Genomic DNA, 55,417 nt, shown 5'->3' on the forward strand with positions numbered 1-55,417 from the left:
CGGTGTGGTCGGCGAACTGGCGGCGCTCCTGTGAAGCCGCTTGGGCCTCCCAGGCGAGGCGCTCGAGCACCCATTCCCGGGCCAGCGCCTGCGGCGACGTGCCGCGCTCCTCGGCGAGGTCCTTGAGCTGGGAGCCGGCGATGAGGTTCATCCGCAGCTGGTAGACCTGCGCCTCACCGAAGCGCTTCCCGGTCCCGGTGCTTTCCGGGCCGGTTTCCGGCGCGAGGGCGGCCAGGTAGCTGGTGAGCTCGTGGTCCTCGGCGGCGCTCTGCGTTTCCTTGTCCGGCGAGTTCCGGTGCTTGCCCGGGGTGACCGGCTTCAGGTTGGTCCGGGTGTTCCGGCGTCCGAGAGAGGGAAGAGGCACCCGGACACGATAACGGTTGGGTCTCGGAACGACCCTCATTGTGGCGCAGGACACAGGGGCTGGTTTCGGGAAAAAGGCCCTCGGAAATGGAGAGGCCCCCGCGCCAGGGGGAGGAACGCGGGGGCCGGAGGGGATCTCCACAGGCGCTGACCGGGGGTGTGTCAGCACGTCGATTGTTACATGACGCGGCCCGGTGACGCGAGTGCTGGACGAGAAAAAGTGCCCCGGCGCGCCATTGTGGCGTCACCTCCCGTTCATCTCGGAGTCCCGCGGAATGGGAACGTTGCGTATTCACAGGTTCACTCTGCGGGGGGCTGCGGCGCCGGTGTTCCGCTCGCTAGCCTCGCGCCAGTTGTTTGGTCCGGCAGTCCTTCCAGGAGGAGCCATGAGCGGGTCTGTGGAAGTTCGGCAGTTCCTCCTTCGCTACGAAGGCAGCGATCCGGTCGGGACCGGTGTGCCGGCGCAGCGCGCGGGACAGGCTGACGCGCCACGCGTCTCGGACGACCAGGTGCGGCGGGCCCGGCTGGCGGTGGCCGCGGGCGCGATCGACGCACAGGACTGTGCCCTGTTGTTGGACATGCTGGGCCTGGCGCCGGACGACGACGGCGTGAATCCGGTGCAGAGGTGAAATCAGGTCAGGGGTGCGCCCCCTGGCCGCACCCCTGACCCCCCCAGGACCGGAAAGATACCGGCGCCGCCCCGTCCGGGGCAAACAATTTTTCACCAACTTCCCGTGTTGTCGGCATAATTACCGTCACGTCGACGGTGGCCCAACTGTGCACACGCTCCCGGCGGAGTTATGGTAACAGTGTTACCAAACGAAGGGAGCGAACCATGACGGTGGAAACCGCGCGCGAGATCCGGTCCGCGGTGCAGGTGTGGGGCGGGAAGTTCATGACCTCGCCGGAACTGGCGGAGGTGGAGCGCGAAGTGGGGCTGGCGCAGCGCGCGCTGTACTTCCGGGGGCGGTCCGCGGTGCTGGGTGATCCGCCGCCCGCCGTGGTCGCCGAGCTGTTCGGCATCTTCCCCCGATGGATCATCGACCTGGTCCTGCCGCCGGCGACGGCGGCCATCGGCGCGGCGGCGGCGGTTTCGGCCTACACCGAGGCGCTGGCCCGGTGGTCGAAGACGCACCTGCGGGCGTCGTCGCTGGCGGAGTTGCTGCCCCGGCTGGTGGACGCGGCGGACGCGAGCGGGCTGGCGTTGTTCGCGGGGTGGCGGCAGGTCGCGTGGCCGTCCGACCCGGTCGCGCGGATCGGGCACGGGCTGATGGTGCTGCGCGAGTACCGCGGAGGACTGCACTTCGCGGCCCTGCGCGCGGTGGGGCTGACGGTGCCGGAGGCGGCGGTGGCCGACCCGGAGGGCGGGCGCGAGCGGCTGCTGCGCACCGCGTGGTCTCCGGATGCGGCCGACGAGCTGATCGCCCACGCCCGGCGGCGGCCGGACCTGGACGACCGCTGGCTGCGGGCGCAGGCGCTGACGGACGAGCGGATGGGGGAGCTGCTCGAGGTCCTGACGGAGGCGGAGCGCGCGCAGCTGGTCGCCGCGCTGGCCGCGCTGGGGTGACGGCACGCCTGCGCGCCTCGGTCGGCGGTGCCGGAGCCACGGCGCCGCCGTCCGCGGGGCCGGCGCGCTCCGCCGTGGTCCCTGAAGTGGCATTTCTGCTGGTCAGCACCGGGTTCTTGCGTTAAGGGATACCGGGTGGAAGGGCGATTTGGAGGTGTCCTATGCTTGTAATCGCTCCCAGGGGGACCTGAGAGCGCGGTCGGTCGGTCACCCGAACCGGCCGGGCTCCCATCGTCTAGCGGCCTAGGACTCCGCCCTTTCAAGGCGGCAACGCGGGTTCGAATCCCGTTGGGAGTACGCAAGACAAGTACATATGGCCCTGTGGCGCAGTTGGTTAGCGCGTCGCCCTGTCACGGCGAAGGTCGCGGGTTCGAGTCCCGTCAGGGTCGCTTCAGCGTCTGGCTTCAGCCGGCGTTTCCGGCCAGGTAGCTCAGTTGGTACGAGCGTCCGCCTGAAAAGCGGAAGGTCGCCGGTTCGACCCCGGCCCTGGCCACCGCTTTTAGCAGCACAAACGGCCCCCACCGAGCAAGGTGGGGGCTGTTTTGCGTTCGGCCTGGTTGCGGTTGGCCGCAATCAGGGCACCGTCAGGACGTCCAGTGGTAGCCGTTCACCCGGGCACTGTCGTCGGCGCCCACGGATCAGCGGCGGATGAGGCCGAGGCCGGTGGCGGCGGCGACGGCGGCGGTGCGCGACTCGACGTCGAGTTTGGCGTAGATGCGCGCCAAGTGGGATTTGACGGTGCCTTCGGTCAGGTGCAGGCGCTCGCCGATGGCCTGGTTGGACAGGCCGTCGGCGACCAGGGTGAGCACTTCGGTCTCGCGCCGGGTCAGGGCGGTGCCTGGCGTGCGCAGCCGGTTGATCAGCCGGTCCGCGACCGTGGGCGCCAGCGTGGTGCGGCCCCTGGCGGCGGTGCGCACGGCAGCGGCCAGGTCTTCGGGTGGGGCGTCCTTGAGGAGGTAGCCGGTGGCCCCGGCTTCGATGGCGGGGACCGTGTCGGCATCGGTGTCGTAGGTGGTGACGATCAGCACACGGGGGGCTTGCGGACGTGCGGTGATGGCGGCGGTGGCCGCTGCACCGTTCAGGCCCTTACCGAACTGGAGGTCCATGAGGACGACGTCGATGTCGCCTTGGGCGGCGCGGGTGATGGCCTCCTCGGCGGTGGCGACCTCGGCCACCACGGTGATGCCGTCTTCGGTTTCCAGTACGGCGCGCAGCCCTGCCCGTACGACGGGGTGGTCGTCGGCCAGGAGCAGGCGGATCGGGGTATCGGTCACGGGTGGGCCTCGGGCTGGTTCTCGGGAACGGGGGTCACGGGGAGCTGGGCGGCCAGCGCGGTGCCGTGGCCGGGGGCGGATTCGACGGTGAGGATGCCGCCGAGGGCGTGCACCCGGGCGCGCATGGCGGCCAGCCCGAATCCGCCGGCCTCGGGGTCCGTGGCGGGAAGCTGGTCCGGGTCGAAGCCACGTCCGTCGTCGACGATGTCCACGGCGACGTGGTCGCCGAGGTAGCTCAGGGTGACTTCGGCGGTAGCAGCTTCGGCGTGGCGGACGGCGTTGGCCAGCGCGGACTGGGCGACGCGTAGCAGCGCGACCTCGTGCGCGGTGGCAAGCGGTACCGGCTCACCGGTGAGGTGGAAGCGTGCGGTGAGCCGGTGCCGGGTGCTGGTGGTAGTGCACAAGCGCTCCAGGGCGCCGGCAAGGGTGGTGCCCTCCAGCGCCGGCGGGGCGAGGGCGGCGACGAAACGGCGAGCCTCGGCGAGGTTGTCCACCGCGGCCTGCCGTGCCTGGTCGACGTAGCGGGCGGCGTTCTCCGGTTTCCGCGGCAGGGCGCGTGCGGCAGCGAGCAGCAGCAGCTGGATGCTGGAAAGGCCCTGGGCGAGGGTGTCATGGATCTCGCGGGCCAGGCGTTCACGTTCGGCCAGCACCCCGGCGGCGTGCTGGGCGCCGGCCAGATCGGCACGGGTGGCGGTGAGCTCTTCGATCAGGCGCCTGCGCTGCTCGCTCTCCCGGTACAGGGCCTGATAACCCCACACCACCGCGACCGCTACGGCGGCGCCGAGGGCCGGCCCCAGCGCCATGGCCGCGCTGAAGGAACCCTGGTGCGTGGCGTAGCCGGCGACGGCCACCACCGCCGTGACCGCCACCGCCGCCAGTCCGGCGCGGCGGGACAGCAGGTGAAGCTGAAGGAAGTACAGCGGAAACGCCACCCACACCGCGTCGGCGGACAGGGCCAGCAGCACCAGCCAGAAGGCGCCCACGGCGGCCAGCCACACCGCTGCTGCCCGCCGCGACCCGCGCACGCGGGGCAGCACAGGACCGGCGGCCGAGAGCACGGCGCACGCCACAGCCGTCGCGGCGATCAGCCCGGCTTGCGGTCGGTGGTCGGCGATGGCCCGGCCGGCGGCCAGTGCGAGCAAGCCGACGACCAGCAAGTGCAGGCACCAGGCCAGAGCGCGGGTGGTCGGGGTCAGGGCGGGGGGAGTGGTGTTCACGATCCCTCCAGCCTAGGGAGAAGCACTCGGTCGGACCTCTACCGAAAGTTACAACCGGCGTGCCGCCTTTCGGTGCGGCAAGTGCTGCCCTGGGCCAGATGCCCGGGCGGGGCCTGCCGGCGACGATGGGAGTCATCCCGCTTCCGTCCCGTGACAATCCGTGAAAAGGCAGGCCCAAGCCGTGTTCGTCGCCTGGAGAGACCTGAAGTTCGCCAAGGGGCGCTTCGCCCTGATGGGAACCGTGATCGTGTTGATCACCCTGCTGGTCGGGCTGTTGTCCGGGCTGACGGCCGGTCTGCGGGAGCAGAACATCTCCGCGATCACCGGCCTGCCCGCGGACAAGATCGCCTTCGCCGCGCCCGGCGAGGGCGAGAAACTGTCGTACTCCACCTCCACCGTCACCGACAGTCAGTGGCAGCAGTGGGCCAAGACACCCGGCGTGAGGAGCGCCGAACCGCTGGGCATCACCACCACCAAGGCCAGCGCCGGCAACAAGAGCACCGGCGTTTCGGCCTTCGGCGTGCAGCCCGGATCCGCGCTCGCCCCCGACGGCAACAAGCTCGACGACCAGGCAGCGGTCCTGTCCACCACCGCCGCCGACGACCTCGGCGTGACGACCGGCGACACCTTCACCCTCGCCGGGCAGAAGCTGACCGTCGCCGCCGTGAGCGGGGACGCCTTCTTCAGCCACACCCCGGTCATCTGGACCAGCCTGCACGCCTGGCAGAAGATCGCGCCCCCCACCGGCAAGACCGACGGGGTGTCCGCGACCGTCATCGCCCTGACCACCACCTCCAGCTCCGACCTCGGCGCCGCCGACGCGGCCGCGGCCACCGAAACGGTCGTCAAGGACGACTCCCTGTCCGCGATCGGCTCCTACACCTCCGAAAATGGCTCCCTGCAGCTCATGCGGGGCTTCCTGTTCGCGATCTCCGCCCTGGTCATCGGCGCCTTCTTCACCGTGTGGACCATCCAGCGCAGTGGCGATGTCGCCGTCCTCAAAGCACTGGGCGCCTCCACCGCCAACCTCCTCAAGGACGCCCTCGGGCAAGCGGTGATCCTGCTGACCGGCGGCACCCTCACCGGCATCGGCATCGCCGCAGGGCTGGGCGCGCTCGTGGCCGGGTCGGCCGTGCCGTTCCTCCTCACCCCCGCCACCGTCCTGATCCCGGCCGTCGTGATGATCGCGCTCGGCGCGCTCGGTGCCGCCATGTCCATCCGCCGCATCACCTCCGTCGACCCGCTGACCGCCCTCGGGAGCACCCGATGAGCCTCAACCTGACCGACGTCACCCTCACCTACCCCGACGGCGAGAACCGCCTCACTGCCCTGGACCAGGTCACCCTGCGAGTGCCGAAGGGCACCCTGACCGCGGTCGTCGGCCCCTCCGGCTCCGGCAAGTCCAGCCTCCTCGCTGTCGCCGCCACCCTGATCACCCCCGACACCGGCACCGTGACCATCGACGGCCACACCACCACCGGCCTGACCCGCGCAGACCTCACCGACCTTCGCCGCCGGAAGATCGGCATCGTCTTCCAGCAGCCCAACCTGCTGCCCTCCCTCACCGCCGCCGAACAGCTTCAGGTCATGGCCCAGATCAACGGCCGCAAGCCTCGCACGGCCCGCACCCGGGCCATGGAACTGCTCGAGGCCGTCGGCATGGCCGACCACGGCCACCGGCGGCCCCATCAGCTCTCCGGCGGCCAGCGCCAGCGCGTCAACATCGCCCGGGCCCTGATGAACGACCCCACCGTCCTCCTGGTCGATGAGCCCACCAGCGCCCTCGATCACGAACGAGGCGCCGCCGTCATCGACGTGATCACCCGACTCACCCACCAGCAGGCCACCGCCACCGTTCTGGTCACCCACGACCGCAGTCACCTGACGGCCGTCGACCAGATCGCCGAAGTCCAGGACGGCCGCCTCCACCTACCCGCCGCGGCCGGTGGGGCAAGGGGCCTACCGTCGGCAGGCGCCTCGCGATGCTCGCATCCGGAGGGACACGAGCACGCGGCCAGGACCGCGGCGCCATGAATCAGGGGCGCAGCGCCTGCTTGCCCACGGTGGCTCGTGATTCCACTGCGGCGAGCACCTTCGGTCCCTCGGCGAGGTCGTGCACCGTCGGTTGTCCCGGCGGGTACACCCCGGCGGCGCGCAGCGCGGCCAGCTCGCGCAGCAGCTCGTCGAACATCCGGGGCGCGGCTTCGCTCAGCACGCCGATGTGCAGGCCCATCACCTGCACCGGGTGGGCGAAGTTCAGGTCCCGGTTGGTGATCGCCGCCTCTCCGGCCGCCATGCCGAAGACCACGACCCGGCCGGTGATCCGCTTCGCCGCGGCGAGGCTGTCCCGGAAGGTCGCGCCGCCGATCGACTCCAGCACCAGGTCGGCCCCGCCCAGGCGCTGCAGCTCGGCGGCGACGTCGCCGTGGTAGTCGAGCACGTGGTCCGCGCCCAGCGCTCGCACCGCCTCGTGCTTGGCCGGTGAGGCGGTCGCGATCACGGTGGCGCCGTAGTGCTTCGCCATCCGCACCGCGGCCTGCCCGACAGCGCCAGCGGCGGCGTGGACCAGCACTGTCTCCCCGGCGGCGAGGCGTCCGAGCGGCCGCAGCGCCGCCAGTGCGGTCGCCCAGTTCAAGACCAGGCCGAGCGCCTGCTCGCCGGTCCAACCGTCCGGGACCGGCGCGGCCGCGGCGGCGGGCATCACCACGTACTCGGCGAACGCCCCTGACCCGGCGCCGATGACGTGCGTGCCTGGTTCGGGGCCGCCGGCTCCCGGGCCCCGCGCGACGACCTCGCCGGCCGCTTCGAACCCGGCGACGTAGGGCGGTGTCGGACCGCCTTCGTAGGTGCCGCGGGTCTGCATCACGTCGGCGAAATTCACCCCCGCCGCGGTGACACGGACCAGCAGCTCGCCGGGCCCCGGTGACGGCACGGGCACCTCGGACACCTGCAGGTCCTGGGGACCGTCGAACGATGTCTGCAGCAAAGCTCTCACGGCTTCGACGCTAGGACCCTCACGCAGGCGTGAGGGTCAAGCGTGCACCGCAGCGAGGTAGGTGTTCAGCGCGTCACGCGTGCGAGTGAGGCACTCGATCCGCCGGTTGAGCTGGTCGCGGTACCCGGCTACCTGTTCCACCATGGGCGGGCACAGCGCCGAGTCCGCGGTGGGCAGCACCTCCCGGATGAGCCGCGTGGGCAGCCCGGACTCGATCAGCTCGCGGATCTGGCGGACCAGCTCCTCGGCGTCCTCGCCGTAATCCCGGTAGCCGTTGCCGGACCGGCCCGGGACCAGCAGGCCCTCGGCTTCGTAGTGGCGCAACGCGCGGACACTGACCCCGCTCCGCCGGGCGAGTTCACCGATCCTCATGGCAGTACGACGACCGTGCGGCCCCGAGGGTTCCTGGCCCGCGGTCCGGCCCGGGGTTCCGGGGTCGCACCCGGCTGGGGCGTCCCGCGGAAGCCGGCGGAGCCCATCGTGCCGCAACCGGGCGATCGACAGCGATCCCCCAGCGTGCGAGCATCGGCCCGTGGGTGAGCACGGGCACGGTCACCGATCGCCGTGGGCGCGGCTGCGCCACCGGTTCACGCCGCACAGCCACGACAGCGCCGACCGGTTCGACAACGCGCTGGAAACCAGCCAGCGTGGCATGCGCACGCTCGTCCGGTCGTTCCTGGCGCTGTTCGGCACCGCCGTCGCGCAGGCGGTGGTCGTGCTGTTCACCGGCTCGGTCGCGTTGCTCGGCGACACCATCCACAACTTCGCGGACGCACTCACCGCGCTCCCGGTCGGTGTCGCCTTCGCACTCGGCCGCCGTGCCGCGAGCCGCCGGTTCACCTACGGGCTCGGCCGGGCCGAGGACCTCGCCGGGGTGCTCGTCGTGCTGATCATCGCCGCGTCGGCGGTGCTGGCCGGCTTCGAGGCCGTCCGGCGCCTCGCCGACCCGCGGCCGGTCACCGGGTTGTGGGTGGTCGCCGTGGCCGGTGTGATCGGGTTCCTCGGCAACGAGCTGGTCGCCCGGTGGCGCATCACGGTCGGCCGCCGCATCGGCTCGGCAGCCCTGATCGCGGACGGGCTGCACGCCCGCACCGACGGGTTCACCTCGCTGGCGGTGGTGCTCGGCGCGGCCGGCGTCGCGCTCGGGTTCCCGATGGCCGACCCGATCGTCGGGCTCGTCATCACCGCCGTGATCCTGCTGGTGCTGCGCAACCTGGCGAAGGAGGTGTTCCGGCGGTTGCTGGACGCGGTCGACCCCGCCACGGTCGACCTGGTCGAGCGCGTCGCCGGCGAGGTGGACGGGGTACGGGCCGCGGGTGAGGTCCGGATGCGCTGGATCGGGCACAGCCTTCGCGCCGAACTGTCCGTCGCCGTGGACCCGGCGCTGAGCGTCACCGCGGCGCACCACCTCGCGCACCAGGTCGAGCGCAGGCTGACCTGGCGCGTCCCGCGGCTGACCGCTGCGGTCGTGCACACCGAACCCGCGCTGGGCGCCGAGCAGGCCCACCAGCTGGTCGGTCCACACCAGAAACTTCTGTGAAGTAGATCACTTGTGCCGCACATCGATCATCCGTATCGTGCTTCCTTGGTTCAGTGGATCTCGAAGACATTCGACAGGAACTGGCCGCCTTTCCCGGTACCCGGCTCGCCGAGGCGAACGGGGCCTCCTTCGCCCTGTACGACCCCAAGGGTGATCTGCCACCCCAACGGCAGATGCCGTGGGCGACCATCGTCACCGCGGACACCAAGTTCGACAACGCCTCGAACCTCGACCGGCCCGGGGTCTTCCGGCTCAACATCGCCCTGACGCGTGACCGGTTCGGCGAGATCGTGCCGCCTGGGGACTACGACGTGACCGCTCTGGACGTGCTGTTCCCGCACCCCGTCTACGCCGGGCAGCACTGGGTCTGCGTGATCAACCCCGACCGCACCTGGCCCGCCGCCCGGAAACTGCTGGACGAGGCGTACGAGTTCGCGGTGCGGAAGTTCGACAACGCCGAGCGGCGGCGCCGGTAGCCTGCTCGCATGGACGCACGGCGCCGGCGGGTCGCCGCTCAGCTCCTCGACCGGACGCACACCCTCGGCCTCGTCGGCGCCGTGCGTCACCTCCTGGCCGTGCAGGCGCAGGACCCGGCCGCCGTCCCGCTCGCGCTGCGCGCCCGGGTCCCCGGCGCGACCGCCGCCGAACTGGAAACCGCGCGCCGCCAAGGCGATCTCGTCCGCTGCTGGGGGCCGCGCGGCACCCTGCACCTCGTGGCCCGCGACGACCTGGACTGGCTGTACCCGCTGGTCAAACCGAACCCCGCCCACTCGCTCCGCAGGCTCCGGCAACTCGGCGTGGACCGGGCGGAGCCGGCCAGGGCGGCCACCGCCCTCGCCGGGCAGGGCCCGCTCACCAAGGCCGAACTCGGCGAACGGCTCGGTGCCGGGGGGCAGGCGATCGTCCACCTGGCGATGCTCGCGGCCGCCGAAGGGCTCGTCGTGCTCGGGCCGGAGCGGGCGGGCAAACCGACCTACGTGCACGCCGCCGACTGGCTGGGCGCACCGCTGCCGACCCGGCCGCGCGACGGGGCGCTCGAACGCCTCGTCGCCCGGTACCGGGCAGCCCACGAACCGGCCGGGCCGGCGGATCTCGCCGCCTGGTCGGGACTGCCGCTCGCCCCGCTGAGAACCGCCTGGCAACCCTCCACAGCAGACACCAGGGAGGCCGGGCCGGTGGTGCGCCTGCTCCCCGCCTTCGACGAGTACCTGCTCGGCTGGCGCACCCGCGACCACGCGGTGGCCCCGGAACACCGGAAACTCGTCCACCCCGGCGGCGGCATCATCAAGGCGGCCGTCCTCGTCGACGGCCGTGTCGCCGGCACCTGGACCCGTGCCGGGGACCGCATCGACGTGCAGCCCTTCGCGCCCCTGCCGGACCTCACCGCCGAGATCGAGGACCTGCGCCGGTTCACCGGAAAATGAGTCGATCACCGCGCCCGCGGGCACGTACCCTGCGCACGTGAGCAGCCCCGAGTCGGACAGAAGCTAGCGGATCACCCCGCTACTTCTGTTTTCCGACTCGGGAGCTTTGTCATGCCCTTTGCCGTGTACTTGCTCGGGCTCGCCGTCTTCGCCCAGAGCACCTCGGAGTTCATGCTGTCCGGCCTGGTCCCGGACATCGCCGCCGACCTCGGGGTCTCGATCGCCGACGCCGGGTACCTGACCTCGGCGTTCGCGATCGGGATGATCGTCGGCGCGCCGCTGCTCGCGATCCTCGCCCGGCGCTGGTCGCAACGCCGCGCCGTCACCGCGTTCCTGGTGGTCTTCGCCGCCGCGCACGTGCTCGGCGCGCTCACCGCCAGCTATGCCGTCCTGCTCGGCACGCGGATCGTCGCGGCAGTGGCCAACGCCGGGTTCTGGGCGCTGGCCACCACGGTCGCCGTCGGACTCGTCGCGACGGACGCCAAGGGCCGGGCGATGTCCGTCCTCATGGGCGGCGTCACCCTCGCCTGCGTGGCGGGCGTGCCCGGCGGTGCCGTGCTCGGCCAGGCGTGGGGCTGGCGCTCCGCGTTCTGGGCCGTGGCCGCACTGGCCGTCGCGGCCACGCTCGCCGTCGTGCGCACCATCCCGGTGTCCAAACCGGACACCACAGCGACCGCCGTCCGCCCGTTGCTGCGCTGCCCGCTGCTGCTCACCTACGCCACCAACGCGCTCGTCCAGGGCGCCACCTTCGCCTCGTTCACCTACCTCGCGCCGCTGGTCACGGAGGTGACGGGGCTGCCGGGCGCGTGGGTGCCGGGCTCGCTGGTGCTGTTCGGCACCGGTGCGTGCGCCGGCATCGTGTTCGGCGGCCGCGTCGCCGACGCCCGGCCACGCACCGTTCTGCTCGCCGGCACCACCGCACTGGCCGTGGGCTGGGCCGTGCTCGCGGTGTGCGCGTCCAGCGCGGTGGTCACGCTGGTCCTGGTGTTCGTGCAGGGAATGCTGGCCTTCGGGCTCGCGCCCGCGCTGACCTCGCGCGTCTTCTACCAGGCGCCGGGCAACGCGCTCGCCGGCGGTTTCACCACGGCCGCGTTCAACGTCGGCAACACGCTCGGCCCCGCGCTCGGCGGGCTCGCGATCGAGGCCGGGTTCGGGTTCCGGTCGCCCGCCGTGGTGAGCGCGCTGCTCATGATCGTCTCAGTCGCGCAGGTGCACGCGCAGGTCCGACCGGCCCGGCGCGAGATCGGCGCGTAGCACCAGGTTTTCGTCGTAGTCGCCGCCGTTCTGGTGGCGGAACGGGATCGGCTCCGCGGTCGGCAGCGTGCGGAGCCGGTCCCGCAGCCCGTCGACGGCCGCGGCGTACCCCGCCTCGTCCAGACGGTCGGCGCTGAACACGGGGTACGGCGGCAGCGGCGCCATGCCGGTGTACCAGAACGCGCCGTGGTGCAACGGGAACAGCAGGTCGTCGAGGTCCCCGTTGACACCGCGCGGGCCGATGCTGGACGGGCGCGCGCCGACCGTGGTCACCACCATCGCCCGCTTGCCGGTGAGCCGGCCGTCGCCGTAGCGCAGCACGGTGCCGTCGTCCGCGCTGATGCCGTAGCCCAGGCCCTTGACGAGCACCCGGTCGAACCAGCCCTTGAGGATGGCCGGCATCCCGTACCACCACAGCGGGAACTGCACCACGACCGCGTCCGCCCAGGCGAGTTTCTCCTGCTCGGCCTGGATGTCCGCGGGCAGCCGGCCGGACTGGTACGCCTCCTGCGACGCGGCGGCGACCCGCATCCGCTCGCGCGGGTCGTGCCCGAAGTCGTCGTAGTCGACGACCGGGTTCCACTTCATCGCGTACAGGTCGGAGACCTGGCAGGAGTGGCCGAGCTCCGCCAGGGCCGCGAGGCCCTCGTCCCGCAGTGCGGCGTTGAGCGAGCGTCCTTCCGGGTGGGCGAAGATCCACAACACGTTCATGGCTCCAGGGTCCGCCCGCGGGAGCATCGCCACGAGTGGCCCGGTGGACAGTGTGTGTCAGGATCGGGCCATGACGGTTTTCTCCGACGACGGCCGCCACCGGGTCGCGGTGCTGGTCCGCGACGGCCTGCTGCCGATCGAGCTGGGGATCGTGCACCGCCTGTTCGGGCAGGCCAGGGACGGCGGCCGGACGCTGTACGAGGTCCGCACCTGCACGCTGTACCCGGGGGTGGTGCGCACCGACGCCGACTTCACCATCAACGTCGACCACGGTCTCGATGCCCTCGCCGAGGCCGACACGATCATCGTCACCTCCTCCGACGCGGACTACGGCCCGCAGCCCGGCGGGCCGCTGCGGGGGCCGCTCGCGGACGCCTTCGCCGCCATCCGGCCGGGCACCCGGATCGCGTCGAACTGCAGCGGCGCGTTCGTGCTGGCCGCCGCCGGGCTGCTCGACGGCCGCCCGGCCACGACGCACTGGCGGTCCGCCCACGACCTGCGCACCCTCTACCCGCGCGTGCAGGTCGACCCGAACGTGCTCTACACCGAGTCCGGCAACGTCCTCACCTCGGCCGGGGTCGCCTCCGGTATCGACCTGTGCCTGCACATGATCCGCCGCGACCACGGTGCCGCGGTCGCCAACGACGTCGCGCGCGGCACGATCGTCGCGCCGCACCGCGAGGGCGGCCAGGCCCAGTACATCCCGCGGCCGGTTCCGCAGCCGGCGACGTCCTCGACCGGTGCGGCCCGCGCCTGGGCACTGGCGAACCTGCACCGGCCGGTGACGCTGCGGCAGCTGGCCGCCCGCGAGTCCATGAGCGTGCGCACCTTCACCCGCCGGTTCCGCGAGGAGGTCGGCCTCTCGCCGGGGCAGTGGCTGACCCAGCAGCGCGTCGAACGCGCCCGTCAGCTGCTGGAGGAGACCGACCTGCCGATCGAGCGGGTCGCCGAGGAGGCCGGGTTCGGCAGCGCCGGCTCGCTGCGTCAGCACCTGCAGGCCGCGCTCGGCGTCTCACCAAGCGGCTACCGGTACACCTTCCGCGGCAGCCGCACCGGGGATCAGGACCACAGCTCGCCGGCCGGCAGCGGCTTGCCCAGGTAGTAGCCCTGGGCCTGGTCGCAGCCGAGCCGCTTGAGGATGTCCAGCTGCTTGGCGTTCTCCACGCCCTCGGCGACCACGGTGAGGTGCACGGCGTGGGCCATGGCGATGATGCTGGTCACGATCACCTCCGCGTCCCCGCTCTCACCCAGACCGGTGATGAACGATCGGTCGATCTTCAGCGTGTCCAGCGTCAGCCGCTGTAGCTGCGCGAGCGAGGAGTAACCGGTGCCGAAGTCGTCGATCGCCAGGCAGACCCCGATCTCCCGCAGCGCGGCCAGGGTCTTGCTGGTGACCGTCGAATCCCGCATCAACGCGCTCTCGGTGATCTCCAGGCACAGCGCGTCCGCCGGCAGGCCGGTCACCGCCAGCGCCTCCTCGACCGCCAGGACCAGTGCCGGATCGTCGAGCTGACGGGTCGACAGATTGATCTTCAGGGCGACCTTGACGCCACCCGCCCGGCGGCGCGCGACCTCCCGCGTCGTCTCCCGCAAGATGTGCGAGCCGAGCAGGTTGATCAGGTCGCTCTCCTCGGCGAGGGGGATGAACTCGGCGGGCGAGATCGGCCCGTGCACCGGGTGCGTCCACCGCAGCAGGCCCTCGACCGCCACCACCTCGTCGGTGCGCAGGTCGACCACCGGCTGGTAGGCCGCCCACAGCCGGCCGTGCCGGACGGCGTCACGCAGGTCCTGTTCCAGGCGCAGCCGCCGCTGCATCCGCATGCGCAGCTCGACGTCGAAGAACTCGTAGCGGCCCCGGCCCAGCGTCTTCGCGTGGTACATCGCCACGTCCGCGTCCCGCAGCAGCTCGTCGGCGTCGCGCTGGTCGCCCGGACCGGTCATCACGATGCCGATGCTCGCGTCGACGTGCAGCCGCCGCCCGTCGACCGAGATCGGGGTGGTCACCGCGTCCCGGATGTGGTGGGTCAGCGCCCGCACCCCGGACTCGTCGTGCACCCCGAACGCGATCACCACGAACTCGTCACCGCCGAGCCGGCCCACCACGTCCCCCGCGCGCACCGCGTGCCGCAGCCGCTCCCCGACGATCTGCAGCACCCGGTCGCCGACCGTGTGGCCCAGCGAGTCGTTGATGACCTTGAACTTGTCCAGGTCGATGAACAGCACCGCGGTGGTGCCGTAGCCCTTCTCCCGCAGTGCCGCGGTGAGCCGTTGCAGGACGAGCGTGCGGTTGGCCAGGCCGGTCAGCGGGTCGTGGGTGGCGTCGTGCGCGAGCCGCTCGCCGATCGCCCTGCGCTCGGTGATGTCGGTGAACGACACGACGAACGCCGAGGACGCCATGTCCTCCGGGTTCATCGCCCGGCACGACAGGGACAGCCAGACGATCCGGCCGTCCGCGCGCTTGGTGCGCATCACCCGCCCCTGCTGCGGCCCGCTGCCGCGGCGCAGCTGTGCGGAGGGGTACTCCGACGGGTCGAGGCGGCGGCCGTCCTCGTCGTAGAGCGGCCACCTGTCCGGTCGCGTGGACACCAGCTGCGCCTCGCTGATCCCGAGGATGTGCTGGGCCGCCGGGTTCGCCGACATGATCCGGCCGTCCGGCCCGATCACCAGCACTCCCTCGTCCAGCGCGGCCACCACCGTGCTGTACTGGCGTTCCGCCCGGCGGCGGGCCGTCTCATCGGCGCACACCAGCACATAGCCGTCGTCCATCTCGGCTGCCGAGACCCGCACCGCGAGCGCCGACCCGTCGGCCGCTCGGTGCGTGGCCTGCGCGACCCCGCCGTGCGCGAGCACCTCACCCGGGTCCAGTGGCGCCCCGACCAGGCGGCCGACCGCCTGGCCGAGGGCCTCGTCGGCGGGGCGGCCGTAAATGGCCTCGGCGGCCGGGTTCCAGCTGGTCACCAGCCCATGCGCGTCGGTGGCGATGATCGCGTCGCTGACGTGCTGGACGAGGGCGGCCTGGTAGCGCAGCGCGGCCTCGGCGGCCCGCTGCGCGCTGATGTCCCGCATGATCACCTGGAAGGCCGGCTTGCCCTCCCAGGTGGTGCGCACCGACACCGACTCGACCGTGAAGCGTTCGCCGTTCAGCCTGGTCAGCACGGCCTCCGCCGGCTCCGAGGTGGCCCCCGGCTCGTTCAGCCCGGCGATCCGGCGCAGTATCGACGGCACGGACGGCGGGTCCACGAACCGCGTGATCGGGCTGCCCAGCATCTCGGAGGCGGTCTGTGCCCCGATGAACCGGACCGCGGCCGGGTTCGCGTAGGTGAGCACGCCGTACTGGTGCACCACGATCGCGTCCGGGCTCAGCTCGACCAGCAGGCGGTAGCGGTCGGCGAGGTCGGCCAGTTCGCGGCGGTCCTCGTGCCGGTCGGTGACATCGGTGGCGATGCCGAACATCCCGCCCGCATGGCTGCGTGCCCGCAGCTGCATCCAGCGTGAGTCCCCCGCCGGGGTCAGGTACGGCTGCTCGAGCTCCAGGTCGTGCCACACCGGTGCGGTGCGGGCGGCCAGCAGCAACGGCTCGACCAGCTCGGCGAGCCGGGCGCGGACCTCGGACTCGGGCGCTCCGGGCACGGCCAGCAGCCGGTCGAGGCCGGGCTGCCAGGCGAGCACCTCCGCCTCGAGGTCGTAGCTCCAGATCACGGCGCGATCGGCCGACAGTGCCAGGTCGATCACTTGTTCCTGATCGACGGACAGGCCGGACACGCCTTCGCCGGAGGTGGCGTTTGGCTCCATTTTTCGTCCGATCCGCCGCTCAGGTTCTGTAGTTCGATTACACCATTCGGCGGTATCGCCGTCCTGTGGACGGATCAATCTCGGCCGACGCGCTGCTCCCGATTGTGGCCGGGTGCCCCGCCGACGTTCCCTTGAGACGGATCCGTTCCCCGGAACGGATCGTAGTTGCAACCACAAAGGAGGGGCGAGTGCGATGGACTCGCGGGAAATGGCAATCTGCGGAATCGGGGCCGTCACCGGATACGGGTGGGGCCGGGAGCATCTCTGGGACGGCCTGAAGTCCGGCAAACCGGCGGCCGGCCTGGAATCTGGTTACGGTGCGCATCCGGATGAGCCGGGGTGGGTGGCGAAAATCCCCGATGGTGGTAACCCGATCGACGGACCGAGCCGGTTCGCGCGGGCGATGCGCGCCGCCGCCCGGGAGGCGATCGCCGACGCGGGGGAGCGTGGCTGGCGGCCCGGGAAGCGCGTTGGCCTGCTGCACGCCGCGGTGCTCGGCGACGTGGACCTGTGGCGGCAGTTCTACCTCGAGCGCAACTGCGACCTGCGGCCCCGCGAGTACCTCGGGCTGATGCCCTCCACACCGATGTCGACCTTCATGCAGGAGTTCGGGTTCCACGGCCCGGCGATGAACGTCTCCGCGATGTGCGCCTCCGGCAACGCCGGTCTGCTCACCGCGAAGGCGTGGCTGGACGCCGGCATCGTCGACGACGTGGTGTTCGTCGCGACCGACGTCTCCGCGTCGCCGGAGAACGTCCTGCACTTCGTGCGGCTCGGGGTGGCGGTGACCGACATCGAGCCCCTCGAGGCCTGCCGCCCGTTCCAGGAGGGCAGCCGCGGGTTCCCGGTGGGCGAGGCGTCGGTCGCGTTCGTGCTGTCGAAGAACGCGACCCGGCCCTACGCGCTCGCGCTGGGTGGTGCGATGTCGCACGACGGGTATCACGTGACCTCCGTGGACCCGGACCTGAGCCAGGTGCGCGGGTGTTTCCAGGACGCGCTGGCCAACGCCGGGGTGCCCGCCGCGGCGATCCGCTACCTCAACGCGCACGGACCGGGGACCAGGCAGTGCGACCAGGCCGAGGCGACGATCCTCGAGCAGGAGTTCGGCAACTCGACGGGCATCTACTCGCTCAAGCCGCTCACCGGGCACTGCCAGTGCGCGGCCTCGGCGGTCGAGGTGGCGGTCTCGGCGCTCGGCTACGACCGCGGGTTCGTCCCGGCGCCGCCCGCGGTGGCTGCCGGGCACCCGCAGCTGCTCACCGGCCGCGTGCCGGTCGGTGACGGTCTGACCGCCAAGTCGTCGCTCGGTATGGGCGGCCACAACTCGGTGGTGGTGCTCGGACCACCCGCCTGATCGGGGCAAACGCCGCTTTCCCGGCACTTGTGGCCGGGAAGGTGGCGTCCCCGGCGGGAGCGGGGATCATGGGCGCGTGGCCGAGCGCGAGCACCCGTGGTGGAAAGTCATGTGCCTGACCGGTGTGGACTACTTCTCCACGCTGGGGTATCAGCCGGGCATCGCCGCGCTCGCGGCCGGCCTGCTGTCCCCGGTGGCGACGATCGTGCTGGTCGTGCTCACGCTGGCCGGCGCACTGCCGATCTACCGGAGGGTGGCCGAGGAGAGCCCGCACGGCCAGGGCTCCCTGGCGATGCTGGAGAAGCTGCTGTCCCGGTGGAAGGGCAAGCTGCTGGTCCTGGTGCTGCTCGGGTTCGCCGCGACCGACTTCGTCATCACGATCACCCTGTCCGCCGCCGACGCGGCCGCGCACGCCAGCGAGAACCCCTACCTGGGTTTCCTGCACGGCGAGAACCTGCTGATCACACTGGTGCTGATCGCCGCGCTGGGCGCGGTGTTCTTCAAGGGCTTCGCCGAGGCGATCGGGATCGCGGTCGCCCTGGTTGGGGTGTACCTGCTGCTCAACGCGGTCGTCGTCGCCGCCGCGATCGCCCACGTCGTCGGCAGCCCGCACCTGGTGGTCGACTGGAAGAACCTGCTGTTCGCCCAGCACGGCAACATCTGGGTGATGGCCGGGGTGTCCCTGCTGGTCTTCCCCAAGCTCGCGCTCGGCCTGTCCGGGTTCGAGACCGGGGTGTCGGTGATGCCGCTGGTGCACGGCCCCGACCTGCCCGGGCGGATCCGGCACACCCGCCGCCTGCTCACCACGGCCGCATTGATCATGAGCGCGTTCCTGATCGTGTCCAGCTTCACCACGAGCGTGCTGATCCCGCAGGCGGAGTTCGAGCCCGGCGGCCCGGCGAACGGCCGCGCGCTGGCCTACCTCGCGCACGCCTACCTCGGCAACGCCTTCGGCACGGTGTACGACGCGAGCACCATCGCGATCCTGTGGTTCGCCGGGGCGTCGGCGATGGCCGGCCTGCTCAACCTCGTCCCGCGTTACCTGCCCCGGTACGGCATGGCGCCGAGCTGGGCGGCGGCGACCCGTCCGCTGGTCGTGGTGATCTCACTGACCGCGTTCCTGATCACCTGGATCTTCGACGCCAGCGTCGACGCGCAGGGCGGCGCATACGCGACGGGTGTGCTGGTGCTGATCTCCTCGGCCGCGCTGGCGGTGACGCTGTCCGCGCGGCGGCGCCGGCGGACCGCGGCCTTCGTGGCCTACCTCGTCATCACGGTCGTGTTCGGCTACACGACGATGGCGAACATCGTCGAGCGGCCGGACGGGGTGAAGATCGCCGCGTTGTTCATCCTCGCGATCATCAGCACGTCGCTGGTCTCGCGCGCCACCCGCTCGCTGGAGCTGCGGGTCGAGGAGGTCCGGTTCGACGCGGCCGCCCAGCGGATCCTGGACCGGGCCGTGCGCAGCGGGCACGTGCGGATCATCGCCAACGAGCCGGACGCCCGGGACGAGGCCGAGTACCGGGACAAGGAGGCCGAGGCACGGGAGAACATGCACATCCCGGCCGATTCCACGCCGATCTTCCTCGAGGTGACCATTTCCGACGCCTCCGACTTCCAGTCCACGCTGCACGTCCACGGCGAGAAGCGCTACGGCTACCGGATCCTGCGCGTGCAGAGCCCGTCGATCGCCAACGCCATCGCGGCGATCCTGCTGCACGTCCGCGACCACACGGGCATCCGCCCGGACGTGTACTTCGCCTGGACCGAGGGCAACCCGTTCCGGTTCATCGTGCGCTACCTGATCTTCGGCGACGGCGACGTCCCGCCGGTCACCCGCGAGGTGCTGCGCCGCGCCGAGCCGGATCCGCGCCGGCGGCCGCTGGTGCACGTCGGCTGACGGTTGCTCCGCGCCGCCGACTGGTCGAAGATCGGGGCATGACTGCGCGCACGACACCGCCGTTCCGCGCCGACCACGTGGGCAGCCTGCTGCGGCCCGCCGAGTTGCACCGGGCCCGCGAGGACTTCGTACGCGGCGCGATCGGCGCCGACGACCTCAAGGCGGTGGAGGACCGGGCGATCCGGGACGTGGTCGCGATGCAGCGGGAGGTCGGGCTGCGGTCGGCCACCGACGGCGAGTTCCGCCGCGCCTCCTGGCACATGGACTTCATCTACCAGCTCGACGGCGTCTCACGCAGCGACGAGAAGCTGCACGTCAAGTTCCACAACGCGGCCGGGGACCTCGAATTCAGCCCGGCCGGGCTGAAGGTCGACGGCAAGGTCGGGCTGAGCCGGACCATCTTCGGCGACCACTTCACCTTCCTCGAGTCCATTGTGGACGACTCGCAGACGCCGAAGCAGACCATCCCGTCGCCGAGCATGATCTACTACCGCGGCGGCAGGCGCGCGGTCTCCGAGGAGGTCTACCCGGACCTGGAGGAGTTCTACGCCGACCTCGCCGCCGCCTACGCCGAGGAAATCGCCGGAATGGCCGAGCTGGGCTGCACCTACCTGCAGCTCGACGACACCAGTCTGGCTTACCTCAACGACCCGGCGCAGCGGCGGCTGGTCGCCGAGATGGGCGGCGACCCGGACCGGCAGCACGTCCGCAACATCAAGACCATGAACGCCGCGCTGGCCGGGCGGCCGGCGGGGCTGACCGTCACCACCCACCTGTGCCGCGGCAACTTCCGCTCCTCCTGGGTCGCCTCCGGTGGCTACGACTTCGTCGCCGACGCGCTGTTCAACGAGCTGGACGTGGACGGCTACTTCCTGGAGTTCGACGACGAACGCTCCGGCGGGTTCGAGCCGCTGCGGTTCGTGCCGAAGGGCAAGCACGTCGTGCTCGGCCTGGTCACCACGAAGCGCGGCGAGCTGGAGCCGGTGGATGTGCTGCGGCGGCGGATCGACGAGGCCGCCCGGTACGTCGACCTCGACCAGCTGTGCCTGTCCGGGCAGTGCGGGTTCTCCTCCACCGAGGAGGGCAACGACCTGACCCAGGACGAGCAGAAGGCGAAGCTGGAGCGGATCGTGGCGACCGCCGAACTGGTCTGGGGCCGTTAACCTGGGCTGATGCGGCACACATCGGCGCAGGCGCCCTCGGTGGTCGATCGCGTGCTCGACGTGCTGGGTGCCTTCACCCCGGACCGGCCGGCGATGACGTTGTCCGAGCTGAGCCGCCGCACCGGGCTGCCGCTGTCCACCACGCACCGGATCGTGGGTGAGCTGGCGCGGCGTGGTGCGCTGGAGCGGCAGGACGACGGGCGGTACCGGATCGGGTTGTGGCTGTGGGAGATCGCCTCGCTGTCCCCGCGCGGCACGGTGCTGCGCGACGCCGCCATGCCGTTCCTGGAGGACCTGTACGAGGCCACGCACGAGAACGTGCAGCTCGCGGTGCTCGACGCGCCGGACGTGGTGTACGTCGAGCGGATCTCCGGGCGCAACGCGGTCAGCATCGTGTCGCGGCCCGGCGGGCGGCTCGCCGCGCACGCGACCGGCGTCGGTCTGGTGCTGCTCGCGCACGCCCCGGCGGAGGTGCAGGAGGCGGTGCTGTCCGCGCCGCTGCGCCAGTACACGCCGAAGACGATCACCTCGGGCGAGGAGCTGCGGCGCGCACTGGCCGACGCGCGGCGCGACGGCTACGTGATCAGCGACCGGCAGGTGGAGATGGTGTCGCTGTCCGTCGCGGCCCCGGTCCACGGGGCGGACGACGCGGTGGTGGCCGCGATCTCGATCGTCATCCCGGCGGCCGGTCCGGATCCCCGCTCGATGGTGCCGGCCGTGCGGGCGGCCGCGCGGGGGATTTCCCGGGCGCTGGGGGCGCCCCGGGTGCTGCGGCAGCCGGGCTGACCGGTCAGCCCCTCCGGGCCGGGGTGATGGCCGCGATCACGCGGCGGGTGTGGTCCGGTGCCGAAGGTGGCAGATCGGCGAGCACGCCGGCCAGGGTCTGTGCCGCGAGCGTGCCGCGCCAGGCTTCGTGGGCCTCGTTCATCCGCGCCGCCAGCAGGCACGTGTTCCGGCAGTCCTCGGGCGGCAGCGCGCCGCGGCCCTGCTGCCGGATCTCGCGGCACTCGTAGGGTGACGAGGCGCCGTCGACCGCCTCGACGATCTGCAGCAGGGTGATCTCCGCCGCGGGGCGGGCGAGCCGGAAACCGCCGCGCGGGCCGGTGGTGGCGGTCAGCACCCCGGCCCTGACCAGGTATTTCAGCTGTTTGGCGAGGTAGGGCGCCGGGAGGTCGAAGTACTCGGCGAGCTGCGCCGTCGACGCGGTGGCGCCGGGTTCGAGCTGCGCCAGGGTGGTGGCGCAGTGCAGGACCCATTCCGTGCTCGAAGGCAGCTTCACATCGACCAGTCTATCCCTGATATTGTGGACCTACATTATCCGCAATATAGGAGACCTCATGCGTATCGCAGTCGCCGGTGCCACCGGCAACATCGGCCACCGCACGGCCGCCGCCCTGGAGCGCAACGGCCACGAGGTGGTGCGGATGAGCCGCGCGCTGGGCGTCGACCTCGCCACCGGTGCCGGGCTGGACGAGGCGTTGCACGGGGTGGCGGTGGTTGTCGACGTCACGAACGGGCCGGTGCTGGGCAGGGACGAGACGGTGGCGTACTTCGGTGACACCACCGCGAGGCTGCTCGCGGCCGAGGAGCGTGCCGGGGTCCGGCACCACGTGCTGCTGTCGATCCTCGGTGTGGACCGTGTCGAGGGCAACGCGCACTACGCGGGCAAGCGCGAACAGGAACGCCTGGTCGCCGGCGGTCCGGTTCCGTGGTCGATCGTGCGGGCCACGCAGTTCCACGACTTCGCCGAGATGGTGGCCGGCTGGAACGAGCGCGACGGAGTCGTGTCCATCGCACCGCTGCTGGTCCAGCCGGTCGCCCCGGCCGACGTGGCGGAGGTCCTCGCCGAGGTCGCGAGCGGCGTCCCGCTGCGCGACCGTCTCGACCTCGCGGGCCCGGAGCCGCAGGACCTGGTGGACATGGCCCGCCGGAGCTACCAGGTACGCGGCCGCGCGGCGAAGTTCGTGCCGACGTGGCGGGGGCAGTTCGGCCCGGAGATGGCGGGGGAGGTGATGCTGGCCGGTGCGGATGCCCGGATCGCGCCGACCACGTTCGACGACTGGCTCGCCCAGCAGCGCTGAGCTTCCACTGGGCAGAAGCGGTGCTGGTCCCCAGCCCGGCCGGCCACCATCCTGGGTGCGGCAACAGCGGAGCGTGGAGGTTCGTGGTGACGCGCACACAGGTCGGGATCATCGGCGCCGGGCCGGCGGGTCTGCTGCTGTCGTACCTGCTGCACGCCGAGGGGGTCGACGCGGTGGTCCTGGAGGCGCGCAGCCGGGCCTACGTGGAGAAGCGGGTGCGCGCCGGGGTGTGCGAGCACCCGACGGTCGAGCTGCTGCGGGAGATCGGCGTCGCGGACCGGCTGGACGCGGAAGGGCTGCCGCACCACGGTTTCGCGCTCCGGTTCGACGGTCAGGACCACCGGATCGCGCTGACCGAGCTGACCGGCAAGTCGATCACCGTGTACGGCCAGCAGGAGATCGTCAAGGACCTGATCGCCGCGCACGAGGCCAAGGGGTATCCGGTCCACTTCGAGGTCTCGGGCGTCGAGCTGCACGACGTGGACACCGATCGGCCGCGCATCACCTACCGCGACGCCGACGGGGCGGCGCGGACCCTGGAGTGCGACGCGATCGCCGGTTGCGACGGCTTCCACGGTGTCAGCAGGCCGCGGATCCCGGCGGATGCGGTCACCACGTTCGACCGCGAGTACCCGTTCGCGTGGCTGGGTGTGCTGGCGCGGACCCCGCCGTCGCACGAGGAGCTGATCTACACCCACCACGAGCGCGGTTTCGCCCTGCACAGCATGCGCTCGCCGGAGATCACCCGGCTCTACCTGCAGGTGCCCAGCGACGAGAAGATCGAGAACTGGCCGGACGACCGGATCTGGTCCGAACTGGACGTCCGCCTCACCACGAACGCACACGACTTCGTGTTGCGCGAGGGGCCGATCCTGGACAAGGGCATCACGCCGATGCGCAGTTTCGTCACCGAGCCCATGCGGTACGGTCGGCTCTTCCTCGCCGGGGATGCCGCGCACATCGTCCCGCCCACCGGTGCCAAGGGCATGAACCTCGCGGTCGCCGACGTCCGGGTGCTGTCCCGGGCGCTGGTGGAGTTGTTGCGCCACGGGCGGTCCGAGCTGGCCGAGTCCTATTCGGACACCTGCCTGCGGCGCGTGTGGCGGGCCGAGCACTTCTCCTGGTACATGACGTCGATGCTGCACGTGGACCCGTCGGCGGATGCTTTCGCCCGGCGGCTCCAGCTGTCGCAACTGCGCTACACGGCGAGCTCCCGCGCGGCCGCGACCAGCATCGCGGAGAACTACGTGGGCCTGCCGTTCGCCTGACGCGGCGGCGCGAGCAGCCCCAGAGCGGCTTCCGAGGGCGATCCGGGTTCGGCGGTGAACACCGCGATCCGCTGCCCCTCGTCGGTCAGGGCGAGGAGTTCGTCGGTCAGCGTCAGCCGGCCGGCGACGGGATGGCGGTACTCCCGGGAGTGCGAGGCGCAACCCCGGACCGAGTGCTGCGCCCACAGCCGGGCGAACTCCGCGCTCTTCATGGCCAGCTCGCCGATCAGCGCGGCCAGCCGGCTGTCGTCCGGGTAGCGCCCGGCGATCATCCGCAGGTCGGCCACCGTGTCGCGGGCCTTGTCCGGCCAGGCGGTGAACAGCTCCCGCAACCGCGGGTCCAGGAAGAACATGCGTGTCCAGTTCGGACGGTCCGCGGTCCGCTCCGGCGCACCGAAGTCGAGGTGCCGGGCCAGCAGGGCGTGCGCCATCCGGTTCCAGGCCAGGATGTCGGTGCGCCGCCCGAGTACGAGCGCGGGCACGTCCCGGAAGGACTCGATCATCACGCGGACCTCGGACCGGAGTTGCTCGCGCGGCGCCGGCCGTCGCGGGCGTCGTCCGGGGCGGGCGAGGGTGAGCAGGTGGGTGCGCTCGTCCTCGTCCAGGCGCAGGACACGGGCCAGTGCCTCCAGGACCGCGTCCGACGCGTTCCGGCTCTGCCCCTGTTCGAGCCGCGTGTAGTAGGCGGCGCTGACCCCGGCCAGTTGGGCGAGTTCCTCTCGCCGCAGGCCGGGAACCCGCCGCCGCTCGCCGTGGCTCGGCAGGCCGGCTTCGTCGGGCTGCAAGCGCGCTCGCCGGGACCTCAGGAACTCACCCAACTCCACCTCACCGAGTATCGCCGATCTCCCGGTGGGCAGCCTGACCCTGTCGTTGGTAGGAACAGCAGGTGCCTGGACCGGGGGTGGCACTCCGGACAGGCTGGAGCTCGTGAAGATCATCGTGATCGGTGCGCACGGCACCATCGGCAGCGCTGTCGTCCGCTCGCTGGAACCGCGGCACGAGGTCGTCCGCGCCGCGCGGCGCGGGCCGGTGCGGGTGGACCTGGCCGACCCGTCCGCCATCGATCGCCTGTTCACCGCGGTGCCCGGGGTCGGCGCGGTGGTGTGCTGCGCGGCCAGTGGTGGGATGACACCGCTGCTGAGCGGTGCCGACGAGGAGTTCACCGCCGGGCTGGACGGGAAGCTGCTGGGGCAGGTGCACCTGGTGCGGCGGGCCGTGCACCACGTCCGCGACGGCGGGTCGATCACCTTGACCAGTGGCCGGTTCGCCGCGCCGGTTCCCGGCAGTTCGTGGGGCCACCTCGTCAACGCCGGGCTGGAGGCGTTCGTCCGGGCGGCCGCGATCGAGATGCCACGCGGGATCCGCCTCAACGTCGTCAGCCCGGGCTGGGTGGCGGGAACGCCGTCGGCGCCGGACGACGCAATCCCCGTCGCCGAGGTTGCGCGTGCCTATCTGGAGCTCATCGAGGGTTCCGCCCACGGCGAAATCGTCAACCCGAAGTTGACGAACGGCGAATCGTCAACCTAGGGTTGACGCATGACCAGTTCCGTGAAACTCGACGACCTGATCCAGGCCGTCAACCGGCAGCACCCCGACTCCGATGCCCTGCAGCACCTCACCGATGCCGTGCTGCTCGCCGAGCACCTCGGCGACCTCGCCGACCACCTGATCGGCCACTTCGTCGACCAGGCGCGCCGCAGCGGCGCGTCCTGGACCGACATCGGCGCCAGCATGGGCGTGTCCAAGCAGGCCGCGCAGAAACGGTTCGTGCCCAAGGACTTCTCGAGTGCGGAGGCGTTCACCCGCTTCACCGAACGCGCGCGGCGGGCGATCGTGACCGCCGAGAAAATCGCGCGGGACACCGGCGGCGAGCAGATCGACACCGGCCACCTCCTGATCGGCGTGGCCGGCGAACGGGACGGCCTCGCGGCGAGGGCACTGGAAGAACTCGGCGCGACGCCGGAGACCGTGGGCGAGCGGGTCCGCGCGACCCTCCCGCCTCCCGTCGGTGAGCTGCCCGCCCACATCCCGTTCGGCCCGCGCGCCCGCAAGGTGATCGAACTGACCGTGCGGGAAGCGTTGCGGCTGGGGCACGACTACGTCGGCACCGAGCACATCCTGCTGGCCCTGCTCGACCAGGCCGAGGGACCGGCCTTCGACGTGCTCACCGAACTCGGCATCACCAAGGACGCCGTCGACGGGGAGATCCGCGCGATGCTGCGGACCGTGTTCCCGGACGCGTGACGGACGCCCGCGGGGGCGCCCGTCACGCCGCCGGTCAGGCCCCGGCCTCCGGGCGGCCGTCGTCGGCCCAGCGGGTGTGGAACGAGCCCTCCCGGTCGACCCTGCGGTAGGTGTGCGCGCCGAAGAAGTCGCGCTGTCCCTGCACCAGGGCGGCCGGGAGCCGCTCGGCACGCAGGCCGTCGTAGTAGGCCAGGGCGGTCGAGAAGCCCGGCGTCGGGATGCCCAGCCGCACCGCGGTGGAGATCACCGAACGCCACGACTCCTGCGCGTCCTCCACGGCCTTGCGGAAGTCGCCCGCGGTGAGCAGCGTGGGCAGTCCCGGCTCGTCGGCGTAGGCGGCGCGGATGTCGTCCAGGAACTTGGCCCGGATGATGCAGCCGCCGCGCCAGATCGCGGCCAGCGCACCCAGGTCGATGTCCCAGCCGTACTCGGCGCCACCGGCCTGGATCTGGTTGAAGCCCTGGGCGTAGGCGACGATCTTCGACGCGTACAGCGCGCGCTCCACGTCGTCGGCGAACGTCTCCGCCGCCGCGCCGGTCAGCGGCGCGCGGGCCGGGCCGGGCAGGCCGCGGCTGGCCTTGCGCAGGTCCGCGCTGCCGGACAGCGACCGCGCGAACACCGCCTCCGCGATCCCGCTGATCGGCACCCCGAGGTCCAGTCCGATCTGGACGGTCCAGCGGCCGGTGCCCTTCTGCTCGGCCTGGTCGGCGACGACGTCCACGAACGGCCTGCCGGTCGCGGCGTCGACGTGCGCCAGCACCTCGGCGGTGATCTCGATCAGGTACGAGTCGAGGCGCCCGGTGTTCCACGTCCGGAACACCTCCGCGATCTGCGCCGGCTCGTAGCCCAGCGCGCCGCGCAGCAGGTCGAAGGACTCGGCGATCAGCTGCATGTCGGCGTACTCGATGCCGTTGTGCACCATCTTCACGAAGTGCCCGGCGCCGTCGGGGCCGACGTGCGTGCAGCACGGGTCGCCGTCGACCTTCGCCGAGATGCTCTCGAACAGCGGCCCCAGCGACTCGTACGACTCCGGGGACCCGCCCGGCATGATGCTCGGCCCGTGCAGCGCGCCCTCCTCGCCGCCGGAGACGCCGGTGCCGACGAAGTGCAGCCCGCGCTCGCGCAGGGCCGCCTCGCGCCGCCGGGTGTCGGCGAAGTGCGCGTTGCCCGCGTCGACGATCACGTCGCCCTTGTCCAGCAGCGGGGCGAACTCCTCGATCACCGCGTCCGTCGGGGCGCCGGCCTTGACCATGATCACCAGCTGGCGCGGCCGTTCGAGCGCGTCCACGAACTCCTGGGCGGAGTAGGTGGGGATGAAGTCGCCTTCGTCGCCGAACTGCTCCACCAGCTCGCGGGTGCGCTGGTCGGAACGGTTGTGCAGGGCGACGGTGTGCCCGTGCCGCGCCAGGTTGCGCGCCAGGTTCCGGCCCATGACGGCCAGGCCCGTGACGCCGATGCTCGCCTTCTTGCTCATGCGCAGCCTTCCCTCTCTAAGCTCTTCCCGCACCCTAGCGCGGTGCGGTGTTCTCCCTGGTGAACGCGTGGGTAACTAGCGTTCGTCCCGGTTTCCTGTCATGCTGCTCACGGTCACTGCCGCGTTACGGTGCGGCATGGAGTACGGTCGGTGGGTTCGAACCAGGGGCGAGGTGCCGTGGAGCGGGTGAGGGCGCGGAAATAGGCCATGGCTAGCACCGTTACTTCCCGTCGCAAACAACTCGGCAACGAGCTCCGGCACGCGCGGCTGGCCGCGAAGATGACCCAGCAGCAGGTCGCCGAGGTGCTCGGGTGCACCCAGGGCAAGGTCAACAAGATCGAGTCCGGTGCGGTGGGCGTCAAGCTCGGTGACGTGCGCACCATGCTGGAGACGTTCGGCGTCAACGGGGACGAGTCGGAGGCGCTGCTGCGTCTCGCCCGTGCGGCGGCCGGTAACCGTGGCGCCTGGTCCGGCTACCGGTCGGTGGTGCCGCACTGGTTCCGCACGTTCACCGACCTCGAGCCGGCCGCCGTGGAGATCATGACCTGGCACGGCGAGCGCATCCCCGGTCCGTTGCAGTCCGAGCACTACATGCTCAAGCAGTTCACCGAGTTCGGCGCCACCGACGTCACCTCGCTGGTGCGCAACCGGCTGGACCGCAAGGCCGTGTTCGACCAGCCGCAGCCGCCGTACTACCGGTTCATCATCAGCGAAGCCGCGCTGCACCGCGCACCCGGCGGCCAGGCGCCGGCGGTGATGCTGGACCAGATCGAGCACCTGCTGGATCTGGACCGGCGCCAGCGGGTGTACATCCACGTGCTGCCCTTCGGCGCCCGGCTGGCCGCGGTGCCGAACGACTTCACGATCATGCGATTCCCGGAGCGCACCCGCGACTTCGTCTACGTCGAACACGCGGCGGGCGGCGTGTACCTGGACGAGCAGAAGGACTTCCAGCTGTTCGTCGACGCGTGGGACCGCCTGCGCGGCGCGGCACTGGAACGCCAGGAGACCCGCGAGTTCCTCGAGGCGATGGCGGAGCAGTACCGCGCCGCGATGGGCGCCTGAGCCGGCCGGTGCGTCTCAGTCCCCCAGCGCGGCGGTGAGCCGGGCGCGGACGACGTCGAGCGCGGCGATCTTGTCCTCGACCGCGGCGAGGCGCCGGGCGACGACCCGCGCGCTGGCCGGGCAGATCGGGCCGCCGGTGATTTCCTCGTCGAGGCAGCCGAGCAGCGCCCGGACGTCGTCGGCGGTCAGGCCCGTGGAGAGCAGCAGCCGGATGTTGCGCACCCGGCCGACCATCCGCTCGTCGTAGTCGCGGTAGCCGTTCGGCGTGCGCCGGGGCCGGAGCAGGCGCTGCTGCTCGTAGTACCGCAGGGCGCGGGTGGTGGTCCCGGCTCTGGCCGCCAGTTCGCCGATCAGCACGCCTCAGCCTCCCGCGCTCAGCCCGCCGTCCACGCGGACGACCGTACCGGTCAGGTAACCGGCTTCCGGTCGTGCCACGGTCACGATCCACCACGCCATCTCCTCCGGCTGCGCGGTACGCCGGAGCGGGATGCGGGCTCTCGTGGCGGAGATCCAGTCGTCCGGCAGCCCCGCGTGATCCAGCACCGGGGTGGTGGTGATGCCGGGCGCCAGGGAGACGACGCGGATCCCGCGCTCCGCGAGCTCCACGGCCCACGTCCGGGTGAGGAAGTCCAGGGCCACCTTGGTGGACCCGTAGATCGAGTTGTCCCGCCAGCCGTAGTGCGGCGGGTTGGACGAGACGTTGACGACGACCGCCCCCTCCCCGAGGTGCGGCAGGGCCTGCTGGGTGAGGAACACCGGGCCGAGCAGGTTCGTGGTGATCTGCTGCCCGGCGACGTCCCGGTCGATCGCGCCGAGCGCGGCCGGGCGGGTGATGGCCGCGTTGTTGACCAGCACATCGAGGCGGCCGAACTCCTCGAGCGCCCTGGTGACGATCGCCGCCGGGCCGTCCGGGCTGCCGAGGTCGGCCGCGAGGGTGCGGATGCCGGGGTGCGTGGCGGCGGTCCCGGCCAGTGGCTCCGCCCGGCGGCCGACCACGAGGACGTCGGCGCCTTCGCCGGCGAACAGCCGGGCGGTGGCCCGGCCGATGCCGGTGCCGCCTCCGGTGACGATCACGGCGCGGCCGTGCCATCCGTTGGTTGACTCCATGCCGCGACGCTAAGGCTTGACCCTGGCGTCAACGTCAAGCCCGGCTCAGCCCCGCGGGTGGGAGAGGGCCAGTTCGGCGTTGTGCCGCCACGCGTGCCAGTGCCGTCGGAACGAGCGCGGCAGCAGTGTCCACCGGCGACGGACGGGAGGGGCCACGGCGGGTTCGGTGCGCTCGGCTGTGGTCGAGCCGGTCAGGATCCGGACGGTCATCCTCGTCCGCCGTCCAGCCGCGCCACGGGGCGCCCGGCCGCGGCCTTCGCGAGGCAGCGCTCGCAGGGCATCCCGGAGCCGAGCGCCAGCCATTCGATCCCGGGCAGCGCGAGACGGGTACCGCACCGGGCCGTGATCGCGCCGTGCAGGACCATGCCCGGCTCGAGCGGGAACAGGTGCGCGCACCGGCGGGACTCCCGTTCGGTGCCGGGCGCCGGGCGGCCGATCACGGTCACCGGACCCGGCCAGTCCTCGCGCAGGTACCACACCGCGGCGGCATCGGCGTCTTCGGCGAGCCAGTCGAGCATGCGGGAAAGCGCTTCCGCCGGGGTCTCCGCCCGGACCGCGGTGTCCCGGCCGTTGACCTTGCCGACGACCATGAACGGGGCCGGCGCGGACCGGTCCGCCACCTCTGCTGCGAGCACCGTCGAACCTCCCCAGTGCGTTGCCGGTGCGGCGGGCGCTGTTTCATGATCAACCCCGCCCGGCAGGAATAATCCTAGTCCTGGAATAATCCCAGTGTCGAGTGATCAACAACGGTTCACCCGACCGGACCCAGGGGGATCCGACGAACGGACCAGGGCACGCCACGGTGCGCGACGCGGCCGGGCGGCTCCACACGCACGGAGGTAGGCACTGATGCCGGAACAGCCACGAACGGTGCAGTACGACCCGCGCACGGCGGCGCGCCTGTTCGACGAGTCGAAGTGGCAGAAGTCCTTCGCCAGCGAGCCCAACGGCGGCAACTGCGTCGAGGTGAACCTCGCCGCGCCCGGCCTCGTCGGGGTGCGCGACACCAAGCTGGCGGCCAGCCCGGTCTTCGTCTTCGACGCGGGCGAGTGGGCGGCCTTCCTGGAAGGGGTCAAGGCCGGCCAGTTCGACCTGCACGCCTGACCACGATTATCCCGAGTTCGTGTGTTATCCACCACATCGCGCCGAGAGTGGTGAACGGCGCTTCCTGGCCGCCCGGCGGCCCGGAAGCGCCGGGGTGGTCAGCCGCGGAACCGGCCGCCGCCCGGGAACCCGCCCTGACCTGGTGCGAAGCCGCCCGGCTGCCCGTCGGCGAAGCCCGCCCCGTCGGTGATCGTCGTCGCGGCGGCGGTGTCGCCGGAGACGGTTGCCAGGACGGTGACCGTCGCGCCGGTGGCCACCTGGCCGGTCTTCTCCGTGGACGAGCCGATGGTGTAGGTCTGCGTGTAGTCGTCCGCACTCCGGACGGTGATCGAGGTGGCGCTCAGCGCCGTCACGTTTCCGCTCTGGAACCGCTCCAGCGCGTACCCGCCGTTCGCGGCGACCGTGAAGTCCCCGTGCAACGCGCCGCGCAGGAGCGACGGCGCGGCCCCCAACTGCTGCCCCGCCCGGCCGCCGCCCGGGAAGCCACCGCGGCTCTGCTGGTTCGCCTCCGAGGAGGTGCCCGCCCAGATCGCCACCCCGCCGAGCGCGACGATGACCACCGCCACGGCGGCGGCGATCGCGGTCTTGCGGCCGGACCACCTGGGCGCGGGCGGCTGCGGGTCGCCCCACGCGGCGGCGGGTACCTCGGTGGTCGTCGGCTCCGTGCTCATCGTGTCCCTCTCGCATCGCCGGACGCAGGGACCACCCCTGCCATCGCCCAGGTTTCGCGAACCCGCTGTGCCCGAGCTGTGTACGAGGTGGGCGGACGCTGTGGGGTTCGGCCGTTCACAGCGAACGCACAGCCGCCGCACAGGACGGGCCCACTCCCGCGGCCGAAGATGGGACCATGACCAGCATGAACACCGCGCCGTCCGGTTCGGGCAAGGCCGACCTGCAGCACCCCGACGGGTCGCCGGTGCGCATCCTCGTCGTCGACGACGAGGAGACCCTCGCCGAACTGGTGTCGATGGCCCTGCGCATGGAGGGCTGGGAGACCCGCAGCGCCGGGTCCGGCAGCGGGGCCGTCCGCGTGGCCCGGGATTTCCGCCCGGACGCGGTCGTGCTGGACGTCATGCTGCCCGACTTCAGCGGTCTGGAGGTGCTGACCAGGCTGCGCACCGAGGCGCCGCACCTGCCCGTGTTGTTCCTCACCGCCCGCGACGCGGTGGAGGACCGCATCGCCGGGCTCACCGCGGGCGGCGACGACTACGTGACGAAGCCGTTCAGCCTGGAGGAGGTCGTGCTGCGGCTGCGGGCGCTGCTGCGCCGGTCGCGGGTGGTCGCCGCGAACGAGGGCTCGACCCTGACCGTCGGCGACCTCACGCTGGACGAGGACAGCCGCGAGGTGTTCCGCGGCGGCGACCCGGTCTCGCTGACCGCGACCGAGTTCGAGCTGCTGCGCTTCCTGATGCGCAACCCCAAGCGGGTGCTGTCCAAGGCGCAGATCCTGGACCGCGTGTGGAGCTACGACTTCGGCGGCCAGGCCAACATCGTGGAACTCTACATCTCCTACCTCCGGAAGAAGATCGACGCGGGCAGGGAGCCGATGATCCACACGATGCGCGGCGCGGGGTATGTCCTCAAACCCGCAGGCTGAGCACGCCCACCCGCGGCGGCTCCTGCCCTCCTCCCTGCGCGGCAAGCTGATCGCGCAGGTCATCGCGCTGCTCGCGCTCGTGTGCCTGGTCGTCGGCCTGGTCACCGAGGTCGCGTTGCGCAGCTTCCTCTACCACCAGCTCGACGACCGGCTGGTGGCCGCGAGCGAGCGCGGCACGCGTCAGCCGCCCCCGGGTTCGTGGAACGGCTCGCCGATCCAGCCGCCGCCGGACTCGCTGCGGGTACCGGGACAGGGCATCGGCACGCTGGCGGTCGCGGTCTTCCCGGACGGCACCACCCGGGCCGGCGTGCTGCGCGGCTCGCACACCGGATCGGCGGACAACCCGTTCCCCAGCGACCCGGTGCCGGCCGGCCAGTTGCGCACCCTGCTCGCACTGCCCAGCGACGGCAAGCGGCGCAGCGTCGACCTCGGCACCCTCGGCGGCTACCGGGTCGTGTCGGTGCGGGCGCCGGACGGCACGCTGCTCGTCACCGGCCTCCCGCTCGCCGAGGTCGACGAAACCCTGTGGCGGCTCGGGTTCGTCTTCGGCGGTGTCGCGCTCGGCGGCCTGCTCCTCGCCGGCGGGCTCGGCGCGATCACCATCCGCCGCACCATGCGCCCGCTGGACCGGCTCGCCGACACCGCGGCCAAGGTGTCCCAGCTGCCGCTCGACCGCGGTGAGGTCGCGCTGTCGATCCGGGTGCCGCCGGTGGACACCGACACCCGCACCGAGGTCGGCAAGGTCGGCGCGGCGTTCAACCAGATGCTCGGGCACGTCGGCGCGGCGCTGAACGCGCGGCAGGCCAGTGAGAGCCGGGTGCGGCAGTTCGTCGCCGACGCGAGCCACGAGCTGCGCACCCCGCTCGCCGCCATCCGCGGTTACGCCGAGCTGGCCCGGCGCAGCGGGGAGGCGGTGCCACCGGACATCGCGTTCGCGATGGGCCGCGTGGAGTCCGAGTCGGCCCGGATGACCACCCTCGTCGAGGACCTGCTGCTGCTCGCGCGCCTGGACTCCGGGCGGCACCGCGTCTACGAGCCGGTCGACTTCTCCCGGATCGTGGCCGATGCGGTGTCCGACGCGCACGTCGCCGGGCGCGACCACCGGTGGCTGCTCGACGTCCCGGCGGATCCGATCACCGTCGTCGGTGACGCCGGCCAGCTGCACCAGGTCGTGCTCAACCTGCTCAACAACGCCCGCACGCACACCCCGCCGGGCACCGCGGTCACCACCCGTCTGTCCACAGAGGATGGTGAAGTCGTGCTGCGCGTGACCGACGACGGGCCGGGCGTCCCGCCGGAAGTCCTGCCCACCGTGTTCGAGCGGTTCGCCCGCGGCGACACCTCCCGCTCCCGCGCGGCCGGCAGCACCGGGCTCGGACTGGCCATCGTGGCCGCCGTCGTCACCGCCCACCGCGGTCGCGTCGGCGTGCAGAGCAAGCCGGGTCACACCGAATTCACGGTGCGTTTCCCCAGCTAGATCATCGGGAGCGGCTCACAGGTTCCGCACAGCCCGGCCACATGATCGGCACAACGCGGCCCGCCACCGTGGGTTCTCATGACGACCCCCGCCGACGCCTCGCGCGCACCTCGGCCGGCCGGCTCATCGCAGCGCAGCACGTCCCCGGTCCTCGACGTCGTGATCCCCGTGTACAACGAGGAGGCCGACCTCGCGCCCTGCGTGCGCCGCCTGCACGCCTACCTGTCCGACGCGCTGCCGTACCCGTTCCGCATCACCGTCGCCGACAACGCCAGCACGGACGGCACGCTCGCCATCGCGCACGCACTCGCCGCCGAACTGCCGGGTGTGCGGGTCCGCCACGTCGACGAGAAGGGCCGCGGCCGGGCGCTCAACACCGCGTGGTCGGCCTCCGACGCCCAGGTGCTCGCCTACATGGACGTGGACCTGTCCACCGACCTCGCCGCGCTGCTGCCGCTGGTCGCGCCGCTGATCTCCGGGCACTCGGACCTCGCGATCGGCTCCCGGCTCGCCCGCGGCGCCCGCGTGGTGCGCGGACCCAAGCGCGAGTTCATCTCCCGCTGCTACAACCTGATCCTGCGCGGCGCGCTCGCCGCGCGGTTCACCGACGCGCAGTGCGGCTTCAAGGCGGTCCGCGCCGACGTCGCCCGCCGGCTGCTGCCGCTGGTCGAGGACACCGGCTGGTTCTTCGACACCGAGCTGCTCGTCCTCGCGCAGCGCGCCGGCCTGCGGATCCACGAGGTGCCGGTCGACTGGGTGGACGACCCGAACTCGTCGGTCGACATCGTCGCGACCGCCACCGCCGACCTGAAGGGGGTCGCCCGCATGGTCCGGGGCTGCACGCGGGGCACGCTGCCGATCGGCCAGATCCGCGCCCAGCTCGGCCGGCACCCGATCGCCGTGACCGAACCCGGCGTACCACCGACACTGGCCCGGCAGCTGGTCCGCTTCGCCGCGATCGGGGTCGGCAGCACGCTGGCCTACCTGGTGCTCTACGTCCTGCTGCGAACCGGAGCCGGTGCGCAGCCGGCGAACCTGATCGCGCTGCTGGTCACCGCGGTCGCGAACACCGCGGCCAACCGCCGGTTCACCTTCGGTGTGCGCGGCGTAAAGGGCGCCGGGCGGCACCAGTTCGACGGACTCGTCGTCTTCGGCCTCGGGCTCGCCCTGACCAGTGGTGCGCTCGCGTTGCTGCACTCCGCCGGGGAACCCGGCCGGTTCGCCGAGCTGGCGGTGCTCGTCCTGGCCAACCTGGCCGCGACCGTCCTGCGGTTCCTGCTGTTCCGCAACTGGGTCTTCCGGAAGAACCGATAGGAGAACCGACTCGACATGTCGACTGCGGCTGTTTCCTCCGACCCGGCCCGTCCCGGGCCGGCTCCCGCCACGGCGCGCACGCGGGCCGCCGGACGGCCGCCGTGGGTGCGCCCCGCGGTCGCCGTCCTGCTGGTCGCGACCGCCGCGCTGTACCTCTGGAACCTGAGCGCGTCCGGGTACGCCAACGACTTCTACGCGATGGCCGTGCAGGCGGGGACGAAGAACTGGGAGGCCCTGTTCTTCGGATCGCTGGACCCGGGCAACGTGGTCACCGTCGACAAACCGCCGGCCTCGCTGTGGCTGATGGCGTTGTCCGGGCGGCTGCTCGGCTTCTCCAGCTTCAGCATGCTGCTGCCCAATGCCCTGTGCGGCGTGGGTTCGGTGGCACTGCTGTACGCGGCCGTGCGGCGCACCTCCGGCCCGCGGGCCGGGCTCCTCGCCGGCGCGGCGCTCGCGCTGACCCCGGTCGCGGCGCTGATGTTCAAGTTCAACAACCCCGACGCGCTGCTGGTGCTGCTCATGGTCGCGGGCGCCTACTGCACGGTGCGCGCCCTGGAGCGGGCGAGCACCTGCTGGCTGCTGCTCGCTGGTGCCGCGCTGGGATTCGGGTTCCTCACCAAGATGCTGCAGGCGTTCCTGGTGCTGCCCGCGTTCGCGCTGGTTTACCTGGTGGCCGCGCCGGCCGGGCTGGGCCGGCGCCTGCTCCAGCTGCTCGGCGCCGGTGCCGCACTCGTGATCGCCGCGGGCTGGTGGCTGGTCGCGGTCGCGCTGTGGCCGGCCGCGTCCCGGCCCTACATCGGCGGGTCCACCGACAACACGCCGCTGGAGCTGGCCTTCGGCTACAACGGCGTGAGCCGGATCTTCGGCCGCAACGGCGGCGGGGGCGGCGGGGGCGGCGCCGGCGGTGGCACGATGTTCGGCGGCGAAACCGGCCTCACCCGCATGTTCGGCTCCGCGTTCGGCGTGGAGATCTCCTGGCTGCTGCCGGCCGCGCTCATCGCACTGGTCGCCGGACTGTGGTTCACCCGGTTCGCGCCGCGCACCGACCGCACGCGCGCGGCGCTGCTGCTGTGGGGCGGCTGGACCGTCGTCACCGCGCTGGTGTTCAGCTTCATGAGCGGCACGATCCACCCGTACTACACCCTCGCGCTGGCGCCGGGCATCGCCGCGCTCGTCGGCATCGGGGCGGTCGAGCTGTGGCGCGGCCGGCACAACTTCACCACCCGGATCGTGCTGGCCCTGATGCCCGCCGCGACCGGCGTGTGGGGTTTCCTCCTGCTCGACCGAACCCCGGACTGGCAGCCGTGGCTGCGGTGGGTGCTGTTGCCGCTGACCGCGGCCGTGGTCGCCGGGCTGCTGTTCGGGCTCGACCGCATCCGCCGGGCGGGGACCGTGCTCGCGGTGGTCGGGGTGTGCACCGGGCTGCTCGCGCCGGCCGCGTACGCGGTGGTGACCGCGGGCCGCGGCCACACCGGGTCGATCCCGGCCTCGGGGCCGTCGGCCGACGCGATGGGCTTCGGACGCGCCGCGGGCACCGCGTCCGGCGCACTGGTCACCCTGCTGAAGCGGACCACCACCAAGTGGTCCGCCGCGACCACCGGCTCCCAGTCCGCGGCCGGGCTCGCACTCGGCTCCGACACCGCGGTCATGGCGATCGGCGGGTTCAACGGTGGTGACCCGGCACCCACACTCGAACAGTTCCAGCAATACGTCGCCAACGGCGAGATCACCTACTACGTCACCGGCGGCGGCATGGGCGGCGCCGGCCGCGGCGACGGCGGCCGGATCGCCCAGTGGGTCGAGCAGAACTTCACTGCTCAGACGGTGGGCGGCAGCACGGTCTACGACCTGACGCCGGGCGTGACCACCGGGTAGGTACACTGAAGCCGGACCCCCGCGGCGTCCATCCTGTGAACCTCCCCAGGGCCGGAAGGCAGCAAGGATAAGCAGGCTCTGACGGGTGCGGGGGTCCCCTTCGTCAAGGGCTCTGCCCTTGCACGAAGGGGACTTCGTCCGCGGTGTCTTCCCGGGGGGCGACCCCCCGGACCCCCGCGGTGCGAGCTCCTCGCCTTGGCGGGCGCTGGGCGCGACCGGTGGGGACCAGCGTTTGCGGGCGCGGGGTGCGCTTGGTGGGGACCAGCGTGCGTTGGGCTGTCGGTGGGGGCCGGTACTCTCGCTTCGTGGCCCTGGCTCTCTACCGCAAGTACCGTCCGGCGACCTTCGCCGAGGTCGTCGGGCAGGAGCACGTCACCGAACCGCTGCGTGCCGCCCTGACGGCGGGCCGCATCAACCACGCGTACCTGTTCTCCGGGCCGCGCGGCTGCGGCAAGACCTCCAGTGCGCGGATCATGGCCCGCTCCCTGAACTGCGTCGAAGGCCCCACCCCCGACCCGTGCGGCAAGTGCGACTCCTGCCGCGCGCTGGCGCCCGAGGGCCCCGGCAGCATCGACGTCACCGAGCTCGACGCGGCCAGCCACGGTGGCGTCGACGACGCCCGCGAACTGCGCGACCGCGCCTTCTACGCACCGGCCGAGTCCCGGTACCGGGTGTTCATCATCGACGAGGCGCACATGGTCACCACGCAGGGCTTCAACGCCCTGCTCAAGATCGTCGAAGAGCCGCCGGAACACCTGATCTTCATCTTCGCCACCACCGAGCCGGACAAGGTGCTGCCGACCATCCGGTCGCGCACCCACCACTACCCGTTCCGGCTGATCCCGCCCAGCGCCATGCGCGACCTGCTGGAACGCAACGTCGCCGCCGAGGGCATCCACGTCGACCCGGCGGTGTACCCGCTGGTGATCCGCGCCGGCGGCGGCTCGGCGCGCGACACGCAGTCGGTGCTGGACCAGCTGCTGGCCGGCGCGGGCCCGGACGGCGTCACGTACGACCGGGCGATCTCGCTGCTCGGCGTCACCGACTCGGCCCTGATCAACGACATGATCGACGGCCTTGCCGCGGACGACTCGGCCGCGGTGTTCGGCACGGTCGACCGGCTGGTCGAGGCCGGGCACGAGCCGCGCCGGTTCGCCAGCGACCTGCTCGACCGGCTGCGTGACCTGGTGCTGCTGCGGTCGGTGCCGGACGCGGCGGCGCGCAACCTGGTGTCCGCGCCCGCCGACGAGCTGGACCGGATGACCGCGCAGGCCGAGCGTGCGGGGCTGGCGACCCTGACCCGGTACGCGGAGATCGTGCACAACGGGTTGCTGGAGATGCGCGGCGCGACGGCTCCGCGGCTGCTGCTGGAGCTGCTGTGCGCACGGATGCTGCTGCCGTCCGCGTCGGAGGGCGAGGCCGCCGTGCTGCAACGGCTGGAGCGTCTGGAGCGCCGGGTCACGGTCAGCGGCGGCGGAAGCCTGCCGCCGTCCGACGGCCAGGCGCCCGCACCGGAACGCTTCCAGCGGCCCTCGCAGCGCCCGGCGGCCGGATCGGCGCCGGACGCGGCGGAACGACCGCAGAGCGCCGCTTCCGGTGGGCCGTCCCGCCCGGCGGCGGAGGCCGCATCGACGAGGTCGCGGCCCGCGCCGGAAGCTCCCGTCCGCCGCGCGACCGAACCCGCCGCCGCCCCCGGCCCGGCACCGCGCCCGGAGTCCGCTGCGCCCCCGGAGGGTGCCGCGGCGGGAGCTACCGCCGGTGGGCCGCGGCCGGTGGCCGAAGCCGCATCGCGTCCCGCGCCGGAGGCGCCGGTGCGCCGTCCCACCGAACCGGCCGCACCCGGCGAAGCCGCTGGAGCCACCGAAGCCACTGGAGCCACCGAAGCCACTGAAGCCACTGAAGCCGCCGCACCTGGCGGGATCGACGCGGCCGCGATCCGGCGGGTCTGGCCGGATCTGCTGGCCGCGATCCGCAAGACGAGCCGCAGCACCGAGGCGATGATGATCAACGCGACGGTGCAGAGCGTGGAGGGCTCGCTGGTCACGCTGGCGCACAGCGCGGAGCCCCTGGCGCGCCGGTTGTCGGAGCCGCGCAACGCCGATTTCATCGCCGGTGCCCTGCACGAGGTGCTCGGCGGGACGTGGCAGGTGCGCTGCGTGCACGGCGGTGGCGGTGGCGGCGGTTCGGCTCGCCGGGACGGCCCGTCGCCGCGCCCGAACCCGCCACAGCGTGAGGCGCCGCAGCAGCGGACGTTCCAGCGCCCCACCCCGGCGGCCGCGCCGGCGCCGGCGGCACGCCCCACCCCGCCGGCGGAGCCCGCGGACGACATCCCCCTCCCGCCCGAGCCGGACGACGAGGAAACGGCGATGGCCGACGGCGGGGGCCCCGTGCCGGACGTGGTGCTCGCCCCGCAGACCGACCCGGAGGAACTGGCGCGCCGCCTGCTGGCCGAGCACCTGGGCGCCCAGCCGATCGACTGACCCGGGATTGTCGGACGATGCGCCCGTCCGGTCAGAAACCCGCGTACCGGGTCAGGTACGAGACCACCGCGGAAGCGACAGCCGTGGCGTACCGCTGCCGTCCGTCCACAGTGGACATCAACGCGGCATCGACGGCGTTGCGCATGTTCCCGCATTCCACGAGCACCGCCGGGCGGTCGGAGAGGTTCAGCCCGGCCAGGTCGTTCCGGGGCGCCAGCCCGTCCGAACCCAGGTAGTTCGACACCGGGAACCCGCCCGCGGCCATCCCGGACCGCAGCGCCCGGGCCAGTTCCAGCGACGGCTCGCCCTGCGCGGCGGTCAACGGCGGGCTCGAGTACGCCACGTGGAAGCCGCGCGCCCCGGCCGCGGTGGAGCCGTCCGCGTGGATCGACACCACCGCGTCCGCCCCGGCGCGGTTCCCGATCGCCGCGCGTTCGTTCACACACGGCCCCACGCCGGAATCGTCGGTGCGCGTGTAGACCACCCGCACCCCCTGCGCCGACAGCAACGCGCCCGCGCGCTGCGCCACGTCCCAGGTGAACGCGTGCTCCGGATACCCGCGGTCGGTCGCGGTGCCCGTGGTGTTGCACGGCTTCGTCTGCCCGCGCCCGGCCGGCACCGGCGCGTTGATCACGCCAGGCCGGCCCGCGTTGCCGCCGTTGTGCCCGGGATCGAGCACCACCGTCACCGGCTTTCGCGGCGGCACCGGAGAGGACGGCACCGGCGAGGACGGCACGGGCGAGGACGGCACGGGCGAGGACGACACCGGAGCCGATGAGGAGGGAGCCACCGGGGCCACCGCCGGTGAACACCCGGCGACCAGCAACACCCAGCTCAGGACCAGGCCGACACGACTGCGCACGGCGAACACGGTGCCACAGTCGCCCGAGCTACGCTGGAACCCACAGCACAGGAGCGACGAAACGGGGATCATGGTGCAACCCGGCGGTGGAATGCCCGACATGCAGGCCATCCTCCAGCAGGCGCAGCAGATGCAGCAGCAGCTCGTCGCAGCGCAGGAGGAGCTCGCCCGCACCGAGGTGACCGGCACGTCCGGCGGCGGTCTGGTCACCGCGACCGTCACCGGCGGCATGGAGCTCAAGTCCCTGCGGATCGACCCGAAGGTGGTCGACCCCGACGACACCGAGACGCTCGCCGACCTGGTCGTCGCCGCGGTGCGGGACGCGATGTCGAGCGCGCAGAAGCTCACCGAGGAGAAGCTCGGCCCGGTCGCCGGCGCTCTCGGCGGCGGTGGCGGCATGCCCGACCTCGGCGGACTCGGTCTGCCCGGCCTGACGTAGCGGGCCCCGTTGTACGAAGGGGTAGTCCAGGACCTGATCGACGAGCTGGGGCACCTGCCCGGCATCGGCCCGAAGAGCGCGCAGCGGATCGCCTTCCACCTGCTGGCCGCCGACCCGGCCGACATCGCCCGGCTGCAGGATGTGCTCGGCAAGGTCCGCGAAGGCGTGCAGTTCTGCGAGATCTGCGGCAACGTCTCCGAGCAGCAGCAGTGCCGCATCTGCCGGGATCCGCGGCGGGACACGGCGCTGATCTGCGTCGTCGAGGAGCCCAAGGACGTGCTCGCGGTCGAGCGCACCCGCGAGTTCAAGGGCCGCTACCACGTGCTGGGTGGCGCGCTCGACCCGCTGTCCGGCATCGGCCCGGACCAGCTGCGCATCCGCGAACTGCTGGCCCGGCTCGGCGCCGAGCAGGTCACCGAGGTGATCATCGCGACCGACCCGAACACCGAGGGCGAGGCCACCGCGACCTACCTGGTGCGGATGCTGCGGGACTTCCCCGGCCTGGCCGTGACGCGGCTCGCGTCGGGTCTGCCGATGGGCGGTGACCTGGAGTTCGCCGACGAGCTGACCCTCGGCCGCGCCCTGTCCGGCCGCCGCGCCTTGTGACGCTGGTCGACGACGTGCTGGCCGGCCCGCCCCGGTGGGGGCGGGTCCGGCTGGTCGCCGTGGACGGCCCGTCCGGCGCCGGCAAGACGACCTTCGCCGCGCGGCTCGTCGACACCTTCCGCGCCCGCGGTGCGACGACCGGTCTGGTCGCCACCGACCACTACGCGACCTGGGACGACCCGGTGGCGTGGTGGCCGCGGCTGGTCACCGAGGTGCTCCGGCCGCTGGCCGCCGGCCGCCCCGCGGTCTACCGCCCGGTGGACTGGACCACTGGCGCGCCACGACCCGGGCCGATCCGCACGGTCCACCCGGTCGACGTGCTCGTGCTGGAGGGCGTGTCCGCCGGCCGGGCGTCGATCCGCCCCGCGCTGTCCGCCCTGTGCTGGGTCGAGGGGCCGGACCCGGAGACCCGGCTCGCCCGCGCGGTCCGGCGGGACGGCGAGGGCGTTCGCGGTCCGCTCGCCGCTTGGCAGCAGTTCGAGCAGGGTTGGTTCGCGGTCGACCGGACCCGGGATCACGTGCATCCGGACGGGCTAGTGCCCTCGTCCGGTCTTACGCACGGTGAAAACCGTTCGTAACTTTTTGCATGTTCTGCACTGTTTGTTCGTTTTTACGTAGCGCGATCGTAACCTCACCCGCTTACCGAACTCGCCACATCCCGTTAGTGTCGTCGATCACACATCGGAACTTCCACAAGGAGTGCGAGCATGCTCCCAACGCGGGCAGGTGGGTTGCGCCGCATCGCCCTGATCGGGCTTGCCGGCGCCCTCGCGGTCACGACGGCCGCTTGCGCCTCCGAGCGCGGCTCGGGTAACAACGGCGCGAGCGACACCTTCATCTTCGGCGCGGCCGGTGCGCCGAAGAACTTCGATCCGATCTTCAACGACGACGGCGAGAGTTTCCGCCCCACCCGCCAGATGTACGACACCCTGGTCACCTACAAGCCGGGCACCACCGAGCTGCAGGGTGCGCTGGCCACCGCCTGGACACCGAGCGACGGCAACAAGACCTGGACCTTCACGCTGCGCCAGGGCGTCAAGTTCCACGACGGCACCCCCTTCAACGCCGCGGCGGTCTGCTTCAACTTCGACCGCTGGTACAACATGAAGGGCGCCGCCGCCCAGAGCCAGATGATCTACTACGGCGACGTCTTCGAGGGCTTCGCCAAGAACGAGGCCGACACCAGTGGCCAGCCCGTCTACAAGAGCTGCGAGGCCAAGGACGACCACACCGCCGTCCTCAACCTCAACAAGCCCAAGGGCGCCTTCCCGGACGCGTTCGGCCTGACCTCGTTGTCGATGTCCAGCCCGGACGCGCTGAAGAAGTACAACGCCGACAACGTGACGCAGAGCGGTGAGGCGTTCACCTACTCGCCCTACGCCACCGACCACCCGACCGGCACCGGCCCGTACAAGTTCGACAGCTTCGACAAGGCCAACAACACGATCACGCTGGTCCGCAACGAGGACTACTGGGGTGAGAAGGCCAAGACCGCCAAGCTCATCTTCAAGATCATCCCGGACGAGAACGCCCGCAAGCAGGAGCTCGCGGCCGGCACCATCGACGGCTACGACTACCCGAGCCCGGCGGACTACAACTCGCTCAAGCAGGCCGGCGACCAGGTGCTGATCCGGCCCGCGTTCAACATCCTCTACCTGGGCATCAACCAGAAGAACAACCCGAAGCTCAAGGACGTGCGGGTCCGCAAGGCGATCGAGTTCGCCATCAACAAGGACCAGCTGGTCAAGAACCGGCTGCCGCAGGGCGCCTACCCGCAGGACCAGTTCCTGCCGGACAACGTGCCCGGCCACACCGACGCGGTCGAGAAGGACAGCTACAACCCGGACGCGGCCCGGCAGCTGCTGGCCCAGGCAGGCGCCTCGGACCTGGCGCTGAACTTCTACGTGCCCACGGAGGTCACGCGGCCCTACATGCCCAACCCGGTGGACATCGCCGCCGCGATCACCGACGACCTGAAGGCGGTCGGCATCAAGGTCAACGTGGTCCAGGAGCCGTGGAACGGCGGGTACAAGGACTCCGTGCAGAAGGCCGGCAAGCAGGACCTGCACCTGCTCGGCTGGACCGGTGACTACGCCGACGCGGGCAACTTCATCGGTACCTTCTTCGGGCGGCCGAAGCCGGAGTTCGGCTTCGACAACCCGCAGATCTTCAGTGCACTGTCCACTGCGGACGCGCAGACCACGCCGGACGCGAAGAAGGCCGCCTACGAGAACGCCAGCGTGCTGATCTCCCAGTACGTCCCGGCGGTCCCGCTGTCGTCGTCGCCGCCTGCCATCGTGGTCCGCGGGAACATCAAGGGCCTGGTCCCGACCCCGCTGACCGACGAGCGCTTCTACACGGTCACCAAGGGCTGAGTTCCGCTCCCGGCGGCGGGGAGGCGCAGGCTTGCCCGCCGCCGCGCGGACTGAGGCGATCACATGCTCCGATTCGTGATCCGTCGGTTGCTGCAAGCGATCCCGACGCTCCTCGTGCTCTCTGTCCTGGTCTTCGCCTGGCTCCGCCTGCTGCCCGGTGGCCCCGCCACCGCGTTGCTCGGCGACAAGGCGACGCCGGAGAAGGTCGCGGCGATGAACAACGTGCTCGGACTGGACCAGCCGATCCCCGTCCAGTACGTCAAGTTCCTCGGCCGGATCCTCACCGGTGACTTCGGCGCCTCCCTGGTCAGCGGTGACAGCGTGCTCGCCGAGATCGGGCGGGCGTTCCCCGCCACGGTCGAACTGGCGCTGGCGGCACTCGTCCTCGCGGTCGGGTTCGGCATCCCGATGGGATACCTCGCCGCCCGCTACCGCGGCCGGTTCCTGGATCACGCCACCGTGCTCACCACGCTGGTCGGGGTCGCGGTGCCGGTGTTCTTCTTCGGTGTGCTGCTCAAGTACGTGTTCGCGCAGAAGCTGGGTGTCCTGCCGCCGTCGGGCCGTCAGGACGTGACCATCGACGCCACGCACGTCACCGGGTTGTTCACCCTGGACGGCCTGCTCACCGGCGAGCTGGACGCGACCTGGGACGCGATCAAGCACCTGATCCTGCCCGCTGTCGCGCTGGCCAGCATCCCGTTCGCGGTGATCGTGCGGATCACCCGGGCGTCCGTGCTGGACGTGCAGCAGGAGGACTTCGTGCGCACCGCGGAGTCCAAGGGCCTGACCACGGCGACGATCCGGCAGCGGCACGTGCTGCGCAACGCGTTGCTGCCGGTGTCGACCACGATCGGCCTGCAGACCGGTCTGCTGCTGGCCGGCGCCGTGCTGACCGAGAAGGTGTTCAACTGGAACGGGCTCGGCGCGCTGCTGGCCGAGGGCATCGAACGCCGGGACTACCCGCGCCTGCAGGCGTTGCTGCTGCTGGCCGCCACGGTGTACGTCCTGGTCAACCTCCTGGTCGACATCTCGTATGCGATCATCGATCCGAGGGTGCGGGTGCGATGACCTCCCTGTTGCGGCGCAGAGCCGAACGCATCGACGATCTCGCGGAGGCCGGCGGCACCAGCCTGGCGGCGGACGCGGTGAAGCGGATGTCGCGCAACCCGGTCGCGATCATCGGCGCGGTCATCACGGTCCTGTTCGTGCTGCTGGCGATCCTGGCGCCGTTCCTGGCGCCGAAGAACCCCTACATCCCCTACGACGAGCTGCGCGCGAACCTGCGGCCGGACTTCATCCCCGGGCCGATGGACGGGTTCGTGCTCGGCAGCGACCACCGCGGGTACGACTTCTTCTCGCGGCTGCTGGTGGGCGCGCAGCAGACGCTGATCGTCGGTGTCGTCGCCACGCTGATCGGTTTGATGGTCGGCATGGTCATCGGCGGGCTGGCCGGCGCGCTGGGTGGCTGGGTGGACACGCTGCTGATGCGGTTCACCGACATCCTGCTCGCGATTCCCTCGCTGCTGCTGGCGATCTCGATCGCGGCGCTGTTCTCCCAAGGGACACAGTGGACGGTCATCATCGCGGTCGCGGTGGTGAGCGTGCCGGTGTTCGCCCGGCTGTTGCGCGGCGCGATGCTCTCGCAGCGGTCGAGCGATCACGTGCTGGCGGCGACCGCGCTGGGTGTCCGGCGCCGCACGATCGTGTTCCGGCACATGCTGCCGAACTCACTCGGTCCGGTGGTCGTGCAGGCCACCCTGACTCTGGCGACGTCGATCATCGATGTGGCGGCCCTGTCGTTCCTCGGCCTCGGCGACAACAACACCAGCCGGGCGGAGTGGGGCCTGATGCTGGCCCAGGCCCAGTCCCTGCTGGACGTCAAGCCGAGCCTGGCGTTCTACCCGGCCATCGCGATCATCGTGGTGGCGCTGGGGTTCACGCTGCTCGGTGAGTCGCTGCGCGAGGCGCTCGACCCGAAGAACAGGCGGTAGCGCGTTGAGTCTTCTGCGAGTACGCGACCTGTCGGTGGTCTTCCACCGCAAGGGAACCCGGCCGTTCACCGCGGTGGACGGGGTCGGGTTCGAGGTCGAGCCGGGCCGCACGGTCGGTCTGGTCGGCGAGTCGGGCAGCGGCAAGTCGGTCACCGCGCTGGCGATCATGGGCTTGCTGCCCGAACGCGGCGCGCGGGTCACCGGCGAGGTGCTGTTCGAAGACACCGATCTGCTGCGGCTGTCCGACCGGCAGTTGCGCGACCGGCGGGGCCGCGACCTCGGCATGGTGTTCCAGGACCCGCTGTCGTCACTGAACCCGGTGATCCCGATCGGTCTGCAGATCACCGAGGTGCTGGAACGGCACCGCAAGATGGAGCGCAAGCAGGCCCGGGTGGAGGCCGTGGACCTGCTCGACCGCGTCGGCATCCCGGACCCGGACCGGCGCCTGTCGGAGTACCCGCACCAGCTCTCCGGCGGCATGCGGCAGCGCGCGCTCATCGCGATCGCGCTGGCCTGCCGCCCGCGGCTGCTGATCGCGGACGAGCCGACGACCGCGCTGGACGTGACGATCCAGGCGCAGATCCTGGCGTTGCTGTCCGAGCTGGTGCGTGACACCGGCACGGCGCTGATCATGATCACCCACGACCTCGGCGTGGTCGCTGGGCTGTGCGACGAGGTGAACGTCATGTACGGCGGGCGGATCGTCGAGCGCGCGGAGCGGCACGCGCTGTTCGCCGCCGCGCGGCACCCGTACACCCACGGGCTGCTCTCGTCGATCCCGCGGCTGGACGCGCCGCGCGGGGAGAAGCTGGTGCCGATCAAGGGCTCGGTCAGCGACAACATCCCGTGGTCGCAGGGGTGTGCGTTCGCGCCGCGCTGCCCGAACGCGCTGGACGTCTGCCGCGAGGTCACGCCGGAGCTCGACGCGGACTCCGGCGGCATGCTGCGGTGCCACAATCCGGTGAACCGCCCGGTCGGGGCGGGCGAGGGGGTGCGCTGATGTCCGAACCACTGGTGCACACCGAAGACCTGCGGGTGCACTTCCCGATCAAGCGCGGCGTCGTGCTGGACCGCACGGTCGGTCACGTCTACGCCGTCGACGGTGTGGACCTGGAGATCCAGCGTGGCGAGACCTACGGCCTGGTCGGCGAGTCCGGTTGTGGCAAGACCACGCTCGGCCGCGGCCTGCTGCGGCTGGTCGAGCCGACCGGCGGGCGGGCGGTGTTCGACGGCGTCGACCTGTCCACGCTCAAGGGCGAGGCGCTGCGGAAGATGCGGCGCCGGATGCAGATGGTGTTCCAGGACCCGCTGTCCAGCCTGGACCCGCGGCAGTCGGTCGAATCGATCCTCGTCGAGGGCATGCGGGCGCACGGCCTGGACAAGGGCCGGGAGAGCACCCGCAAGCGCTTGCGGGAGCTGCTGACCGCCGTCGGGCTGGCCGAGAACTCACTGCGGAAGTACCCGCACGAGTTCTCCGGCGGGCAGCGGCAGCGCATCGGGATCGCGCGGGCGCTGGCGGTCGAGCCGGATCTGATCGTGGCCGACGAGCCGGTGTCCGCGCTGGATGTGTCCGTGCAGGCGCAGGTGATCAACCTGCTCGAGGAGCTGCAGGACTCGCTCGGCCTGACCTATCTGGTGATCGCCCACGACCTCGCCGTCGTCCGGCACATCTCCGACCGCATCGGGGTGATGTACCTGGGCTCGCTGGTCGAGGAGACCGACGCGGGGACGCTGTACGACGAGCCGCTGCACCCGTACACGCGCGCGCTGTTGTCGGCGATCCCGGTGCCCGACCCGGTGGTCGAGGACAGCCGGGAGCGGATCCTTCTCGCCGGCGATCTGCCCTCGCCGGCCAGCCCACCGTCGGGTTGCCGGTTCCACACCCGCTGCCCGTGGCGGCAGGAGACCCGGTGCGACACCGAACGGCCCGCGCTGCGCGAGCTCGGCGCCGGGCACCGGGTGGCCTGCCACTGGGCGGAGGACATCCAGGCCGGGCGCATCACGCCGCACGAGGTGCGACCGGAATTGGTGAACGCGCGGTCCGCACCCGATTCGGCGATTCCGCAGGCCGCGTCGGTCGCGGAAATGCTGGAGCCCTGAGACGGGTACCCTGGCGGCAGTTCCGCAAGTGTCCGAGTAGGGAGCCCGACCGGTGCACATCGACCAGTGGCTGGAAACCATTCCGCCGCTCCTCGTCTACGTGGCGGTGGGCCTGGTGATCGCGTGCGAAAGCCTCGGGGTCCCGCTGCCGGGGGAGATCGTGCTGGTCAGCGCGGCGCTCCTGGCTTCGCAGCACAGTGGGCTGAACCCCTGGCTGGTCGGCATCGTCGGCAGCGGCGGCGCCATCATCGGGGACAGCATCGGTTACGTGATCGGGCGCAAGGGCGGGCAGCGGCTGTTCGACTGGGCCGGGCGGAAATTCCCGAAGCACTTCGGCCCGGACCACGTGCACACCGCTGAACGGATGTTCCGGAAACGGGGCATGTGGGCGGTCTTCTTCGGGCGGTTCGTCGCGATTCTGCGCATTCTGTGCGGTCCGCTGGCCGGATCGCTGCACATGCACTACCCGCGGTTCCTCCTGGCGAACGCGCTGGGCGGGATCGCCTGGGCCGGCGGCACGACGGCCCTGGTGTACACGCTCGGCGTGGTCGCGGAGAAGTGGCTGTCCCGGTTCTCCTACATCGCGCTGGGTGTCGCCATCGTGGCCGGCGTGGTGATCAGCCTGGTGGTCAAGAAGCGGATGGGCCGGCGTCACGAGGAGACGAACTCGGCCGAGCGCGCCTCCGCCGAGCGCTGACGCCTGGGTAGCGAACCGACCAGCACGCCCGCCACCACGACCGCGCCGGCCAGCACCTCGACCGGCGCCGGGGTCTCGTCCAGCACGACGAACGCGGCGGACATGCCGATCACCGGCACGAGCAGGGAGAACGGCGCCACCACGTTCGCCGGGTTGCGGCGCATGAGGACGGTCCAGATGCTCGACCCGAGCACCGTGCCGATGAGCACGACGTAGGCGAACCCGGCCAGCCCGGCCAGGCCCCCGGCCGTACCGAGCGTGGCCAGCGAGTGCCACTGCGCCGCCGGGCCCTCGAAGATCGTGGACAGCGTGAGCATCGGGATCGGCGGTACCACGGACATCCACAGCGTGAGGTGGACCGGGTTGTCCGGCCGGGCCTGGCGGGAGCAGATGTTGCCGGCCGCCCAGCTCAGCGCGCCGAGCAGGGTGAGCACGACCGGCAGCAGCGCCGCGTTCTCCGCGCGGTGCCAGGCGATCACGCCCATCCCGGCGACCGCGGCGAGGATCCCGGTCAGCTGCCGCGCGGACAGCGGTTCCCGCAGGAAGAGGCCGCCGAGCAGGACGGTGAACGGTGCCGACGCCTGCAGCACGAGCGACGCCAGCCCGGTCGGCATGCCGTGGGTCAGCGCGATGAACAGGAACGCGAACTGGCCGGTGCCGAACCACAGGCCGAAACCGATCAGCCAGCGCAGCGGCACCTTCGGCCGCGGGATGAACAGGATCGTGGGGACCGCGATGACCGCGAAGCGCAGCGCTCCGGCGAACAGCGGCGGGAAGTGGCCGAGCATGGGGTGCATCGCGATGAAGTTCAGACCCCACAGGACGACGACGAACAGGGCGAGGAGACGGTCGCGTGGAGACATGGGCGCGCAGCGCCTCCTTGAGGGGTGGGGCGGTGGGTGGGACCTCTCCAGCGTGCCTGCGGTAACTGTGAAGAACAATCGAGAATGTTTGCAGCCACCGTGTAGCGTTCCTTCATGGATGTCGGCCGGTTGCGGGTGCTGCGCGAGTTCGCCGACCGGGGCAGCGTGACGGCCGCCGCGAAGGCGCTGCACTGCACGCCCTCGGCGGTGTCGCAGCAGCTCAGGGCGTTGCAGGCGGAGGTCGGGCTGGTGCTGACCGAACCGGCCGGGCGCGGCCTGCGGTTGACCGACGCGGGCCGGACGCTGGTGGTGCACGCGGACGAGGTGATCGCCGCGCTGGACCGGGCCGAGGCCGCGCTGGACGTCTTCCGCAGCCTGCCGCACGGGCGGGTGCGGGTGGCGATCTTCCCGTCCGCGGCGTTGATGCTGCTGCCCGGTCTGCTGCACCGGTTGGGCGAGGTCGAAGGGCTGGACGTCGAGGTGCGTTACCTCGACATGACCCCGCGCGAGGTGCCGGAGCTGGTGGCGGACTTCGACATCGTGGTCACCCACCGGGACGAGCACGCCGAACCGTTCCCGTCCGCACGGCTGGACGTGGTGCCGTTGCTGCGGGAACCGCTGGACGTCGCGCTCCCGGGCGGACACCGGCTGGCCCGCCGGAGGCGGGTGGACCTCACCGAGCTGGCCGGGGAACAGTGGATCTCGGTGGACGTCGGCTTCCCGGTCGACGACGTGCTGCGCTCGCTCGCGGTCCGGACCGGGGTGCGGCCGCGGGTCACGCAGCGCATCAACGACTTCCGGATCATCGAGGCGCTGGTCGCCGCCGGGCACGGCATCGCGCTGCTGCCGCGGTACACGCTCGCCGGTACCTGGTCGAGGCGGATCGTGCGCCGCCCGCTGGCCGGTATCCGCGCGGCGCGCCTCATCGAAGCCGTGTTGCGCACCGGGACCGGCACCCGCCCTCCGGTGGCCACCGTGCTGGAGCTGCTGCACGCCGAAGCCGCGGCGGTGACCGGCAAGCCGTGACCGCCGTGCGGGCACGGAACCTGGCCGGAGTGTCCGCATCCACTGTGGCGTGCGTCACTGTCACATCCGGCCGCCGGCCGGTGCCTCATGGGTGAACGGATCAACCACCCACAAGGAGGACGGACGCCATGACACCCCGCATCGACATGACGGCGACCCAGACCGGCGCCAAGCTCATGAAGCGGTTCGCGAACCTGCACACGGTGCTCCAGCAGTCGACGCTGCCGGTCTCCACCCAGGAGCTGGTCTCGTTGCGCGCCAGCCAGATCAACGGCTGCGCCCCCTGCGTCGACATGCACACCAAGGAGGCGGCGGCCGCCGGGGAGAGCGCGGTCCGGCTGAACCTGGTCGCGGTGTGGCGCGAGGCCACGGTGTTCACCGAGGCGGAGCGGGCCGCGCTGGCACTCGTCGAGGAGGGCACGCGGCTGGCCGACCACCACCAGGGCGTGTCCGACGAAACCTGGGCGCAGGTGCGCAAGCACTACGACGACGAGCAGATCACCGCGCTCGTCTCCCTGGTCGGCCTCATCAACGCGGCCAACCGGATGAACGTGATCGTGCGCAACCAGGGCGGCTCGTACGAGCCCGGCATGCTGGCCGCGGTCGCGAACTGAGGGAAGGAGACGGCCGGCCGCCGGATCGGCGGCCGGCCGTTTCGCGTCAGCGGTGGGCGCGGTTGACCGCGGACACCACGGCACGCAGGGACGCCGTCACGATGGACGGGTCGATCCCGATACCCCAGAACACCTTGTCGCCGACGGCGCATTCGATGTACGAGGCCGCCTTCGCGTCGTCGCCCGGCGTCAGCGTGTGCTCGCTGTAGTCCAGCAGCCGCAGGTCGTAGCCCACGGTGGACAGCGCGTCGAAGAACGCCGCGATCGGGCCGTTGCCGGAACCGGTGATCTCCTGCTCCTCGCCGTCCACGCGGACGGTGGCACGCAGCTGGTAGTCGCCGTTGGCCGTGACGTGCTGGTTGATCAGCTGCAGCGGCGTCTCGGTCTCCAGGTACTCGCGGGCGAACGCGTCCCACATGGTCCGCGGGTCGACCTCGCCGCCTTCGCTGTCGGTGTAGCGCTGGATGACCTGGGAGAACTCGATCTGCAGCCGCCGCGGCAGGTCGAGCTGGTGCTCGGTCTTCATGATGTAGGCGACGCCGCCCTTGCCGGACTGCGAGTTGACCCGGATGACGGCCTCGTAGCTGCGGCCGACGTCCTTCGGGTCGATGGGCAGGTAGGGCACCTCCCACGGGAACTCGTCGACTCCTACCCCGGCCTTCTCCGCGGCGCGGTGCAGCGCGTCGAAGCCCTTGTTGATCGCGTCCTGGTGGCTGCCGGAAAACGCGGTGAACACGAGGTCGCCGCCCCACGGCGTGCGCTCGTGCACGGGCAGCTGGTTGCAGTACTCGACGGTGCGCTTGATCTCGTCGATGTCGGAGAAGTCGATCTGCGGGTCGACGCCCTGGCTGAACATGTTCATGCCGAGCGCGACCAGGTCCACGTTGCCGGTGCGCTCACCGTTGCCGAACAGGCAGCCCTCGATGCGGTCCGCGCCGGCCTGGTAGCCCAGCTCGGCGGCCGCGATGCCGGTGCCGCGGTCGTTGTGCGGGTGCAGCGACAGGATCACCGCGTCGCGGCGGTCCAGGTTGCGGCCCATCCACTCGATCGAGTCGGCGTAGACGTTCGGGGTGGCCATCTCCACGGTCGCGGGCAGGTTCAGGATCACCGGCCGCTCCGGCGTGGGCTGCCAGATGTCGGTGACCGCGTTGCACACTTCGGCGGCGTAGGACAGCTCGGTGCCGGTGTAGGACTCCGGCGAGTACTGGAACCGGAAGTCGGTGTCGGAGTACTTCTGCGCGTACTCCACCACCAGGTCGGCGGCCTGCAGGGCGATCTTCTTGATGCCCTCGCGCTCCTCGCGGAACACCACGCGGCGCTGCAGGATCGACGTGGAGTTGTAGATGTGCACGATGGCCTGTGGCGCGCCCTCCAGCGAGGCGAACGTGCGCTCGATCAGCTCCGGGCGGCATTGGGTCAGCACCTGGATGCGCACGTCCTCGGGGATCGCGCCGTCCTCGATGATCTCCCGCACGAAGTCGAAGTCGGTCTGGCTGGCCGCCGGGAAGCCGACCTCGATCTCCTTGTAGCCCATGCGGACGAGCAGGTCGAAGAACTTGCGCTTGCGCGCCGGCGACATCGGGTCGATCAGGGCCTGGTTGCCGTCACGCAGGTCGACCGCGCACCACAGCGGCGCGCGTTCGATGCGCTTGTCCGGCCAGGTCCGGTCGGGCAGCTCGATGTTCTCCACCAGTTTGTACCAGGGCTGGTACCGGTGGATCGGCATCGAGCTGCCGCGCTGCGCGTTCCACGCGGGCTGGTCGGCCGGGGCGGGGCGGGACGGCTTGCGGATGCGGCTCACGCTCGGGTCGGAGCTGGTGGTCATGCTGGGGAACTCTCCTGCCGGATGATCGGGCGACCGGCGGCGTGACGAAGCCCCGCGACGGGGGGCCGGTCTGGATCAGGCCCCGTCGCGGCAGCGAAGCAGGAGAGCACGCGCCACGGAGCCACTGTATCCCGGTCGTGATGATGATGAAAAGCGACCCGGTCGGTTACTCGCAGGTAGCCAAGTGGCGGCGGGCGTGGGAAACTCTCCGGCATGGCCGAGCACGCCGAAAAGCGCCAGAGCGACGTCGACGAGGACAAGCGTCCCGCGCGCGCCCAGCGCCAGGTGAACTGGGGGCGCGTGAAGGACCAGGTGGTCGGGCTGATCGCCGGCATCGTCCGCTGGGTCGGCCTGATCTTCGCGCTCATCCTGGTGCTGCACGTCATCTTCGTGGTCGGCGGCGCCAATCCGGACAACGGGATCGTGGGGTTCGCGCGCGACTGGTCCGACGGCCTGGCGCTCGGGTTCAAGGACCTGTTCGAGCCCGCGGACGAGAAGCTGCGCGTGCTGGTGAACTACGGCATCGCGGCGATCTTCTGGCTGGTGGTCTCGTCGATCGTGACCCGCCTCGTCCGGCGCCTCGGCGGTGCCGGCGTCGGCTGATCGGTCAGAAGGCGGGCGCGCCCCACTCGCCGGTGTAGGCGAACTCGCCCAGCGGCAGCCGTCGCCGCGACGAGCGTTCACGCTCGATCAGCTTCGCCACCCCGAGCACCGCGGGGTCCCCGGCGTGCCCGACGGCGATCGCCACGCGCGGGACCGCGAAGGCGGGCACCGCGAACCGGGCGCGCACCTCGTCCGCGTCGAACCCGGCCATCTGGTGCGCCACCAGCCCCTCCGCCACCGCCTGGAGCACGAGGTTCTGCGCGGCCAGGCCCAGCCCGTACTCGGCGTAGGGGATCTCGCCCTTGTCGTTGCGGGTCACCGCGACCGCCACCAGCAGGGCGCCCGCCCGGTGCGCCCACGCCTGGTTCCGCTCGGTCAGCGTGCCGAGGATCTGCCGGAAGGTGGCGTCCCCGCGCCGCCCGGCGAGGAACCGCGCCGGCTGCGTGTTGCCGAACGACGCCGCCCACCGCGCCGCCTCCAGCAGCGCGCGCAGCTGGTCCCAGCTCACCTCCCGCGTCTCGTCGAGCGCCCGTGGGCTCCACCGCTCGGCGATCACGTCCGCCAGGGGCGCACTGGATTCGGCCGGTTTGCGCATCACACGGCATATTGCCAGACGGTGAGCGCGTACGCGCCGAACCACGCACTCAGCAGCGCGACAGCCGAGCACACCTGCACGACCGTGCCGGTCCGCCGCTTCGCCAGCGCGATCGCCACCGGGACCAGCAGCGTGAAGGCGGGCAGCAGGAACCGCGGCTTCGCGTGCATCAGGCTGCTCGATGCCAGGCAGAGGAACATGACCCCGGCGGCGTACACCGCCAGCGCCGCCTCCCGCCGCTGGCGCACCAGCACCACGAACCCGGCCAGCGCGCCCGCGATCACCCCGACCGTCAGCACGCTCATCGCCGTGTCGCTGCCGGTGAGCACCTCGGCCACGAACCGCACCGTGGACACCCCGCCGTCGAACCGCGTCAGCCAGCCCTGCCACTCCAGGTCGGACCACGTGCCCAGCTGCTCGGCCAGGCCGGCGTCCGGGCGCACCCGCAGGCCGGTCCACCACAGGTAACCGAACAACCCGGCGGGTGCCAGCGCCAGCGCTGCCAGCGGCCGGACACCGTCCGTGCGGCGCACCAGCGCGACCACCGCGGCCACCGCGACCGCGACGACCAGCGCCAGCGCGGTCGACCGCACCAGCCCCGCGGCCAGGCAGCACACGCCGGCCAGCTCCCATCGCCGCTCCAGCAGCGCGATGAGCGTCCACACGGCCAGCGCGCAGAACAGCGCCTCCGTGTAGGCCATCGACAACGCGATGCTCATCGGTGTCGCCGCGAACAACGCGACCAGGATGTGGCCGGCCCGGCGTGAGCCGCCGCGCACGATCCGCCCGAGCCGGGCCATGCCGTAGGCGGCGCACAACCCGGCGGCCAGCGAGACGATCAGCGCGGCCGCGGTGGCACCGAACGGCGGCGTCAGTACCCGGATCAGGAACGGGTACGCCGGGAAGAAGGCCCGCGGGGTGAACGGGTTCGGCACGTCGAAGGCGTCGGGAACGGGGCCGAGGTCGTAGCCGTGGGCGGCGATCTTCAGGTACCACTCGCCGTCCCACGCGGTCAGCCGCGACCACAGGCTCGTGTCGTGCACGGCGGCGAAGACCGTGAGCACCGCAACACCGAGAGCCCGCACACCGAGGTAGACCACCGCCGGCAGCAGGAGCGTGCTGCGCCGGGACAGCGGCCCCCCGAGGTTCAGCAGCAGGCCAGAGGCCGGTTCGCCGCGCCG

55 protein-coding genes, 3 tRNA genes and 1 other RNA gene (2 of these 59 cut by a window edge) are annotated in these 55,417 nt (G+C 71.7%); 40 read left to right on the plus strand and 19 right to left on the minus strand.

Translation table 11 applies throughout. From position 1 onward, the window contains the following. Positions 1 to 364: the 5' portion of a hypothetical protein gene (locus FHX45_RS17625; RefSeq protein ID WP_167102915.1), read on the minus strand. 68 nt of this gene lie to the left of the window's left edge; the window shows 364 of its 432 coding nt (coding positions 1–364); it begins with the start codon at positions 362 to 364; its stop codon lies off the left edge, out of view. A gap of 385 nt (positions 365 to 749) precedes the next feature. Between FHX45_RS17625 and FHX45_RS17630 the strand changes: the two genes are divergently transcribed. The 5 genes from FHX45_RS17630 (at position 750) to FHX45_RS17650 (ending at position 2,423) form a co-directional block, all read left to right on the plus strand. Then, positions 750 to 992 carry a hypothetical protein gene (locus FHX45_RS17630; RefSeq protein WP_167102918.1) on the plus strand — a complete coding sequence of 81 codons (243 nt, stop codon included), beginning with the start codon at positions 750 to 752 and terminating at the stop codon, positions 990 to 992. A gap of 206 nt (positions 993 to 1,198) precedes the next feature. Beyond that, on the plus strand, positions 1,199 to 1,930 hold the full coding sequence (locus tag FHX45_RS17635; protein WP_167102921.1) for an SCO6745 family protein: 732 nt from the start codon (positions 1,199 to 1,201) through the stop codon (positions 1,928 to 1,930). A gap of 224 nt (positions 1,931 to 2,154) precedes the next feature. Then, a tRNA-Glu gene (locus FHX45_RS17640) sits at positions 2,155 to 2,227 on the plus strand. A gap of 18 nt (positions 2,228 to 2,245) precedes the next feature. Beyond that, positions 2,246 to 2,319 (plus strand) — tRNA-Asp (locus FHX45_RS17645). Positions 2,320 to 2,349: 30 nt separating this feature from the next. After that, positions 2,350 to 2,423: transfer RNA gene (locus FHX45_RS17650), tRNA-Phe, on the plus strand. A gap of 145 nt (positions 2,424 to 2,568) precedes the next feature. On the opposite strand, the gene FHX45_RS17655 is transcribed toward FHX45_RS17650, so the two are convergent. Both FHX45_RS17655 and FHX45_RS17660 read right to left on the minus strand, forming a co-directional pair. Next, positions 2,569 to 3,204 carry a response regulator gene (locus FHX45_RS17655; protein ID WP_167102937.1) on the minus strand — a complete coding sequence of 212 codons (636 nt, stop codon included), beginning with the start codon at positions 3,202 to 3,204 and terminating at the stop codon, positions 2,569 to 2,571. Next, on the minus strand, positions 3,201 to 4,421 hold the full coding sequence (locus FHX45_RS17660) for a histidine kinase (RefSeq protein WP_167102940.1): 1,221 nt from the start codon (positions 4,419 to 4,421) through the stop codon (positions 3,201 to 3,203). Before FHX45_RS17660 ends, FHX45_RS17655 begins: the two co-directional genes overlap by 4 nt. A gap of 181 nt (positions 4,422 to 4,602) precedes the next feature. Between FHX45_RS17660 and FHX45_RS17665 the strand changes: the two genes are divergently transcribed. Together FHX45_RS17665 and FHX45_RS17670 are read left to right on the plus strand one after the other, a co-directional pair. Continuing rightward, entirely contained in the window at positions 4,603 to 5,691 is a 1,089-nt protein-coding gene (locus FHX45_RS17665; RefSeq protein ID WP_167109132.1) for an ABC transporter permease, read from the plus strand. Beyond that, complete coding sequence (locus FHX45_RS17670; RefSeq protein ID WP_167102943.1) at positions 5,688 to 6,455, plus strand: ABC transporter ATP-binding protein; 768 nt, start codon at positions 5,688 to 5,690, stop codon at positions 6,453 to 6,455. The genes FHX45_RS17665 and FHX45_RS17670 overlap by 4 nt, the downstream gene beginning before the upstream one ends. Before the next feature lies 1 nt (position 6,456). Here the strand turns inward: FHX45_RS17670 and FHX45_RS17675 are convergent, their stop codons facing one another. Both FHX45_RS17675 and FHX45_RS17680 read right to left on the minus strand, forming a co-directional pair. Continuing rightward, complete coding sequence (locus FHX45_RS17675; RefSeq protein ID WP_167102946.1) at positions 6,457 to 7,416, minus strand: zinc-binding dehydrogenase; 960 nt, start codon at positions 7,414 to 7,416, stop codon at positions 6,457 to 6,459. 36 nt (positions 7,417 to 7,452) lie between these two features. Beyond that, entirely contained in the window at positions 7,453 to 7,788 is a 336-nt protein-coding gene (locus tag FHX45_RS17680; protein ID WP_167102949.1) for a MerR family transcriptional regulator, read from the minus strand. Positions 7,789 to 7,948: 160 nt separating this feature from the next. Between FHX45_RS17680 and FHX45_RS17685 the strand changes: the two genes are divergently transcribed. The 4 genes from FHX45_RS17685 (at position 7,949) to FHX45_RS17700 (ending at position 11,634) form a co-directional block, all read left to right on the plus strand. Then, the gene (locus FHX45_RS17685; RefSeq protein ID WP_341771508.1) at positions 7,949 to 8,956 is read left to right on the plus strand and encodes a cation diffusion facilitator family transporter; all 1,008 of its coding nucleotides are present in this window, start codon (positions 7,949 to 7,951) and stop codon (positions 8,954 to 8,956) included. A 53-nt stretch (positions 8,957 to 9,009) separates the two neighbouring features. After that, entirely contained in the window at positions 9,010 to 9,432 is a 423-nt protein-coding gene (locus tag FHX45_RS17690; protein WP_167102952.1) for a DUF6194 family protein, read from the plus strand. 9 nt (positions 9,433 to 9,441) lie between these two features. Next, complete coding sequence (locus FHX45_RS17695) at positions 9,442 to 10,380, plus strand: winged helix DNA-binding domain-containing protein (protein ID WP_167102955.1); 939 nt, start codon at positions 9,442 to 9,444, stop codon at positions 10,378 to 10,380. 111 nt (positions 10,381 to 10,491) lie between these two features. Then, positions 10,492 to 11,634 (plus strand): Cmx/CmrA family chloramphenicol efflux MFS transporter, encoded by a 1,143-nt coding sequence (locus FHX45_RS17700; protein ID WP_167102958.1) that lies wholly within the window; start codon positions 10,492 to 10,494, stop codon positions 11,632 to 11,634. Here FHX45_RS17700 and FHX45_RS17705 read toward each other — a convergent pair. Next, complete coding sequence (locus tag FHX45_RS17705; RefSeq protein WP_167102961.1) at positions 11,578 to 12,345, minus strand: NAD(P)H-dependent oxidoreductase; 768 nt, start codon at positions 12,343 to 12,345, stop codon at positions 11,578 to 11,580. The two genes, FHX45_RS17700 and FHX45_RS17705, sit on opposite strands and share 57 nt — an antisense overlap. A gap of 70 nt (positions 12,346 to 12,415) precedes the next feature. Here FHX45_RS17705 and FHX45_RS17710 point away from each other — a divergent pair, with 70 nt between their 5' ends. Further along, positions 12,416 to 13,447 (plus strand): GlxA family transcriptional regulator, encoded by a 1,032-nt coding sequence (locus FHX45_RS17710; RefSeq protein ID WP_208405981.1) that lies wholly within the window; start codon positions 12,416 to 12,418, stop codon positions 13,445 to 13,447. Here the strand turns inward: FHX45_RS17710 and FHX45_RS17715 are convergent. Next, entirely contained in the window at positions 13,405 to 16,137 is a 2,733-nt protein-coding gene (locus tag FHX45_RS17715) for a sensor domain-containing protein (RefSeq protein ID WP_167102967.1), read from the minus strand. The two genes, FHX45_RS17710 and FHX45_RS17715, sit on opposite strands and share 43 nt — an antisense overlap. Positions 16,138 to 16,330: 193 nt before the next feature. Here FHX45_RS17715 and FHX45_RS17720 point away from each other — a divergent pair, with 193 nt between their 5' ends. From FHX45_RS17720 to FHX45_RS17735, 4 genes are all read left to right on the plus strand, one after another. Then, entirely contained in the window at positions 16,331 to 17,491 is a 1,161-nt protein-coding gene (locus FHX45_RS17720; RefSeq protein WP_167102970.1) for a beta-ketoacyl synthase N-terminal-like domain-containing protein, read from the plus strand. 76 nt (positions 17,492 to 17,567) lie between these two features. Continuing rightward, complete coding sequence (locus tag FHX45_RS28140; protein WP_341771510.1) at positions 17,568 to 19,391, plus strand: APC family permease; 1,824 nt, start codon at positions 17,568 to 17,570, stop codon at positions 19,389 to 19,391. A gap of 38 nt (positions 19,392 to 19,429) precedes the next feature. After that, positions 19,430 to 20,554, plus strand: coding sequence for a 5-methyltetrahydropteroyltriglutamate--homocysteine S-methyltransferase (locus FHX45_RS17730; protein ID WP_167102973.1), 1,125 nt, complete (start codon positions 19,430 to 19,432; stop codon positions 20,552 to 20,554). Between the two features lie 9 nt (positions 20,555 to 20,563). Continuing rightward, positions 20,564 to 21,340, plus strand: a complete 777-nt coding sequence (locus FHX45_RS17735) for an IclR family transcriptional regulator (RefSeq protein WP_167102976.1) — start codon at positions 20,564 to 20,566, stop codon at positions 21,338 to 21,340. Between the two features lie 4 nt (positions 21,341 to 21,344). Here FHX45_RS17735 and FHX45_RS17740 read toward each other — a convergent pair whose 3' ends face one another. Further along, on the minus strand, positions 21,345 to 21,833 hold the full coding sequence (locus tag FHX45_RS17740) for an Rrf2 family transcriptional regulator (RefSeq protein WP_167102979.1): 489 nt from the start codon (positions 21,831 to 21,833) through the stop codon (positions 21,345 to 21,347). 58 nt (positions 21,834 to 21,891) lie between these two features. Here FHX45_RS17740 and FHX45_RS17745 point away from each other — a divergent pair, with 58 nt between their 5' ends. Both FHX45_RS17745 and FHX45_RS17750 read left to right on the plus strand, forming a co-directional pair. Further along, positions 21,892 to 22,635 (plus strand): SDR family oxidoreductase, encoded by a 744-nt coding sequence (locus FHX45_RS17745; protein WP_167102982.1) that lies wholly within the window; start codon positions 21,892 to 21,894, stop codon positions 22,633 to 22,635. 86 nt (positions 22,636 to 22,721) lie between these two features. Continuing rightward, positions 22,722 to 23,903: a 4-hydroxybenzoate 3-monooxygenase gene (locus tag FHX45_RS17750; protein ID WP_167102985.1), complete on the plus strand. Its 1,182-nt coding sequence runs from the start codon at positions 22,722 to 22,724 to the stop codon at positions 23,901 to 23,903. On the opposite strand, the gene FHX45_RS17755 is transcribed toward FHX45_RS17750, so the two are convergent. Then, positions 23,879 to 24,688, minus strand: a complete 810-nt coding sequence (locus FHX45_RS17755; RefSeq protein WP_243869089.1) for a helix-turn-helix domain-containing protein — start codon at positions 24,686 to 24,688, stop codon at positions 23,879 to 23,881. The genes FHX45_RS17750 and FHX45_RS17755 overlap by 25 nt on opposite strands. 142 nt (positions 24,689 to 24,830) lie before the next feature. Between FHX45_RS17755 and FHX45_RS17760 the strand changes: the two genes are divergently transcribed. Continuing rightward, positions 24,831 to 25,430, plus strand: a complete 600-nt coding sequence (locus FHX45_RS17760) for a short chain dehydrogenase (RefSeq protein WP_167102991.1) — start codon at positions 24,831 to 24,833, stop codon at positions 25,428 to 25,430. A gap of 9 nt (positions 25,431 to 25,439) precedes the next feature. Then, on the plus strand, positions 25,440 to 26,147 hold the full coding sequence (locus tag FHX45_RS17765) for a Clp protease N-terminal domain-containing protein (protein WP_167102994.1): 708 nt from the start codon (positions 25,440 to 25,442) through the stop codon (positions 26,145 to 26,147). 34 nt (positions 26,148 to 26,181) lie between these two features. Here the strand turns inward: FHX45_RS17765 and gndA are convergent, their stop codons facing one another. Then, positions 26,182 to 27,621: an NADP-dependent phosphogluconate dehydrogenase gene (gndA, locus tag FHX45_RS17770; protein WP_167102997.1), complete on the minus strand. Its 1,440-nt coding sequence runs from the start codon at positions 27,619 to 27,621 to the stop codon at positions 26,182 to 26,184. Between the two features lie 207 nt (positions 27,622 to 27,828). Here gndA and FHX45_RS17775 point away from each other — a divergent pair, with 207 nt between their 5' ends. Beyond that, positions 27,829 to 28,686 carry a helix-turn-helix domain-containing protein gene (locus FHX45_RS17775; RefSeq protein ID WP_167103000.1) on the plus strand — a complete coding sequence of 286 codons (858 nt, stop codon included), beginning with the start codon at positions 27,829 to 27,831 and terminating at the stop codon, positions 28,684 to 28,686. A gap of 15 nt (positions 28,687 to 28,701) precedes the next feature. Here the strand turns inward: FHX45_RS17775 and FHX45_RS17780 are convergent, their stop codons facing one another. From FHX45_RS17780 to FHX45_RS17790, 3 genes are all read right to left on the minus strand, one after another. After that, positions 28,702 to 29,043, minus strand: a complete 342-nt coding sequence (locus FHX45_RS17780) for a MerR family transcriptional regulator (protein ID WP_167103003.1) — start codon at positions 29,041 to 29,043, stop codon at positions 28,702 to 28,704. Between the two features lie 3 nt (positions 29,044 to 29,046). Next, positions 29,047 to 29,793 (minus strand): SDR family NAD(P)-dependent oxidoreductase, encoded by a 747-nt coding sequence (locus FHX45_RS17785; RefSeq protein WP_208405982.1) that lies wholly within the window; start codon positions 29,791 to 29,793, stop codon positions 29,047 to 29,049. Positions 29,794 to 29,999: 206 nt separating this feature from the next. Then, on the minus strand, positions 30,000 to 30,428 hold the full coding sequence (locus FHX45_RS17790) for a hypothetical protein (protein ID WP_167103006.1): 429 nt from the start codon (positions 30,426 to 30,428) through the stop codon (positions 30,000 to 30,002). Positions 30,429 to 30,642: 214 nt separating this feature from the next. Here FHX45_RS17790 and FHX45_RS17795 point away from each other — a divergent pair, with 214 nt between their 5' ends. Next, positions 30,643 to 30,897, plus strand: coding sequence for a DUF397 domain-containing protein (locus FHX45_RS17795; protein WP_167103009.1), 255 nt, complete (start codon positions 30,643 to 30,645; stop codon positions 30,895 to 30,897). A 98-nt stretch (positions 30,898 to 30,995) separates the two neighbouring features. Here the strand turns inward: FHX45_RS17795 and FHX45_RS17800 are convergent, their stop codons facing one another. Further along, on the minus strand, positions 30,996 to 31,568 hold the full coding sequence (locus FHX45_RS17800; protein WP_167103012.1) for a hypothetical protein: 573 nt from the start codon (positions 31,566 to 31,568) through the stop codon (positions 30,996 to 30,998). Between the two features lie 176 nt (positions 31,569 to 31,744). Between FHX45_RS17800 and FHX45_RS17805 the strand changes: the two genes are divergently transcribed. The 6 genes from FHX45_RS17805 to FHX45_RS17830 all read left to right on the plus strand — a co-directional run bounded on the left by FHX45_RS17805 (position 31,745) and on the right by FHX45_RS17830 (position 39,640). Then, positions 31,745 to 32,494 carry a response regulator transcription factor gene (locus FHX45_RS17805; protein WP_167103015.1) on the plus strand — a complete coding sequence of 250 codons (750 nt, stop codon included), beginning with the start codon at positions 31,745 to 31,747 and terminating at the stop codon, positions 32,492 to 32,494. Further along, complete coding sequence (locus FHX45_RS17810) at positions 32,472 to 33,971, plus strand: HAMP domain-containing sensor histidine kinase (protein WP_167103017.1); 1,500 nt, start codon at positions 32,472 to 32,474, stop codon at positions 33,969 to 33,971. Before FHX45_RS17805 ends, FHX45_RS17810 begins: the two co-directional genes overlap by 23 nt. A 78-nt stretch (positions 33,972 to 34,049) precedes the next feature. Next, positions 34,050 to 35,285, plus strand: coding sequence for a bifunctional glycosyltransferase family 2/GtrA family protein (locus FHX45_RS17815; RefSeq protein WP_167103020.1), 1,236 nt, complete (start codon positions 34,050 to 34,052; stop codon positions 35,283 to 35,285). A gap of 15 nt (positions 35,286 to 35,300) precedes the next feature. Next, the gene (locus FHX45_RS17820) at positions 35,301 to 37,160 is read left to right on the plus strand and encodes an ArnT family glycosyltransferase (RefSeq protein ID WP_167103035.1); all 1,860 of its coding nucleotides are present in this window, start codon (positions 35,301 to 35,303) and stop codon (positions 37,158 to 37,160) included. Between the two features lie 9 nt (positions 37,161 to 37,169). Beyond that, positions 37,170 to 37,264: signal recognition particle sRNA small type (gene ffs / locus FHX45_RS17825), an RNA gene on the plus strand. 201 nt (positions 37,265 to 37,465) lie between these two features. Further along, on the plus strand, positions 37,466 to 39,640 hold the full coding sequence (locus tag FHX45_RS17830) for a DNA polymerase III subunit gamma and tau (RefSeq protein WP_167103038.1): 2,175 nt from the start codon (positions 37,466 to 37,468) through the stop codon (positions 39,638 to 39,640). A gap of 31 nt (positions 39,641 to 39,671) precedes the next feature. Here the strand turns inward: FHX45_RS17830 and FHX45_RS17835 are convergent, their stop codons facing one another. Beyond that, entirely contained in the window at positions 39,672 to 40,502 is an 831-nt protein-coding gene (locus FHX45_RS17835) for an N-acetylmuramoyl-L-alanine amidase (RefSeq protein WP_341771512.1), read from the minus strand. A 70-nt stretch (positions 40,503 to 40,572) separates the two neighbouring features. On the opposite strand from FHX45_RS17835, the gene FHX45_RS17840 reads away from it, so the two are divergent. From FHX45_RS17840 to FHX45_RS17880, 9 genes are all read left to right on the plus strand, one after another. After that, positions 40,573 to 40,941, plus strand: coding sequence for a YbaB/EbfC family nucleoid-associated protein (locus FHX45_RS17840; RefSeq protein WP_167103044.1), 369 nt, complete (start codon positions 40,573 to 40,575; stop codon positions 40,939 to 40,941). Positions 40,942 to 40,950: 9 nt separating this feature from the next. Beyond that, a complete protein-coding gene (gene recR / locus FHX45_RS17845; protein WP_167103047.1) occupies positions 40,951 to 41,547 on the plus strand; it encodes a recombination mediator RecR in 597 nt (198 codons plus the stop codon). Between the two features lie 14 nt (positions 41,548 to 41,561). Then, entirely contained in the window at positions 41,562 to 42,125 is a 564-nt protein-coding gene (locus FHX45_RS17850; protein WP_167109138.1) for a uridine kinase family protein, read from the plus strand. A gap of 129 nt (positions 42,126 to 42,254) precedes the next feature. Next, entirely contained in the window at positions 42,255 to 43,922 is a 1,668-nt protein-coding gene (locus FHX45_RS17855; protein ID WP_208405984.1) for an ABC transporter substrate-binding protein, read from the plus strand. 63 nt (positions 43,923 to 43,985) lie between these two features. Beyond that, positions 43,986 to 44,990 carry an ABC transporter permease gene (locus FHX45_RS17860; protein ID WP_167103050.1) on the plus strand — a complete coding sequence of 335 codons (1,005 nt, stop codon included), beginning with the start codon at positions 43,986 to 43,988 and terminating at the stop codon, positions 44,988 to 44,990. After that, the gene (locus FHX45_RS17865; protein ID WP_167103053.1) at positions 44,987 to 45,913 is read left to right on the plus strand and encodes an ABC transporter permease; all 927 of its coding nucleotides are present in this window, start codon (positions 44,987 to 44,989) and stop codon (positions 45,911 to 45,913) included. The genes FHX45_RS17860 and FHX45_RS17865 overlap by 4 nt, the downstream gene beginning before the upstream one ends. A gap of 4 nt (positions 45,914 to 45,917) precedes the next feature. After that, complete coding sequence (locus FHX45_RS17870) at positions 45,918 to 46,913, plus strand: ABC transporter ATP-binding protein (RefSeq protein WP_167103056.1); 996 nt, start codon at positions 45,918 to 45,920, stop codon at positions 46,911 to 46,913. After that, on the plus strand, positions 46,913 to 48,013 hold the full coding sequence (locus FHX45_RS17875) for an ABC transporter ATP-binding protein (protein ID WP_167103059.1): 1,101 nt from the start codon (positions 46,913 to 46,915) through the stop codon (positions 48,011 to 48,013). Before FHX45_RS17870 ends, FHX45_RS17875 begins: the two co-directional genes overlap by 1 nt. 52 nt (positions 48,014 to 48,065) lie before the next feature. Continuing rightward, positions 48,066 to 48,710, plus strand: coding sequence for a VTT domain-containing protein (locus FHX45_RS17880; RefSeq protein ID WP_167103062.1), 645 nt, complete (start codon positions 48,066 to 48,068; stop codon positions 48,708 to 48,710). Here the strand turns inward: FHX45_RS17880 and FHX45_RS17885 are convergent. Then, positions 48,665 to 49,573, minus strand: coding sequence for an EamA family transporter (locus FHX45_RS17885; protein WP_167103066.1), 909 nt, complete (start codon positions 49,571 to 49,573; stop codon positions 48,665 to 48,667). The genes FHX45_RS17880 and FHX45_RS17885 overlap by 46 nt on opposite strands. Positions 49,574 to 49,687: 114 nt before the next feature. Between FHX45_RS17885 and FHX45_RS17890 the strand changes: the two genes are divergently transcribed. Then, positions 49,688 to 50,599 carry a LysR family transcriptional regulator gene (locus FHX45_RS17890; protein WP_167103070.1) on the plus strand — a complete coding sequence of 304 codons (912 nt, stop codon included), beginning with the start codon at positions 49,688 to 49,690 and terminating at the stop codon, positions 50,597 to 50,599. Between the two features lie 128 nt (positions 50,600 to 50,727). Next, a complete protein-coding gene (locus FHX45_RS17895; protein ID WP_167103074.1) occupies positions 50,728 to 51,213 on the plus strand; it encodes a carboxymuconolactone decarboxylase family protein in 486 nt (161 codons plus the stop codon). Between the two features lie 46 nt (positions 51,214 to 51,259). Here the strand turns inward: FHX45_RS17895 and leuA are convergent, their stop codons facing one another. Further along, the gene (gene leuA, locus FHX45_RS17900) at positions 51,260 to 53,038 is read right to left on the minus strand and encodes a 2-isopropylmalate synthase (protein ID WP_167103077.1); all 1,779 of its coding nucleotides are present in this window, start codon (positions 53,036 to 53,038) and stop codon (positions 51,260 to 51,262) included. A 213-nt stretch (positions 53,039 to 53,251) separates the two neighbouring features. Here leuA and FHX45_RS17905 point away from each other — a divergent pair, with 213 nt between their 5' ends. After that, entirely contained in the window at positions 53,252 to 53,641 is a 390-nt protein-coding gene (locus FHX45_RS17905) for a hypothetical protein (protein ID WP_167103080.1), read from the plus strand. Between the two features lie 4 nt (positions 53,642 to 53,645). On the opposite strand, the gene FHX45_RS17910 is transcribed toward FHX45_RS17905, so the two are convergent. Further along, complete coding sequence (locus FHX45_RS17910; protein WP_167103083.1) at positions 53,646 to 54,236, minus strand: nitroreductase family protein; 591 nt, start codon at positions 54,234 to 54,236, stop codon at positions 53,646 to 53,648. Further along, positions 54,236 to 55,417: the 3' portion of a mannosyltransferase family protein gene (locus FHX45_RS17915; protein WP_341771513.1), read on the minus strand. The gene runs 27 nt beyond the window's last position; the window shows 1,182 of its 1,209 coding nt (coding positions 28–1,209); its start codon lies off the right edge, out of view; the stop codon is at positions 54,236 to 54,238. The genes FHX45_RS17910 and FHX45_RS17915 overlap by 1 nt, the downstream gene beginning before the upstream one ends.

The sequence above is a fragment of the Amycolatopsis granulosa genome (genome assembly GCF_011758745.1).
Classification (GTDB): domain Bacteria; phylum Actinomycetota; class Actinomycetes; order Mycobacteriales; family Pseudonocardiaceae; genus Amycolatopsis_E; species Amycolatopsis_E granulosa.

What these genes read in the sequence shown, in the direction of transcription:
- FHX45_RS17820 (WP_167103035.1), top strand. Translation starts at nt 35,301, where the DNA reads ATGTCGACTGCGGCTGTTTCCTCCGACCCGGCCCGTCCCGGGCCGGCT.
- FHX45_RS17635 (WP_167102921.1), top strand. Translation starts at nt 1,199, where the DNA reads ATGACGGTGGAAACCGCGCGCGAGATCCGGTCCGCGGTGCAGGTGTGG.
- FHX45_RS17785 (WP_208405982.1), bottom strand. Translation starts at nt 29,793, where the DNA reads ATGGAGTCAACCAACGGATGGCACGGCCGCGCCGTGATCGTCACCGGA.
- gndA (WP_167102997.1), bottom strand. Translation starts at nt 27,621, where the DNA reads ATGAGCAAGAAGGCGAGCATCGGCGTCACGGGCCTGGCCGTCATGGGC.
- FHX45_RS17680 (WP_167102949.1), bottom strand. Translation starts at nt 7,788, where the DNA reads ATGAGGATCGGTGAACTCGCCCGGCGGAGCGGGGTCAGTGTCCGCGCG.
- leuA (WP_167103077.1), bottom strand. Translation starts at nt 53,038, where the DNA reads ATGACCACCAGCTCCGACCCGAGCGTGAGCCGCATCCGCAAGCCGTCC.
- FHX45_RS17855 (WP_208405984.1), top strand. Translation starts at nt 42,255, where the DNA reads ATGCTCCCAACGCGGGCAGGTGGGTTGCGCCGCATCGCCCTGATCGGG.
- FHX45_RS17735 (WP_167102976.1), top strand. Translation starts at nt 20,564, where the DNA reads ATGCGGCACACATCGGCGCAGGCGCCCTCGGTGGTCGATCGCGTGCTC.
- FHX45_RS17670 (WP_167102943.1), top strand. Translation starts at nt 5,688, where the DNA reads ATGAGCCTCAACCTGACCGACGTCACCCTCACCTACCCCGACGGCGAG.
- FHX45_RS17705 (WP_167102961.1), bottom strand. Translation starts at nt 12,345, where the DNA reads ATGAACGTGTTGTGGATCTTCGCCCACCCGGAAGGACGCTCGCTCAAC.
- FHX45_RS17630 (WP_167102918.1), top strand. Translation starts at nt 750, where the DNA reads ATGAGCGGGTCTGTGGAAGTTCGGCAGTTCCTCCTTCGCTACGAAGGC.
- FHX45_RS17745 (WP_167102982.1), top strand. Translation starts at nt 21,892, where the DNA reads ATGCGTATCGCAGTCGCCGGTGCCACCGGCAACATCGGCCACCGCACG.
- FHX45_RS17885 (WP_167103066.1), bottom strand. Translation starts at nt 49,573, where the DNA reads ATGTCTCCACGCGACCGTCTCCTCGCCCTGTTCGTCGTCGTCCTGTGG.
- FHX45_RS17765 (WP_167102994.1), top strand. Translation starts at nt 25,440, where the DNA reads ATGACCAGTTCCGTGAAACTCGACGACCTGATCCAGGCCGTCAACCGG.
- FHX45_RS17810 (WP_167103017.1), top strand. Translation starts at nt 32,472, where the DNA reads ATGTCCTCAAACCCGCAGGCTGAGCACGCCCACCCGCGGCGGCTCCTG.
- FHX45_RS17840 (WP_167103044.1), top strand. Translation starts at nt 40,573, where the DNA reads ATGGTGCAACCCGGCGGTGGAATGCCCGACATGCAGGCCATCCTCCAG.
- FHX45_RS17895 (WP_167103074.1), top strand. Translation starts at nt 50,728, where the DNA reads ATGACACCCCGCATCGACATGACGGCGACCCAGACCGGCGCCAAGCTC.
- FHX45_RS17795 (WP_167103009.1), top strand. Translation starts at nt 30,643, where the DNA reads ATGCCGGAACAGCCACGAACGGTGCAGTACGACCCGCGCACGGCGGCG.
- FHX45_RS17860 (WP_167103050.1), top strand. Translation starts at nt 43,986, where the DNA reads ATGCTCCGATTCGTGATCCGTCGGTTGCTGCAAGCGATCCCGACGCTC.
- FHX45_RS17710 (WP_208405981.1), top strand. Translation starts at nt 12,416, where the DNA reads ATGACGGTTTTCTCCGACGACGGCCGCCACCGGGTCGCGGTGCTGGTC.
- FHX45_RS17805 (WP_167103015.1), top strand. Translation starts at nt 31,745, where the DNA reads ATGACCAGCATGAACACCGCGCCGTCCGGTTCGGGCAAGGCCGACCTG.
- FHX45_RS17720 (WP_167102970.1), top strand. Translation starts at nt 16,331, where the DNA reads ATGGACTCGCGGGAAATGGCAATCTGCGGAATCGGGGCCGTCACCGGA.
- FHX45_RS17890 (WP_167103070.1), top strand. Translation starts at nt 49,688, where the DNA reads ATGGATGTCGGCCGGTTGCGGGTGCTGCGCGAGTTCGCCGACCGGGGC.
- FHX45_RS17865 (WP_167103053.1), top strand. Translation starts at nt 44,987, where the DNA reads ATGACCTCCCTGTTGCGGCGCAGAGCCGAACGCATCGACGATCTCGCG.
- FHX45_RS17875 (WP_167103059.1), top strand. Translation starts at nt 46,913, where the DNA reads ATGTCCGAACCACTGGTGCACACCGAAGACCTGCGGGTGCACTTCCCG.
- FHX45_RS17905 (WP_167103080.1), top strand. Translation starts at nt 53,252, where the DNA reads ATGGCCGAGCACGCCGAAAAGCGCCAGAGCGACGTCGACGAGGACAAG.
- FHX45_RS17715 (WP_167102967.1), bottom strand. Translation starts at nt 16,137, where the DNA reads ATGGAGCCAAACGCCACCTCCGGCGAAGGCGTGTCCGGCCTGTCCGTC.
- FHX45_RS17730 (WP_167102973.1), top strand. Translation starts at nt 19,430, where the DNA reads ATGACTGCGCGCACGACACCGCCGTTCCGCGCCGACCACGTGGGCAGC.
- FHX45_RS17695 (WP_167102955.1), top strand. Translation starts at nt 9,442, where the DNA reads ATGGACGCACGGCGCCGGCGGGTCGCCGCTCAGCTCCTCGACCGGACG.
- FHX45_RS17800 (WP_167103012.1), bottom strand. Translation starts at nt 31,568, where the DNA reads ATGAGCACGGAGCCGACGACCACCGAGGTACCCGCCGCCGCGTGGGGC.
- FHX45_RS17700 (WP_167102958.1), top strand. Translation starts at nt 10,492, where the DNA reads ATGCCCTTTGCCGTGTACTTGCTCGGGCTCGCCGTCTTCGCCCAGAGC.
- FHX45_RS17910 (WP_167103083.1), bottom strand. Translation starts at nt 54,236, where the DNA reads ATGCGCAAACCGGCCGAATCCAGTGCGCCCCTGGCGGACGTGATCGCC.
- FHX45_RS17815 (WP_167103020.1), top strand. Translation starts at nt 34,050, where the DNA reads ATGACGACCCCCGCCGACGCCTCGCGCGCACCTCGGCCGGCCGGCTCA.
- FHX45_RS17775 (WP_167103000.1), top strand. Translation starts at nt 27,829, where the DNA reads ATGGCTAGCACCGTTACTTCCCGTCGCAAACAACTCGGCAACGAGCTC.